General features: G+C 55.2%; 55 protein-coding genes (1 of these 55 running past the window's edge). 27 read left to right on the plus strand and 28 right to left on the minus strand.

All coding sequences use genetic code 11. The features are described 5' to 3' along the window. The first annotated feature begins 114 nt into the window (after positions 1–114). The 3 genes from TH4_RS01765 (at position 115) to TH4_RS01775 (ending at position 4,719) form a co-directional block, all read left to right on the plus strand. Positions 115–1,047, plus strand: coding sequence for a LysR family transcriptional regulator (locus TH4_RS01765; RefSeq protein WP_064779685.1), 933 nt, complete (start codon positions 115–117; stop codon positions 1,045–1,047). 924 nt (positions 1,048–1,971) lie between these two features. Then, positions 1,972–3,360: an adenylate/guanylate cyclase domain-containing protein gene (locus TH4_RS01770; RefSeq protein WP_064779686.1), complete on the plus strand. Its 1,389-nt coding sequence runs from the start codon at positions 1,972–1,974 to the stop codon at positions 3,358–3,360. Between the two features lie 888 nt (positions 3,361–4,248). Then, the gene (locus tag TH4_RS01775) at positions 4,249–4,719 is read left to right on the plus strand and encodes a Dps family protein (RefSeq protein WP_008889506.1); all 471 of its coding nucleotides are present in this window, start codon (positions 4,249–4,251) and stop codon (positions 4,717–4,719) included. Between the two features lie 148 nt (positions 4,720–4,867). Here TH4_RS01775 and TH4_RS01780 read toward each other — a convergent pair whose 3' ends face one another. Both TH4_RS01780 and TH4_RS01785 read right to left on the minus strand, forming a co-directional pair. Beyond that, positions 4,868–5,902 carry a TRAP transporter substrate-binding protein gene (locus TH4_RS01780; protein WP_064779687.1) on the minus strand — a complete coding sequence of 345 codons (1,035 nt, stop codon included), beginning with the start codon at positions 5,900–5,902 and terminating at the stop codon, positions 4,868–4,870. 153 nt (positions 5,903–6,055) lie between these two features. Beyond that, on the minus strand, positions 6,056–7,072 hold the full coding sequence (locus TH4_RS01785; protein WP_064779688.1) for an aromatic ring-hydroxylating dioxygenase subunit alpha: 1,017 nt from the start codon (positions 7,070–7,072) through the stop codon (positions 6,056–6,058). A 175-nt stretch (positions 7,073–7,247) separates the two neighbouring features. Between TH4_RS01785 and TH4_RS01790 the strand changes: the two genes are divergently transcribed. After that, positions 7,248–7,970, plus strand: a complete 723-nt coding sequence (locus TH4_RS01790) for a GntR family transcriptional regulator (protein WP_040822962.1) — start codon at positions 7,248–7,250, stop codon at positions 7,968–7,970. Positions 7,971–8,102: 132 nt separating this feature from the next. Continuing rightward, a complete protein-coding gene (locus TH4_RS01795; protein WP_064779689.1) occupies positions 8,103–9,068 on the plus strand; it encodes a PDR/VanB family oxidoreductase in 966 nt (321 codons plus the stop codon). A 50-nt stretch (positions 9,069–9,118) separates the two neighbouring features. On the opposite strand, the gene TH4_RS01800 is transcribed toward TH4_RS01795, so the two are convergent. Together TH4_RS01800 and TH4_RS01805 are read right to left on the minus strand one after the other, a co-directional pair. Beyond that, positions 9,119–10,393: an amidase gene (locus tag TH4_RS01800; protein ID WP_064779690.1), complete on the minus strand. Its 1,275-nt coding sequence runs from the start codon at positions 10,391–10,393 to the stop codon at positions 9,119–9,121. Beyond that, positions 10,381–10,560 (minus strand): hypothetical protein, encoded by a 180-nt coding sequence (locus TH4_RS01805; RefSeq protein WP_157097687.1) that lies wholly within the window; start codon positions 10,558–10,560, stop codon positions 10,381–10,383. The genes TH4_RS01800 and TH4_RS01805 overlap by 13 nt, the downstream gene beginning before the upstream one ends. Positions 10,561–10,639: 79 nt before the next feature. Between TH4_RS01805 and msrP the strand changes: the two genes are divergently transcribed. Continuing rightward, a complete protein-coding gene (gene msrP, locus TH4_RS01810) occupies positions 10,640–11,608 on the plus strand; it encodes a protein-methionine-sulfoxide reductase catalytic subunit MsrP (protein ID WP_064779692.1) in 969 nt (322 codons plus the stop codon). A gap of 86 nt (positions 11,609–11,694) precedes the next feature. Here msrP and TH4_RS01815 read toward each other — a convergent pair whose 3' ends face one another. Both TH4_RS01815 and uvrB read right to left on the minus strand, forming a co-directional pair. Next, a complete protein-coding gene (locus tag TH4_RS01815) occupies positions 11,695–12,465 on the minus strand; it encodes a substrate-binding periplasmic protein (protein WP_064779693.1) in 771 nt (256 codons plus the stop codon). A gap of 112 nt (positions 12,466–12,577) precedes the next feature. Continuing rightward, a complete protein-coding gene (gene uvrB / locus TH4_RS01820) occupies positions 12,578–14,713 on the minus strand; it encodes an excinuclease ABC subunit UvrB (RefSeq protein ID WP_064779694.1) in 2,136 nt (711 codons plus the stop codon). Between the two features lie 316 nt (positions 14,714–15,029). On the opposite strand from uvrB, the gene TH4_RS01825 reads away from it, so the two are divergent. Together TH4_RS01825 and TH4_RS01830 are read left to right on the plus strand one after the other, a co-directional pair. Next, positions 15,030–16,232 carry an aspartate transaminase gene (locus TH4_RS01825; protein ID WP_008889491.1) on the plus strand — a complete coding sequence of 401 codons (1,203 nt, stop codon included), beginning with the start codon at positions 15,030–15,032 and terminating at the stop codon, positions 16,230–16,232. A gap of 154 nt (positions 16,233–16,386) precedes the next feature. Next, complete coding sequence (locus tag TH4_RS01830) at positions 16,387–17,193, plus strand: alpha/beta fold hydrolase (RefSeq protein ID WP_064779695.1); 807 nt, start codon at positions 16,387–16,389, stop codon at positions 17,191–17,193. A 92-nt stretch (positions 17,194–17,285) separates the two neighbouring features. Here the strand turns inward: TH4_RS01830 and ahpD are convergent, their stop codons facing one another. Together ahpD and TH4_RS01840 are read right to left on the minus strand one after the other, a co-directional pair. Continuing rightward, entirely contained in the window at positions 17,286–17,822 is a 537-nt protein-coding gene (gene ahpD / locus TH4_RS01835) for an alkylhydroperoxidase, AhpD family (protein ID WP_008889484.1), read from the minus strand. Between the two features lie 181 nt (positions 17,823–18,003). Further along, the gene (locus TH4_RS01840; protein ID WP_008889483.1) at positions 18,004–18,531 is read right to left on the minus strand and encodes a peroxiredoxin; all 528 of its coding nucleotides are present in this window, start codon (positions 18,529–18,531) and stop codon (positions 18,004–18,006) included. A 165-nt stretch (positions 18,532–18,696) separates the two neighbouring features. On the opposite strand from TH4_RS01840, the gene TH4_RS01845 reads away from it, so the two are divergent. The 4 genes from TH4_RS01845 to TH4_RS01860 are packed head-to-tail and all read left to right on the plus strand — an operon-like array spanning position 18,697 to position 22,233. Further along, positions 18,697–19,620 (plus strand): LysR substrate-binding domain-containing protein, encoded by a 924-nt coding sequence (locus TH4_RS01845; protein WP_063088730.1) that lies wholly within the window; start codon positions 18,697–18,699, stop codon positions 19,618–19,620. A 54-nt stretch (positions 19,621–19,674) separates the two neighbouring features. Continuing rightward, on the plus strand, positions 19,675–20,640 hold the full coding sequence (locus TH4_RS01850; protein ID WP_063088729.1) for a rhomboid family intramembrane serine protease: 966 nt from the start codon (positions 19,675–19,677) through the stop codon (positions 20,638–20,640). Positions 20,641–20,676: 36 nt separating this feature from the next. Further along, the gene (locus TH4_RS01855; protein WP_064779696.1) at positions 20,677–21,717 is read left to right on the plus strand and encodes a zinc-dependent alcohol dehydrogenase family protein; all 1,041 of its coding nucleotides are present in this window, start codon (positions 20,677–20,679) and stop codon (positions 21,715–21,717) included. Positions 21,718–21,720: 3 nt separating this feature from the next. Continuing rightward, a complete protein-coding gene (locus tag TH4_RS01860; RefSeq protein ID WP_064779697.1) occupies positions 21,721–22,233 on the plus strand; it encodes a DUF2478 domain-containing protein in 513 nt (170 codons plus the stop codon). A 9-nt stretch (positions 22,234–22,242) separates the two neighbouring features. Here the strand turns inward: TH4_RS01860 and TH4_RS01865 are convergent, their stop codons facing one another. From TH4_RS01865 to rfaD, 10 genes are all read right to left on the minus strand, one after another. Then, entirely contained in the window at positions 22,243–22,980 is a 738-nt protein-coding gene (locus TH4_RS01865; RefSeq protein ID WP_064779999.1) for a glutamine amidotransferase-related protein, read from the minus strand. A gap of 143 nt (positions 22,981–23,123) precedes the next feature. Further along, positions 23,124–24,227 carry a redox-regulated ATPase YchF gene (gene ychF / locus TH4_RS01870; protein ID WP_063088725.1) on the minus strand — a complete coding sequence of 368 codons (1,104 nt, stop codon included), beginning with the start codon at positions 24,225–24,227 and terminating at the stop codon, positions 23,124–23,126. Positions 24,228–24,291: 64 nt separating this feature from the next. Then, positions 24,292–25,095: an aminoacyl-tRNA hydrolase gene (gene pth / locus TH4_RS01875; protein ID WP_064779698.1), complete on the minus strand. Its 804-nt coding sequence runs from the start codon at positions 25,093–25,095 to the stop codon at positions 24,292–24,294. Between the two features lie 15 nt (positions 25,096–25,110). Beyond that, positions 25,111–25,740: a 50S ribosomal protein L25/general stress protein Ctc gene (locus tag TH4_RS01880; RefSeq protein WP_063088723.1), complete on the minus strand. Its 630-nt coding sequence runs from the start codon at positions 25,738–25,740 to the stop codon at positions 25,111–25,113. A 123-nt stretch (positions 25,741–25,863) separates the two neighbouring features. After that, positions 25,864–26,796 carry a ribose-phosphate pyrophosphokinase gene (locus TH4_RS01885; protein WP_063088722.1) on the minus strand — a complete coding sequence of 311 codons (933 nt, stop codon included), beginning with the start codon at positions 26,794–26,796 and terminating at the stop codon, positions 25,864–25,866. Between the two features lie 315 nt (positions 26,797–27,111). After that, positions 27,112–28,125: a hypothetical protein gene (locus tag TH4_RS01890; protein ID WP_064779699.1), complete on the minus strand. Its 1,014-nt coding sequence runs from the start codon at positions 28,123–28,125 to the stop codon at positions 27,112–27,114. A 118-nt stretch (positions 28,126–28,243) separates the two neighbouring features. Next, positions 28,244–29,074, minus strand: a complete 831-nt coding sequence (gene pgeF, locus TH4_RS01895) for a peptidoglycan editing factor PgeF (RefSeq protein ID WP_083996939.1) — start codon at positions 29,072–29,074, stop codon at positions 28,244–28,246. A 43-nt stretch (positions 29,075–29,117) separates the two neighbouring features. Continuing rightward, positions 29,118–30,245 (minus strand): class I SAM-dependent methyltransferase, encoded by a 1,128-nt coding sequence (locus TH4_RS01900; protein WP_064779700.1) that lies wholly within the window; start codon positions 30,243–30,245, stop codon positions 29,118–29,120. Positions 30,246–30,247: 2 nt separating this feature from the next. Next, positions 30,248–31,081, minus strand: coding sequence for a prolipoprotein diacylglyceryl transferase (gene lgt / locus TH4_RS01905; protein WP_198155635.1), 834 nt, complete (start codon positions 31,079–31,081; stop codon positions 30,248–30,250). Between the two features lie 109 nt (positions 31,082–31,190). Next, positions 31,191–32,177, minus strand: coding sequence for an ADP-glyceromanno-heptose 6-epimerase (rfaD, locus tag TH4_RS01910; RefSeq protein WP_064779701.1), 987 nt, complete (start codon positions 32,175–32,177; stop codon positions 31,191–31,193). 211 nt (positions 32,178–32,388) lie between these two features. Here rfaD and TH4_RS01915 point away from each other — a divergent pair, with 211 nt between their 5' ends. The 6 genes from TH4_RS01915 (at position 32,389) to TH4_RS01940 (ending at position 36,475) form a co-directional block, all read left to right on the plus strand. Then, the gene (locus TH4_RS01915) at positions 32,389–32,727 is read left to right on the plus strand and encodes an accessory factor UbiK family protein (RefSeq protein ID WP_064779702.1); all 339 of its coding nucleotides are present in this window, start codon (positions 32,389–32,391) and stop codon (positions 32,725–32,727) included. Between the two features lie 246 nt (positions 32,728–32,973). Next, the gene (locus tag TH4_RS01920) at positions 32,974–33,480 is read left to right on the plus strand and encodes a type III secretion system chaperone family protein (protein WP_120224348.1); all 507 of its coding nucleotides are present in this window, start codon (positions 32,974–32,976) and stop codon (positions 33,478–33,480) included. 233 nt (positions 33,481–33,713) lie between these two features. Further along, entirely contained in the window at positions 33,714–34,529 is an 816-nt protein-coding gene (proC, locus tag TH4_RS01925) for a pyrroline-5-carboxylate reductase (RefSeq protein ID WP_064779703.1), read from the plus strand. A gap of 41 nt (positions 34,530–34,570) precedes the next feature. Beyond that, complete coding sequence (locus TH4_RS01930; RefSeq protein WP_064779704.1) at positions 34,571–35,287, plus strand: TetR family transcriptional regulator; 717 nt, start codon at positions 34,571–34,573, stop codon at positions 35,285–35,287. Between the two features lie 197 nt (positions 35,288–35,484). Continuing rightward, positions 35,485–35,937, plus strand: coding sequence for a phasin family protein (locus TH4_RS01935; protein WP_063088716.1), 453 nt, complete (start codon positions 35,485–35,487; stop codon positions 35,935–35,937). Positions 35,938–36,127: 190 nt separating this feature from the next. After that, positions 36,128–36,475 carry a tRNA-binding protein gene (locus TH4_RS01940; RefSeq protein ID WP_064779705.1) on the plus strand — a complete coding sequence of 116 codons (348 nt, stop codon included), beginning with the start codon at positions 36,128–36,130 and terminating at the stop codon, positions 36,473–36,475. An 89-nt stretch (positions 36,476–36,564) separates the two neighbouring features. On the opposite strand, the gene TH4_RS01945 is transcribed toward TH4_RS01940, so the two are convergent. The 3 genes from TH4_RS01945 to TH4_RS01955 all read right to left on the minus strand — a co-directional run bounded on the left by TH4_RS01945 (position 36,565) and on the right by TH4_RS01955 (position 40,634). Continuing rightward, positions 36,565–37,917: a PAS domain S-box protein gene (locus TH4_RS01945; protein WP_064779706.1), complete on the minus strand. Its 1,353-nt coding sequence runs from the start codon at positions 37,915–37,917 to the stop codon at positions 36,565–36,567. A 225-nt stretch (positions 37,918–38,142) separates the two neighbouring features. Next, a complete protein-coding gene (locus tag TH4_RS01950; RefSeq protein WP_064780001.1) occupies positions 38,143–39,633 on the minus strand; it encodes a methyl-accepting chemotaxis protein in 1,491 nt (496 codons plus the stop codon). A gap of 224 nt (positions 39,634–39,857) precedes the next feature. Next, positions 39,858–40,634 carry a ferredoxin--NADP reductase gene (locus tag TH4_RS01955; protein ID WP_063088712.1) on the minus strand — a complete coding sequence of 259 codons (777 nt, stop codon included), beginning with the start codon at positions 40,632–40,634 and terminating at the stop codon, positions 39,858–39,860. Positions 40,635–41,067: 433 nt separating this feature from the next. Between TH4_RS01955 and TH4_RS01960 the strand changes: the two genes are divergently transcribed. Then, on the plus strand, positions 41,068–41,763 hold the full coding sequence (locus TH4_RS01960) for a nitroreductase family protein (protein ID WP_064779707.1): 696 nt from the start codon (positions 41,068–41,070) through the stop codon (positions 41,761–41,763). A gap of 71 nt (positions 41,764–41,834) precedes the next feature. On the opposite strand, the gene TH4_RS01965 is transcribed toward TH4_RS01960, so the two are convergent. The 3 genes from TH4_RS01965 to TH4_RS01975 form a co-directional block, all read right to left on the minus strand. After that, positions 41,835–43,169 carry an ATP-binding protein gene (locus tag TH4_RS01965; RefSeq protein ID WP_245227678.1) on the minus strand — a complete coding sequence of 445 codons (1,335 nt, stop codon included), beginning with the start codon at positions 43,167–43,169 and terminating at the stop codon, positions 41,835–41,837. Positions 43,170–43,214: 45 nt separating this feature from the next. Continuing rightward, on the minus strand, positions 43,215–43,943 hold the full coding sequence (locus TH4_RS01970; protein WP_064779709.1) for a response regulator: 729 nt from the start codon (positions 43,941–43,943) through the stop codon (positions 43,215–43,217). A 104-nt stretch (positions 43,944–44,047) separates the two neighbouring features. Continuing rightward, entirely contained in the window at positions 44,048–44,563 is a 516-nt protein-coding gene (locus TH4_RS01975) for a MarR family winged helix-turn-helix transcriptional regulator (RefSeq protein ID WP_008889456.1), read from the minus strand. A gap of 113 nt (positions 44,564–44,676) precedes the next feature. Here TH4_RS01975 and TH4_RS01980 point away from each other — a divergent pair, with 113 nt between their 5' ends. The 3 genes from TH4_RS01980 (at position 44,677) to TH4_RS01990 (ending at position 47,568) form a co-directional block, all read left to right on the plus strand. After that, a complete protein-coding gene (locus TH4_RS01980; protein WP_008889455.1) occupies positions 44,677–45,573 on the plus strand; it encodes a branched-chain amino acid aminotransferase in 897 nt (298 codons plus the stop codon). Positions 45,574–45,756: 183 nt separating this feature from the next. Further along, positions 45,757–46,710: a hypothetical protein gene (locus TH4_RS01985; RefSeq protein WP_157097688.1), complete on the plus strand. Its 954-nt coding sequence runs from the start codon at positions 45,757–45,759 to the stop codon at positions 46,708–46,710. Between the two features lie 297 nt (positions 46,711–47,007). Beyond that, positions 47,008–47,568, plus strand: coding sequence for a DJ-1/PfpI/YhbO family deglycase/protease (locus TH4_RS01990; RefSeq protein WP_064780002.1), 561 nt, complete (start codon positions 47,008–47,010; stop codon positions 47,566–47,568). 100 nt (positions 47,569–47,668) lie between these two features. Here the strand turns inward: TH4_RS01990 and TH4_RS01995 are convergent, their stop codons facing one another. Together TH4_RS01995 and betC are read right to left on the minus strand one after the other, a co-directional pair. Then, positions 47,669–49,318, minus strand: coding sequence for a BCCT family transporter (locus TH4_RS01995; RefSeq protein ID WP_064779711.1), 1,650 nt, complete (start codon positions 49,316–49,318; stop codon positions 47,669–47,671). A gap of 225 nt (positions 49,319–49,543) precedes the next feature. Continuing rightward, the gene (gene betC, locus TH4_RS02000) at positions 49,544–51,058 is read right to left on the minus strand and encodes a choline-sulfatase (protein ID WP_064779712.1); all 1,515 of its coding nucleotides are present in this window, start codon (positions 51,056–51,058) and stop codon (positions 49,544–49,546) included. 248 nt (positions 51,059–51,306) lie between these two features. On the opposite strand from betC, the gene TH4_RS02010 reads away from it, so the two are divergent. Then, the gene (locus TH4_RS02010) at positions 51,307–52,191 is read left to right on the plus strand and encodes a choline sulfate utilization transcriptional regulator (protein ID WP_083996941.1); all 885 of its coding nucleotides are present in this window, start codon (positions 51,307–51,309) and stop codon (positions 52,189–52,191) included. Between the two features lie 95 nt (positions 52,192–52,286). Continuing rightward, on the plus strand, positions 52,287–53,237 hold the full coding sequence (gene speB / locus TH4_RS02015; protein ID WP_064779715.1) for an agmatinase: 951 nt from the start codon (positions 52,287–52,289) through the stop codon (positions 53,235–53,237). 62 nt (positions 53,238–53,299) lie between these two features. On the opposite strand, the gene hemF is transcribed toward speB, so the two are convergent. Then, positions 53,300–54,178 (minus strand): oxygen-dependent coproporphyrinogen oxidase, encoded by an 879-nt coding sequence (hemF, locus tag TH4_RS02020; protein ID WP_064780003.1) that lies wholly within the window; start codon positions 54,176–54,178, stop codon positions 53,300–53,302. A gap of 50 nt (positions 54,179–54,228) precedes the next feature. After that, positions 54,229–54,708 carry a tRNA (cytidine(34)-2'-O)-methyltransferase gene (locus TH4_RS02025; protein WP_064779716.1) on the minus strand — a complete coding sequence of 160 codons (480 nt, stop codon included), beginning with the start codon at positions 54,706–54,708 and terminating at the stop codon, positions 54,229–54,231. A 392-nt stretch (positions 54,709–55,100) separates the two neighbouring features. On the opposite strand from TH4_RS02025, the gene petA reads away from it, so the two are divergent. The 3 genes in view from petA to TH4_RS02040 are tightly spaced (at most 11 nt apart) and all read left to right on the plus strand, a layout consistent with a single transcriptional unit that may run on beyond the window. Then, entirely contained in the window at positions 55,101–55,652 is a 552-nt protein-coding gene (petA, locus tag TH4_RS02030; protein ID WP_008889443.1) for a ubiquinol-cytochrome c reductase iron-sulfur subunit, read from the plus strand. An 11-nt stretch (positions 55,653–55,663) separates the two neighbouring features. Beyond that, on the plus strand, positions 55,664–56,932 hold the full coding sequence (locus tag TH4_RS02035) for a cytochrome b (RefSeq protein ID WP_063088700.1): 1,269 nt from the start codon (positions 55,664–55,666) through the stop codon (positions 56,930–56,932). Further along, positions 56,925–57,075, plus strand: partial view of a cytochrome c1 gene (locus TH4_RS02040; RefSeq protein WP_064779717.1) — the beginning only. It continues 626 nt past the right edge of the window; only the first 151 of its 777 coding nucleotides appear in the window; it begins with the start codon at positions 56,925–56,927; its stop codon lies off the right edge, out of view. The genes TH4_RS02035 and TH4_RS02040 overlap by 8 nt, the downstream gene beginning before the upstream one ends.

Raw genomic sequence — 57,075 nt, forward strand, 5'->3', positions numbered from 1 at the left:
TCAAAGCTTGTGATGCACTTAATAGTGTGGAAACCAAATTGGCCATAAAAGAAGAGAACAATTATCAGGGGTCCTGCGCATCGACCGTGCGCTGGCACATCTAGGAGCAGGTCTATGGACTGGGACAAGCTGCGTGTTTTTCACGCTGTTGCCGAAGCCGGGAGCTTCACCCACGCAGGGGAAAACCTTAATCTGAGCCAGTCGGCCGTCAGCCGACAGATCAGCGCACTCGAAGAAAGCGTGAAAGTCCCGCTTTTCCATCGCCATGCGCGTGGCCTGATCCTGACAGAACAGGGCGAGCTGCTGTATCGCACAGCACATGATGTTTTTGCCAAGCTTTCCATGGCAGAAGCCCGCATTCGCGAATCAAAGGAACGGCCGAGCGGTCCGCTCAAGGTCACGACAACCGTGGCCTTCGGTTCGACCTGGCTGACGCCCCGCATCAACGAGTTCCTTGAACGGTATCCGGAAATCGAACTGTCGCTGGTGCTCAATGACGAGGAACTCGATCTTGCCATGCGCGAGGCCGATGTTGCCATCCGCATGCAGCCGCCCCGTCAGGCCGACCTTGTCCAGCGCCAGCTGATGACGCTGCGCTATCACGTGTTTGCATCGCCGGAATACATCAAGCAACACGGCATGCCCAAAACACCAGAAGACCTCAAGGACCATCGCCTGATCATCTATGGCGCGGATGCCCGTCCGCCGGTTTCCAACGTCAACTGGATGATGGCAACCGCACAGCAGTTCAAACCGGACATGCGCCCGATCCTGAAGCTTAACAATATCTATGGCATTTTCCGCGCCACCGAATCCGGTCTTGGTATTTCGGCACTGCCCGATTACTTGCTGCCAACCAACAGCAATCTGGTCCGCATCTTGCCGGAACTCGAAGGGCCAAGTTTTGACGCCTATTTCGTCTATCCGGAAGAACTGCGGCACTCCAAACGTATCGCCGTATTCCGTGATTTCCTGATCGAGGAAATTTCAAAGGTCAAAGCAAAGGCCGCGGCAGCCGCCAGCGCCAGTGCCACGACCGAGAAATAGAATTCCGGACATCATCTTCTATCCGATTCTGCAACAGCCCGGCACTGCCGGGCTGTTGGCGTTTATGGGGTGTTTTACCAATATCGGGGCACATCAAATATCAGTCGTGCCATAATGTCTTAAAATTGCTGACATTTTATTGTCATGCGCCTGACGCATGGTTGACTTGTAGTCATTCTATTTTTGGTCCACCCAAGGATCACTTATATTCATATCATAAGTTGTGAGCATCCGCACAAAGCGAGCTTGCTCCGGCTTCCTGATCTTTGGACGATCCGTCCGCCGGAACGATATCCGGCCTGGAATCTTCAAGAGATTCCCTACGTCTCCCAGACGTAAGCCTCCCTGTTGATCTTGCCGGTAGCTCCCCCGCTACCGGCTTTTTTTTGTGCCCCTGCACAATGAATTATCCCCGCAAACAGTGATCTAGCCAGAAAACCGTCAGAACGAACTCGTAAAACCGTATAAATATCAAATACTTGACATCATTCTAAACGTCCCAATATATTTATGCAGAAAATGCATGGCTGAAAAAGCAATTTGGCAGTGGTCATTATCGTCAAAAACGCTATCTTCTCCCTCGAACCGCAGCGGAACACTCCGCACCGCGGTACAGAGTTTTCTCCCTGACCGATTATGTCGGTCTTTAGCCGGACGCCCTGTCCGGCTTACCCAGGGCCCTGCGAAGGGTCCTACGTCTCCCAGACGTGAAGCCTCCCTGATAAACTTGCCGGGCACATTTGTTGCCCGGCTTTTTTTTTTGCTTTATCGACCTCCTCGCCTTCTCCCCATTGCGCCTGCTCGCACGCAGCTGTGATCAGCCGTCACCCGATCTCGACTTGGCAAGTGCCGCCCTTGGTTTCACTATGGGCAATCACTGTGTCCAATAGGGACACCCATCTGCATGATCGGGACATCGGCTCCATGAAAAGCACGCTGAGCGCCTTCCTGTTTGGCAAGAATGCCAACAGCCACCTGCCAGAGCGCGTCCAGAGCGCGATCGAAAAACAACAATATGAAAGCGAAAAGCTGATCGGCTGGGTGCAGTTGTTGCTGGTCACGATCTTTGCAAGCCTCTATGCCATCTCCCCCAAAACCGTGATGTCCGATGGCATCCATCCGGTGCCATGGGCATTGGGCCTGTATTACCTGTTTACCCTCAAACGCCTTGCCCTGACCTATCGCAACAAGCTCTCGACCTGGTTCCTGACTGTTTCGGTGATCGCCGATATCGGTCTTCTGATGGTCCTGATCTGGAGCTTCCATATCCAGTACATGCAGCCAGCAAGCTTTTATCTCAAAGCGCCGACCGTGCTCTATGTCTTCATCTTCATTGCGTTGCGCAGCCTGCGCTTTGATCCGCGCTATATCCTGATAGCTGGCGGGACAGCGGCGGCAGGCTGGATCATTCTGACTGGCTATGTCATCTGGTCGGAGGGCGGCAAAAGCATGATCACGCGTGATTATGTGACCTACCTGACCTCAAACTCGATCCTGATCGGGGCTGAAATTGACAAGATTATCGCCATTTTGCTGGTTACGGCTGTTCTGACCGTCGCCGTGATGCGGGCCAAAAGATCGTTTATCCGGGCTGTCACGGATGAAATTGCCGCCCGCGATCTGTCGCGCTTTGTGTCACCCGAAATTGCCGATCGCATTACCCATGCCGAACAACAGATCAGGCCCGGCGGCGGTGAAGCAGTCAACGCGACGGTAATGTTCACCGACATCGAAGGATTTTCATCAATCGCCGAAAAGCTCGCGCCAAAAGAACTGGCCACCATGCTCAATGAATATTTCACCGAAACCAACGCGGTGATTTCGCATTTTGGCGGGGTCATCACCCAGTTTGAAGGCGACGCGATGCTGATCACCTTTAATGCCGTGACCCCCGACACCGATCACGCACTCAATGCCGTGCGCACCGCCCTTGCCATTCAGGAGCTCGCCAATCGGCGCATTTATTCTCATGGCGGGCGGTTGAAAACCCGCTGCGGGATCAATTCAGGTGAAATTGTTCTGGGTGCGGTCGGCTCCGAAAGCCGCCTGACCTTTACGGTGCATGGTGACAACGTCAATATCGCCTCGCGGCTTGAGGCACTGAACAAGGAGTTCGGCACCTATATCCTTGCAACGGAAGATACAGTCCGTGCCTGCGGCAACCACGATGATATTCCGGCATGGACGCCGCGCGGCGATGTCACGGTGCGGGGCCGGGAAAACCCGACAAAGATCTTCTCTCTCACACCAATCAAAATCACCGGTCACACCCCGGCGCAAGACACGGCCCGCCAGACGGTATCACGCGCCTGAAAATCGTGACCAAACGGCACGTCCAGGACAAATTAAAAGCCCGGGGAGCTGTAAGCTCGCCCGGGCTTTGGGGACAGATGGTCTTGGGGAGACCTGTCAGATGCGCTGCCTTGCCCGTGGGGTGCATGACGCCTTGGGGGATAAGGGCGTCCGTTCCGGGCCTCGATGCGCCGTGAGGGAGGGGCACGGCATCGAAGTTTTCGCATCCGACAGTTAGGAATATGCCTTTGAAATGCGGCTCAAAATACGGTGTCTGATGACCATTTGGGGGCAAATTGGGGCAATTGCGGCGGCGCTGATATGGGGTGATCTTGCTGCCCCGCCATCCGGACAAAAAAGTGGGGCGGGATAAAACCCGCCCCAATCTATTCGGGGTCATTCATGGTCTTGGGGAGACCAAGTCAGCCGGGGTATTTCAGGTGGGGGAACAACCTGAAACCATCTGGGCCAGTATCGTGAGGGGGGACAGAGACTGCTGACCACGTCCTCGACTGACAGTTGAGAATATGCCCGGAAATCAAGGCGGGAAAACAGGTCACATTGGGCCATTTCAGGGCGAATTGTGTTCCAATAAAGGCACCTGAAACGCAACATGTTGATTTCATTGAATTCAACTGTCGCCCATCAAACCCAAAAGAACCATATCGGCTTTTCTTTTGATCAGTAACACAGACAAATACCCGGGTTTTTGTCGGGTTTGGATGATGCCAAGCGCCTGAAAACCACGTTGCGGGACCCTTAAAAATAACCCCACTTCCTTTAATAGAATTGCCCTATCGCAAACAGTTAGACAATCAATTGGTGTAATTAACAGCTGTCATTCATACTGCCTTCAACACGAAAAAGCACAAAGCCCGCTTGGATTGAAAGCGGCGAAAGGAGATAAACATGCAGATCGATATCGGCATCAATGAATCCAACCGCACCGCTATCGCCGACGGACTTGGCCGCGTTCTGGCCGACAGCTATGCGCTCTATCTGAAAACGCACAATTTCCACTGGAACGTGACGGGTCCGATGTTCCAGACCCTGCACACCATGTTTGAAGAACAGTACACCGAACTGGCAACCGCGATTGACGAAGTCGCCGAACGTATCCGTTCGCTGGGTGCCTATGCGCCGGCCAGCTTCTCGGCTTACGGCGAACTGACGGCGATCAAGGAAGAAAAAGGTGTTCCTGCCGCCAAGGACATGATTGCACAACTGGTCGAAGGCCATGAAACCGTGATCAAGACCGCGCGTTCGCTCTATCCGATTTGCGATAGCTCGGACGATGACGCCACCGCAGACCTTCTGACCGCCCGTATTCAGGTCCATGAAAAAACTGCCTGGATGCTGCGCTCCCTGCTTGAAGGCTAAGCACCAACTTTTCGCGTCCCCAACGCAAAACGGCCCGGAACATTCCGGGCCGTTTTTATATATGTGCGTCACAAGAACACCACACCCTTGCGACGCACGATGCCTGTGACCGGGAAAGGAGCAACCCGGTCAGCAGGCTGAAAGCTACTTACTGGCTGTGTTTGGCAATCGCCGCACGTGCAGCCGCAACAATGGCCGCACCATCAACACCCTTGTCATTCATTTCCGCGATCCAGCGATCAATCACTTCATCGGCCTTTGCGGCGAACTTTGCGGTCTCATCGGCTGAAAGCGTCACCAACTCACCCGATTTGGCGAAAATCTCTTCACCGCGGGGTTCAATTGCGTCCCATGCCTCGCCAATTTCGCGCGCGATGTTATGGCCGGAGTTATCATCAATAACCTTTTTCAGATCATTTGGCAGGGCATCGTAACGATCCTTGTTCATCGCAAACATGAAGACCAGCGTGCCAAACCGGACACCCTGATCACCCTCGATGGCATACTGGGTCATATCCGGGATCTTGAACGGAATGGCGACCTCGTGCGGGATCAACGCACCATCCACGACACCAAGCGACAAGGCCTGCGGCAAATCAGGAACCGGCATGCTGACCGGTTGTGCGCCCCAGCTTTCCAGCATCCAGGCGCCGGTGCGTGACGGCGCACGCAGTTTCATGCCTTCGACATCAGCAAGGCTTTCGATCTTTTTCTCGGTGGTGAAGATCGCCTGTCCGGTATGGACATGGATCAGCAACGGCTTGATATCGTCGAAGTCCTGCGACAGGTGCTCTTCATAGATATCCTGAATGGCCATGTTGGTGATGGCCGCACTGCCGGTATGAACAAATGGCAGCTCGAACACCTCACTGCGCGGATAGACACCTGGCGTATAGCCAAGTGCACTCCACCCCAGATCCACCGCGCCATCGCGAATATGGCTGTAAAGCTCGGTCGGCTTGCCGCCCAGCGCCATCGCCGGATAAATCTCGATCTTGATGCGACCGTCAGATTGTTCCTCGATCCGCTTGGCCCAGGGCTCAAGGAACTTGGCTTGTGCTGTTGCCTTCGGCCCCAGAACATGTTCAAGCACAAAAGTGAATTCCGGTTCGGCCTGCGCGGAAAGCGCACTTGCCAAACAGCCAGCAGCAACTGCTGCCGATACAAACAGGCGTTTTAACATTTTCAACCTCAGACGTTTTCCCTGAAAATGCGCTCAGCACCCCCCGCCCGCTTGGCACGGTTTTGGCGCGGTGTTTCACAGCACTGAGCGTCTCTCTCTTTTGGTAGCGTTCTTTGACCGGTTCGGATCCGGCTTTGTCTTTTTATGCGTTGGTTATTCCGCCGCAGCAGCAAGTGCCCGATCAATCAGACGGCGTGCACGCACACCGCCCGCATCAATATTGAAGTTCAAAAGCTTGCGTTCCGGATGACGCAGCATATTGGCCTGCTGACCTTCAACCACTTCAAGATCCTCATAGAACACCTTGGCCTGCGCATCTTTGATGTTTTGGGTCAGACCGTTATCATCAATGTCAAAGTTGCGCACCATGCCCCAGTAATAGCGGCATGTGGTTTCTGTTTCCGGCGTCATGCAGTTCACGACAATGCCGGTTACACCCTTGGATCGATCACCTTGCTGCGCGCCGGTCCCGGCAAGCGCAACGCCAACATCAATCATCACATTCGATGGCAGGGTAAAGGTACAAATCTGCCAGCGATCGCAGACTTCCTTGGATTTCAGGTTATTGGCCCAGAACGGCGGCGGCACGATGTTTTCCATCCAGCGTTCAACCGTGACGCTTTCGTCATCGGATCGCGTCTGGGGCAGACTTTCGGTGATCTCAAGCTGACCGATGCTGGATGGATGCACATAAGTCTCGTGGCTCAGATCCATCAGGTTATCGACCAAAAGCTCATACCCGCATTTCACATCATAGGTACCGCCGTCAAAGACCCAGCCTTCTTCGGACGCATGCGGGATTTCCGGCACCAGTGCCTCGTGAGCCTTTTCCTTATCGCCGATCCAGACCCAGACAAAGCGGTCCTTCTCGACCACCGGGTAGGCGCGCACACAGGCCTCGGGGTGGATGCTTTGCTGGTTGGGCATATGCACGCATGCGCCATCACCATCAAATTCCAGCCCGTGATAGCCACACACAAGACGATCGCCTTCGACATAACCCTGGCTCAGCGGCAGAAGGCGATGCGGGCAGCTGTCTTCAAGCGCGACCAGTGACCGGTCGGCACGGCGATACAAAACGACATTTTCATTGCAGATCGTGCGCGCGACAGGGGTGCGACCAATTTCGCCGTCCCAGCCTGCGACGTACCAGAAGTTACGCAGGAACATGTTTCTCTCCCTTGGCGCAAGGCCAATCAAGGTTGCTTGCAGGTGGAATTTTTACCACCAAGATTTCTTGTTATGCTTCTAAGCGTAATCAAATTGGATCCAATTTGGCAAGATGCTTTTTAAACAATTCGATCTGAACTATGATCGCCCGGCAGCCACAAAAACGGAAACCGGCATGAGCAAACACGGCCAGCGCGTCCTGATCACCTTGCGGAAAATGATCGCCAACGGGGAACTTCCACCGGGCGAAAGGGTTGCAGAAATCCCGATTGCTGAACGGCTTGGCGTATCGCGCACGCCGGTCCGGATTGCCTTTCGGACACTCGAACAGGAAGGCCTGCTGCGCAAAGGGGATCGTCGCGGATACACCGTGCGCGCCATCACCCCGACCGAAATTGCTGATGCCATCGAAGTGCGCGGCGTGCTCGAAGGACTTGCCGCCCGCCTTGCCAGTGAACGCGGCATTTCCCTTCCGGCGCGCAGCCACCTGATTGAATGCCTGTCGACGGGTGACGCCTTGTTTTCCAAGGGCTTCCTGACCGATGAAGACATGGAAATCTATCACGATTTCAACATGCGCTTTCACAACACCATCATCGAGGCCAGTCGCAACATCGCCATCGAAGATGCGCTGTCGCGCAATGATCACCTGCCATTTGCATCCGTGTCTTCCATCGCCTTTAACCGCGATGACATGACCGGCGAATTCCGCCGATTCAATTTCAGTCATATGCAACATCACATCATTTTTGACGCCATCGACAACGGCCAGGGGGCGCGCGCCGAAGCCCTGATGCGTGAACATGCCAATGCGGCACTGCGCTATACGCAAATCCTTGGTCCGACACAGGATATGCCCGACAACTTCACCGTCATCGAACGCGAAGATACCGCATAATCTACCCTGCCTCGCATTTTCCGACCTATCAGGTTTGACAAAATTGGATCCAATTGATCTAATCTGGATCCAGTCAAGCCCACAGACAAACACACCCGGAGCAAATCCGGGGGCCTGGGAAGGAAAATCGCCATGCCTGAAGTTACCGTTCAACAGGTCCATGACCTGACCGACCGCATACGCGGTTTTGATCTTGTTGCCACAAATGGTACAAGCCTGCCGCCCGCCGAACCGGGCGCGCATATCAAACTCACCGTCACCGACACAGCCGGCCAGTCTGTTAAACGGTCCTATTCGATCATCAATCCGGGGGAGCCTGATCTCTACCGGATCGCGGTGCTGCGCGAAGAAGGCGGCGAAGGCGGGTCCATGTATATGCATCAAAAGGTCAAAACCGGTGATGTCCTTGAAATCGACCTGCCGCAAAATGACTTCCCGCTTGTTGAAAGTGCGGCCAAAACCATCCTGATTGCCGGCGGCATTGGCATCACCCCGATCCTTGCCATGGCGACCGCGCTCCAACAGGCCGGCAAGGATTTCGTCCTGCATTATGCCAGCCGCAACCACACCGACATGGCCCTGATGACAGAGGTGCTTGATGCCGCCAACGGGCGATGCGCGCTTTATTTCGACGGCGGCGACACATCACGCAGCATGCCCCTTTCTAGCATCCTTGGCACGGCAGAAGCCGGCAAACACGTTTATGTCTGCGGCCCGGGCGGCCTGATTGATGCCGTGCTTGATACCGCGCGCCGCAATCGCTGGGCGTCGGAGAATGTGCATTATGAACGCTTCACCACGCCTGCCGCCCAGCTTGATGACACCAGTTTCGAAGTTCATCTGGCGCAAAGCGGCCAGACCTTCGAAGTGCCGGTTGGAAAATCTGTTCTGGATGTCCTGATCGACGAGGGCATTGACCCGCTTTACGACTGCAAAAAGGGCAATTGCGGGATCTGCACATCGGTTGTGATTTCCCATGATGGCGATCTGTCGCATCGCGACGCCTATCTTAGCGACAGCCAAAAAGCCCAAAACGATCAGATGTGCATTTGCGTCTCCCGCATGCAAAGCAGCGGTCGCCTGACGCTGGATCTCTAGACAAAAACGGCCCGGAAGTTCCGGGCCGCTTTCTTGTTCAGTTATCTTCTTCAGGCAAACAGCGGATCAATCAACCGGGCAGCGCTCAGGATCGCCTGATCATGCCCATGGGGTGCCCCGATCATAAGGGCGGCTGGTGCAACTTCGCCTTTGATCTGAACCGGCATCGACATCGCACAGGCATCAACCAGGTTCAGATAGCCGGTATTACGCAGCATCAGCGCATTCAGGTTGTCAAAGTCGGCTTCGACCTCGGCAATCTTGGGTGCCATGCGCGGCAAGGTCGGCGCGACCATGACGTCAACATCCGCCATCGCCGCCCCGAACATCGATACGATATCGGTCCGCTTGGCATAGGCGTCGATCACCTCATAACTTGATAGCGTATCGGCAAACTTCATCCGCGACAAAACGCGCGGATCGCCGACGGTTTCAAGCTTTGCGAAATCCTTGGCATAGATCCGGTGCGCTTCAAACGACACCAGCATTTTATTGAGGATCGCGTTCTGGGCGATGAAAGCAAAATCAATCTCGATCAGTTCATGCCCGGCCTCTTTCAGCTTTGCACAAATCATTGCAAAGTCTGCCTTCACCCGGCCATCGAGCCCATCAACAAACGCATTTATCGGCACGCCAATGCGAAGCGATTTTGCCGCGTCTTCCGGCGGTGTAACTGAGATGTCTGTCAGGACTTCAAACGCACGAATAGCGGTTTCAAGATCGCCTGCCAACGGTCCCGGCGTGTCAAAGCTTTTGGCCAACGGATGAATGCCCGCCCCCGGCACCGAAAGGCGGCTTGGCTTGATGCCATAAAGCCCGTTGATCGCCGATGGAATTCGGATCGATCCGCCCGTATCCGTGCCAAGCGCCAGATCAACAATCCCGTGCGCCACGGTCAAACCACCGCCCGAGGTTGAACCACCCGGAATGCCCTCGGCATCAAAGATATTGCCCGGCGTACCGTAATGCGGATTAAGCCCGACACCTGAATAGGCAAATTCGCTCAGCGTCGTTCGCCCAAACGGAATGGCCCCTGCGGCCTTGATGCGACGCACGCATTCGCTGTCGGCCTCGGCCGGTGCGCGCCCCTTCAAAAGTTCGGATGCCGCCGTGGTGGCAATGCCCGCCTCGTCATACAGATCCTTGACCGATACCAGCATCCCGGCAAGCGGAGCACCCGGATTTTGCGCGCAATAATTCTCCGCCTCGGCAGCAGCCTTTAAAATCCGCTCAGAATCAAACTCGGTAAAGATCTTGTCCTTAAGCTCGCCAAGTTGATTGACCTTGTCGATTGCTTGTCTGGCCTTGTCGATCATTGCACCCATCTGGCACCCCGATTTGTTGTTTTGTCGCGATCCGACGGCCCCATTCGATCCGCCCCGCGCATTTGTGTTTCACTGTCATAGGATGGCACCCGTGCCTGATCAAGGATCAGATCGGCAATTTCGCCCGTACAAAACGGGTAGTAACCGGAAATGATCGGGGGTTTCACCCGCTGATCACCGAGCCGTGACTTGCCCAAAGCCGGTTTTCAAAGGACATTTAGAAAACCCGCGCAATTGGAGGACGACATGCTGATACGCCGCAAAAAGGGTTGGGAAATTCCCGAACGAGACGCAACGCCGGAATCGATCTATAAAAACCGCCGTCAATTCCTTAAGGGGATCGCCGCCGGATCGATCGGCGCGACAGCATCAAGCCTCCCGCTGGGCTCTGCATTGGCCCAGGGGTCGGGATCAACTGCCGATCTTTATCCGGTGGATCGCAACCCGGCCTACACGGTCGAACGCGAAATGACCGAAAAGTCCAAGGCGCTGACCTATAACAACTTCTATGAGTTCGGATCGCACAAATCGATCTCGCAGGCAGCTCAGGCCATGCGTATCCGTCCTTGGACCGTGGTCATCGACGGGTTGGTTGAAAAACCGATCGAAATTGATTTCGAAGAACTTGTGCGCAAGATGCCGCTTGAAGAGCGCGTCTATCGCTTCCGCTGTGTTGAAGCCTGGGCGATGACCGTGCCCTGGTCCGGTTTCCCGATGAAGGCACTGGTTGATTTCGCCAAGCCCCTGTCGGGTGCGAAATATGTCGAAATGGAAACTGCCAGCCAAAAGGACACCATGCCCGGCCTGCGGCAGTTCTGGTATCCGTGGCCCTATATCGAAGGCCTTACGATGGCCGAGGCCACCAATGAACTCACCATGATCGCCACGGGCATTTACGGCGAAGAACTGCCCAAACAAAACGGCGCACCGTTGCGTTTGGTCACACCGTGGAAATACGGTTTTAAAAACATCAAATCGATCGTGCGCTTCACCTTCACGGACACGCGCCCGAAAAGCTTCTGGGAAGACATCAACGCCGATGAGTATGGCTTCTGGGCCAACGTCAACCCGGAAGTCCCGCATCCGCGCTGGTCGCAAGCCTATGAACGTCTTCTGAATAACGGCGAAAGCGTCCCCACCCGGATCTATAACGGCTATGGCGATTATGTTGCCGATATCTACAAGGGCATGGAAAACGAACGGCTGTTTATGTAACCCGCACGACCGTAGCGCCCACACGCAAAAGCCGGTGTTTTACGACACCGGCTTTTTTCTTGGCGTTCTCTTGGTCATCGGACGCGTTACGAATCCGTATTGGCGTACCGGCCATAAATTTCTTCAAAGGTGCCGTCCTGGCGCATATCGATCAGGTGTTTTTCAAGCACGGTAAAGCTGCCATCAGTGAAAAAGTCCGACTGGCGCGATAGTGCAATGAAGGATGGCTTTCCCTGTAACAACAAATCAGATCGCTTGATCCGAAACGGCCCGAACTTGCGGATATGGGCAACGGCAAGAAGCTCCGGCGCAATCAGTGCATCAATCCGCCCAAGATCAAGCATCCGAAACAATGTTTCGTAATCCGCCGCTTCGACAAACCGGATATAGGGCGCCTCACTAAACTGCCAGCCATAACTGGCCCCGCGCAGCACTCCGGTCAGTTTGTGTTCAAGATCCTCGATCTCGATCACATTGGCATCCAGTGCGCCGGTATAAATCACCTTCGGCTCGCTCGGCAGGGCTGCTCCGAAATAATACATGTATTGTTGGCGATCATCGGTGCGATTGGGACCAAGCATTAGGTCCGCCTGCCCGCTCTCCATCAGGTGCAAGGCACGTTTGAACGGCACCACCTGAAACACAAGATCAATCCCCGCACGTCGCGCAGCTTCGCCCACGACATCGACATAGATGCCGCTATAGACCGGCTCATCGGTTGTTTCGGTCACAATACGATAAGGCGGGGCATCATTGATCGCGACGATCAATGTACGTGCGGCAACCTCGTTGCCAAACCAGCCTGCCCCAAGCAGGAACGCCGTGAAGACCAAACTCCAGGCTTTCAAACGCCACATCAAGCCTTCTCCATAGCGATCACACAGCGATCTGTGTTGCTGTTGTTATATGTGATCACGACAAATATTCTCAACGGCGAATGCAACCTGTATTTGTAATTTTCTAAATATCCTAAGCCCCTTTTCTACGGCGCCCTTTGTATTTCGGTTTATTGGCCGATTTTGACCCGGGGCCAACAGTGCCAATCGTGCGCGCCATCGGTCCGGCCTCCGCCAGACCCAGTTCCTGATCCTCAAGACGTTTGATCTCGTCACGCAGACGGGCTGCTTCCTCGAACTCAAGGTTCCCGGCGGCATCGCGCATGCGTTTTTCAAGGTCTTCGATGTGCGCACGCAGGTTATGGCCGACCATGATGTCGCCCGACACCCCGGTATCAACCGTGACGTAATCCTGTTCGGCGACACTTTCGAGGACGTCGTTAATTCGCGACCGCACGGTTTCCGGCGTAATGCCATGTTCCGCGTTATAGGCCATCTGCTTTTCACGTCGGCGGTTGGTTTCGCCAATCGCGTATTCAAGGCTGTCGGTCATTTTGTCGGCATAAAGCAGCACGCGACCTTCAACGTTACGCGCCGCACGGCCAATCGTCTGCACAAGTGATGTCTTGGAGCGCAGGAAACCCTCCTTATCCGCATCCAAAATCGCGACAAGCGCACATTCCGGAATATCAAGCCCCTCGCGCAGAAGGTTAATCCCCACCAAAACGTCAAATACGCCAAGCCGCAAATCACGGATGATCTCGATGCGTTCCAGCGTATCAATGTCCGAATGCAGATAACGTACACGTACGCCATGCTCATGCAGATATTCGGTCAAATCCTCTGCCATGCGCTTGGTCAGGGTGGTGACCAGAACACGCTGCCCCTTGGCGGCACATGCCTTGGCCTCGCCCAGCAGATCATCAACCTGGGTTTCAACCGGGCGCACGATACAGACCGGATCAATCAGCCCCGTCGGGCGAATAACCTGTTCGGCAAACACACCACCCGTGCGTTCCATTTCCCAGTTGCCCGGGGTCGCGGAAACAAACACGCTTTGCGGGCGCATTGCTTCCCATTCCTCGAATTTCAGCGGCCGGTTATCAACGCAACTGGGCAGGCGGAAGCCATGCTCGGCCAGGGTAAATTTGCGATTATAGTCCCCGCGATACATGCCGCCAATCTGCGGCACAGCCACGTGGCTTTCATCGACAAACAGCAATGCGTTTTCCGGCAAATATTCAAACAGGGTCGGCGGCGGCTCCCCCGGATTACGGCCCGAAAGCCACCGGGAATAGTTTTCAATGCCTTTGCAGTGACCGACCGTTTCCATCATTTCCAGATCAAAGGTCGTGCGTTGTTCGATCCGCTCGGCCGCCAGCAACTTGCCCTCGGCCTGGAACTGCGCCAGACGATCTTTAAGCTCCTGCTTGATACCGGCCATCGCCTGTACCAGCGTCGGGCGCGGGGTGACGTGGTGCGAATTTGCATAAACCGTGACCGAGTCCATGCTGGCAAACTTGTGCCCGGTCAGCGGATCAAATTCCGCCAGCTCCTCGACCTCGTCACCAAACATCGAAACGCGCCATGCCCGGTCCTCGGCGTGGGCCGGGAAGATTTCCAAAACATCGCCGCGCACCCGGAACGTCCCGCGCGAAAAGGCCGCGTCATTGCGGGTATATTGCAACTCGACCAGGCGCTTCATAATGTCGTTACGATCAACCTCGTCCCCGACCGAAATGCGCTGGGTCATCTCAAGATAGGTTTCCACCGCCCCGATACCGTAAATGCACGACACCGATGCCACGATGATACAGTCGTTGCGCTCAAGGATCGCACGCGTTGCGGCATGGCGCATCCGGTCGATCTGTTCGTTGATCGAGCTGTCTTTTTCGATATAGGTATCAGATCTCGGGATATAGGCTTCGGGTTGGTAATAGTCGTAATAGGAAACAAAATACTCGACCGCATTATCCGGAAAAAAATACTTCATCTCAGCATAAAGCTGGGCGGCCAGCGTTTTGTTGGGCGCCAGAACAAGTGCGGGGCGCTGCGTCTTGGCGATGATGTTTGCCATCGTAAACGTTTTGCCCGACCCGGTCACGCCAAGCAGAACCTGATCGCGCTCGCCCTCATCAATACCGGCCATCAGCTCGGCAATTGCTTGCGGCTGATCACCGGCGGGCTCGTATTCGGTCACCAGTTTGAATTCCCGTGATCCTTCGACAGGCGGGCGACGTTTGGTCAAAAATTCCGGTAGCGCATTCATCGGGCAGATCCCTTTTTATTCCAACCCTAGTTATAGGTCAGATACGCCTGACCGCAAGCCCCCGCCCTGACAGTTCCTGTCAGGAAGTGTCAGGAGACGTCAGGATGTAAATCCGGGAACAACGGGTGTTTTGGCACGTTTGCAAAACAGTTCTTTCCGCTCGGACTTCTGAAAGGCTGCAAAATTGGATAAAATCATCCCAAAGAACCCGCAGAAGGCCCTAAACAGCCTTGAATTGGAATTAAGGCAGGCGTAGGGTCCGAACCGAAAGAACACGATTCTTTTCACTTCTCATAAATTCCAGGGAAACAGACCAATGGCGTTCATTGCCGACCGTTTGAGCCGTATCAAACCCTCTCCCACCATTGCTGTCACCACCAAGGCTGCCGAACTTAAGGCTGCTGGCGTTGATGTGATCGGACTTGGCGCAGGTGAGCCGGATTTCGATACCCCCGACAATATCAAAGAAGCTGCCAAAGCGGCGATTGACGCTGGCAAGACCAAATACACTCCGGTCGCCGGTACGCCGGAGCTTCGCAAGGCAATTGTCGAAAAGTTCAAGCGTGAAAACGATCTGGAATACACCATCGACGAAATCACTGTCGGTTGCGGTGGCAAACAGACCCTGTTCAACGCGTTCTTCGCGACCCTGAACCCGGGTGACGAAGTCGTCATTCCGGCACCATACTGGGTATCTTACCCGGACATGGCGCTGATGGCCGAAGGCACCCCGGTCATTGTTGAATGCCAGGAAGAAAACGACTTCAAAATCACCGCTGCCGAACTTGAAGCCGCGATCACGCCAAAAACCAAATGGGTTGTTCTGAACTCGCCGTCGAACCCGACCGGTGCGGCCTATTCGCGCGCCGAACTGCGTGCGCTTGCCGACGTGCTTCTGAAACATGAAAACGTCTACATCATGTCTGACGACATGTATGAGCACCTTGTCTATGACGGTTTCGAATTCACCACCATCGCCCAGGTCGAACCGAAGCTGAAAGACCGCACGCTGACCTGTAACGGCGTGTCGAAATCCTATGCCATGACTGGCTGGCGCCTTGGTTATGCAGCAGGCCCGGTCGAGCTGATCAAGGCCATCAACAAGGTTCAGTCGCAGTCGAGCACGCATACTTCCTCGATCAGTCAGGCTGCTTCGGTCGAAGCACTGAACGGTACGCAGGACTTCCTGGCAGAACGTGCCGAAGTATTCAAAAAACGTCGTGACCTTGTCGTTGCCGCGCTCAACGAATGCGAAGGCCTGTCGTGCAAAACCCCGGAAGGCGCGTTTTATGTCTATCCGTCCTGTGCGGGCGCAATTGGCAAAACCACCCCGGATGGCAAGAAAATCGAAACCGACACCGACTTCGTCACCTACCTGCTTGAGGCAGAAGGCGTTGCTGCGGTTCAGGGTTCGGCATTCGGCTTGGCACCGTATTTCCGCATTTCCTACGCGACCTCGGACGATGCCCTGATCGAAGCCTGCAAGCGCATCAAACGTGCGTGCGCAGCCCTGAAATAAGGTCTGCTGTCCCGATCTTCGGGATTAAATCGTATCAAACAGGGTCCGGCACTTGCCGGGCCCTGTTTTTTTGTCCATGATTACAATTAAACAATTGCGCACCGAATTACCGATAAATCACCCGAACAACGCCCCAACAAAGATTGCCCCTCACATGAAGATCGAAAATTTCTATGCCACCGTGAACGGTATCAGCTTGTCATGTCAGCGGATCATCCCCGAGGATGTCCGCCCTGATGCGCCAACCATCCTGATGCTGCACGAAGCCCTTGGCACGATCCGCATGTGGCGCGACTTCCCGGCCAAACTGGCGACCGCGACCCGCCACCCGGTGGTTGTCTATGAGCGGCGCGGGCATGGCAAATCCGATCCGCATGCGGTTGGTGATATTCCGCGCGCGATTGATTTCCACAACACCGAAAGCGATGTCTATCTGCATGGCCTGATCACGGAACTGGGCCTCGCCAAGCCGATCCTGTTTGGCCATAGCGACGGGGCGACCATCGCGCTTAAATATGCCGCACGCTTCCCTGACAATGTGACGGCGGTGATTTCCGAAGCCGCCCATGTTTTTGTCGAGGATGTCACGGTTGCCGGTATTACCGAGGCGGCCAAGATTTATGCCCAGACCGACTGGAAAACCAAACTGCAACGCCACCACTTTGCCCAGACCGATGATGTCTTCCGCGCCTGGGTCGATACCTGGCGGCAACCGGATTTCCTTGACTGGAACATGGTCGATGAGCTTGCCAACATCACCTGCCCGCTTCTGGTCATTCAGGGCGATGACGACCAGTTCGGCAGCGATGAACAGGTCCACACCATCTGCGCCAATACAGGTGGACCGGTCACCAAAATGCTGATCAAGGACTGCGGCCACATCCCGCATTTCGATCAACCCGATCAGGTGATCGAAGCCAGCCTGAAACATCTTGGCATTAATGAACCCGCATCAGCTTAACGGATGCCGCGCCAAATCGACGCAAAACAAAAGCCCCGGCACCATAAGGTGACCGGGGCTTTCTGCTGGGCGATTGCCCGAATATTTCAGGCTTATTCGGCCAGTGCGTCTTCCGCATCAATCACGACGGCAACCGCATGGATAACCGATGCAATGCGGATGGCGTTCTGGATGGTTTCCTTTTTAACGCCAGCGTTCTTCAGCACCTTGTCATGGCTGTCGATGCACATGCCGCAACCATTGATCGCCGAAACCGCGATCGAAAACAGTTCGAAGTCGGCCTTATCAATGCCCGGCTTGCCGATGATGTTCATGCGCAGGCGGGCCGGCATGGTGCTGTATTCTTCATCCGATACCAGGTGGTTGAACCGGTAATAGATGTTGTTCATGCCCATGATGGCAGCCGCACCCTTGGCAGCTTCAATCGCTTCCGGCGTCAGTTTTTCTTTTGCTTCTGCGGCGACGGCCTTGGTCAGTTTGGCGTTGCGCGATGCAAAGGCACACGCAAGGGCAGTGCCATAAACCTGCTGGTCGGTCATGCCCGGATTGTTGGCCATGCTCGAAAGGTTCAGCTTAAGGTCCTTGGCATAGGCCGGCATGGAGTCCTTGATTTCAACGATCGACGTCATGGAAAAAATCCTCTGAAGCTGTCTGAAACGATAAACGCGTAATGCAATAACGAATGGGGGGATTATCAGCCGTGGCAGTGCCGCACTTGGTCGGGCGCACGATGCGCAAGTCGGCAAAAGTCACAGGCTGAAAGGCGGGACCGGGCCAAGGCCCGATCCCACAAATAGGTACGGACTGGACTTACAGGGTTTCGTCGCCCTGGTTCCAGTTGCACGGGCAAAGTTCGTCGGTCTGCAGGGCGTCGAGAATACGAAGCGCTTCCTGCGGGTTACGACCAACGTTCAGGTCATTGACCTGTACGTGACGGATGATGTTGTCCGGGTCGATGATGAAGGTCGCGCGCAGCGCAACACCGGCGTCTTTCGCCAGAACACCAAGGGCGGTCGAGAGTTCTTTTTTCTCGTCAGCCAGCCATACGAACGGGCTGTCGCCCAGGTCTTCGTGGTGCGTACGCCATGCAGCGTGCACGAAGTCGGTGTCGGTCGAGCAACCCAGAAGAACCGCGTCACGGTCTTCGAAATCACCATTCAGTTCGCCGTAACCAACGATCTCGGTCGGGCAAACAAAGGTGAAGTCTTTCGGCCAGAAGAACAGGATCTTCCATTTGCCTTCATAGGACTTGTCGGTAACCGGTGCGAAGCTGTCCGGGGTTTTGCCCGAAACGCCGGTAAGATTGAATTCTGGAAGCGTATCACCAACGGTAAGCATTATGGTTACTCCTAACCCAGTTTGTAAAAACAACGAGCGGCCCCCGACAGGCCGCAAAAACTTTTGTGTGCAGTTGCAAAAAATGCACTGCTTGCTAGCGATTTGTAGAGAAATGCATTACCTAAGACAAATAGATAAAACTTGGATTCTTGATAGGAAAAATTTATGGCTGCCCAACCAAGCATCAAGCAGCTCAAATACCTTGTTGCACTTTCCGAAACCGGACATTTTGGCCGCGCTGCAGAGACTTGCTTCATTACGCAGCCAAGTTTGTCGGCTGCGATAAGCGAGCTTGAGAACCTTCTGGGCGCCCAACTGGTCGAACGCAACAAGCGCCAAGTCCTGATGACGCCACTCGGTGAAGAGGTCGTCTCGCGGGCGCGAAATATCCTTCAGGAAGTTGATGAATTAACCACCATGGCGCAGGCCGCCTCCGACCCGCTTTCGGGCCCGATCCATATTGGTGTCATTCCGACCATCGGTCCCTATCTGTTGCCTGATGTGATGGCTGCACTCAAGGCGGGCTTCCCGAAATTGCAGCCGCTTCTCCGCGAAGACCAAACCGCCAAGCTGGTGGAACTTCTGATGGCGGGCAAACTCGATCTTGCCCTGATTGCGCTGCCGATTGATGAAAACTGGCTTGAAGAGTTCGAATTGTTCGAGGATCGCTTTGTCTTTGCCTGTGCGCCGAACAATCCGCTGACGCACAAAAAGTATCTCGAAATCAGCGACATCAAGGATGAAAAACTCCTGCTGCTTGAAGACGGGCATTGCCTGCGCGATCAGGCGCTTGAAGTCTGTCAGAAGGCGGGCTGGAACAAGTCGGCTGATTTCCAGGCCAACAGTCTCTCAACCCTGGTTCAGATGGTCGGGGCCGGCATCGGTGCCACACTGTTGCCGGAAATGTCGCTTGAAGTCGAAGCCCGTCGGCCGGATCTGCTTAAGATCGTGCCGTTTGAAAATCCGGTGCCGATCCGGCGCATCGGCATGGTTTGGCGCCGCAGTTCGGCCCGCAAGCTGGAATATCGCCAGTTGGCAGCCTACCTGCGCGATCGTCTTGCCCCGCGTGATCAGGCCGTCGTCGCCTGATCGGCAGCCCGTTGCCCGCCGTACCACTTAGGACACAGACAACAGACATAGCCAATGCTGCCGATCAAGGACAACAACCCGACCACCATCACGCCATGGGTCACCTACGCGATCATTGCGATCAATGTCGTGGTGTTTCTCGGCACCGTCACCCTTGATCCGCGCGCAGCGATCCTTGTGAACCTGCAATATGGTGCCATCCCGGCCGTACTGTTTGGTCATGCCGAACTGCCACCGGGTTTTTCGCCCTTTCCGGCCGGTTTCGGGTTCCTGTCGATCTTTTCGGCGATGTTCATGCATGGCGGCTGGATGCATCTGGGCGGTAATATGCTGTATCTCTGGATCTTCGGGAACAATGTCGAAGACGCGATGGGGCATTTCCGCTTTCTGATCTTTTATCTCGCCTGTGGCGTTGCCGCCGCCCTTGGGCATGGGTTGCTTGATACCCAGTCAGAAATCCCCATGATCGGGGCATCCGGTGCGTTGGCCGGGGTGCTGGGTGCCTATTTCCTGCTTTATCCCAAGGCGCGCGTCCTGGTCTGGTTCTTCTGGGTGTTTATCTTTTATGTCCCGGCCGTGGTCGTGCTTGGCTTCTGGTTTATCACGCAGGTGATCAATTTCGGCAGTGGTGCTGGCGGCGGCATTGCATGGGTTGCTCATATCGCGGGCTTTGTCGCAGGCGTCGCGCTGATCCCGCTCTTCAAGCATCGCAATGTGCCGCTGTGGCATGATGGCTCCCCCGCACCGGCCTTTGGCATCTATCGCCCAGGCCGCAAAACACGCGGCAGCACATCGAACATCCCGCCCTGGGCGGCGGCCTACGAGGCAGAGCGCGCCGCCAAACGTGCCAATATGCGCCGCGATCAGCGCGGACCTTGGGGTAAAGAGGGCGAGGAGCGCGATGCATCCCCGTGGGGCCGCTATCAGCCAAAATCGTCACCAAAACCAAAATCCAAACCATCGGTTGGCGTCCCGAAAGTTGTCCGCTTGCATCCGGACCGCAACAAGGACGATACTTAGGCCAAAGAAAAAATATCGTCCCAGGAGGATACCGTCATGCGCGCAGCCTACTTCACCGACTATCAGGGCCCGATCGAGGTTCAGAATGTCGCCGACCCGACCCCGCAAAATGGCGGTGTGGTCATCAAGGTCGAGGCCACCGGCCTGTGTCGCAGTGACTGGCATGGCTGGATGGGCCATGATTCCGATGTGCAGGTCCCCCATGTGCCGGGCCATGAGTTTGCCGGTACCATCGTTGCGGTCGGCAAGGACATCAAACGCTGGCAGGAAGGTGATCGTGTCACCGTCCCGTTCGTATCGGGCTGCGGCCACTGCCCGGAATGCCATAGCGGCAATCATCAGGTCTGCGATCATCAATTCCAGCCGGGCTTTACCGGCTGGGGAAGCTTTGCCGAATATGTCGCGATTGATTACGCCGATACCAACCTTGTCCGCCTGCCCGATGAAATGGATTTCGCGACCGCAGCAAGCCTCGGCTGTCGCTTTGCCACCAGCTTCCGCGGCGTGATTGACCAAGGCAAGGTTTCTGCCGGTCAAATCGTCGCCGTCCACGGCGCGGGTGGTGTTGGCCTGTCGGCGATCATGATTGCCGCGGCCGCTGGCGCCTATGTCATCGCGGTCGACATTGATGATGCCAAGCTCGACTTCGCCAAGGAAATCGGTGCCAATGCGGTGTTAAATGCCCGCGCAATTGATGACATCCCGGCCGCGATCAAGGACATCACCCGGGGTGGTGCGCATGTGTCGGTCGATGCACTTGGAAGTGCTGTGACCTGCTTTAACTCGGTCGCATCTTTGCGCAAGCGCGGCAAACATATTCAGATCGGGCTGATGACCGGTGATCATGCCCATGCCAAGGTGCCGATGGATCGCGTTGTTGCCCATGAACTTGAAATCCTGGGCAGCCACGGCATGCAGGCATTTCGCTATGACGCGATGCTCGACATGATCCTGTCTGGCAAGCTTGCGCCGCAAAAACTGATTGCAGATCGCGTCACCCTTGCCGAAGGCGCAACAGCGCTGATGAATATGGACAGCTTCTCCTCGACCGGTGTCACCGTGATTGATCGGTTCTGATCCATGCTGGCCGGTATTGCCTTTCAGCCCAAAGACCCGATTGATGATCTTCTGGCCGGGATTGCCGACGCGATGTTGGCAAACGGCAAGTCGGTTGCAGGTTACGTTCAAAAACGCCGCAAGGATGCCGATTGCGGAACCCTGGTGCATGTTCGCAATCTGCGCAGTGGCGATGAAATGCCGATCACGAAAAACCGTGGCAAAATGGCCAAGGGCTGCAAGCTTGATGGTGATGCGCTTTCGACCCTGGCCGCGCAGCTTGCCCGCGATGTCGAAGCGGGATCCGATATCCTGATCATCGCCCGCTTTGGCCGAAGCGAGGCTGAGGGGCGCGGACTTCGTGATGTGATTTCACGCGCACTGGATCTGGAAATTCCGGTTCTGGTCGGGGTGCGCGATGAATATAGTGCTGCGTGGGATGCGTTCCATGGCGGCTATGCCGATGCGCTGGCCCTTAACGCACAAGCCATCGAAAACTGGCTGTCGCAAACACCCGCAGATACGCTGGCTGTCTGAGGATAACCGCTAGCTGCTCTGCCCGACATCACATGCCATGCGGTTCTTGAGCAGAACCGTCTCGGCAAAGCGTTCAAACCACGCCCCGAAAGCCGCATCATATTTCGCCCGCCCGGCCCGCTGGGTATCGGGGCATTGTGCGTTCGGGCGGTCGGTCTTGTCGGCCGCATTCGAAAGCCAGCGTTCATGGGCTTCGTCATCCACCTCCGGGTGGAACTGAATGCCCCAGATACGCTCGTCAATGTGATAGGCCTGATGGGGGAATGTCGGGCCGGTCGCAACCAACTCCGCCCCGTCGGGAATGCCAAACCCTTCACTGTGCCAGTGATAAACCATCAGTTCATCGGGAAACAGATGTTCGCCTGCTTCTGTCGCCTGCACCGGGTAATAGCCGATTTCGGTCATGCCTTCGGGATGGGGCACAACATCGGCACCAAGATGGCGCGCCATCATCTGCGCGCCAAGGCAAATACCCAGATACATCGCATCACTGGCCACCACATGTGGCAACCAGTTCATGATCGCACGCACATTATCCAGATGATCGTCATTGGCACTCATCGGGCCGCCAAACACGACAACCAGATGATATTTGCCAAGATCGGTCGGCAGCGGATCCCCTTCACCGGGACGGCGAATATCGAACTCAAACCCGTAGCGGCGCATCACCGTTCCCAACCGCCCCGGCTGTCCGGTGGCAGAGTTGAAAACAAGTAGAATGCGGTTTTTCGGGCTCAGATCGTTCATGCGGTCCTCGTTGCTGCAATAGCGAAGGTAGACTGCACCACGCCGTTTTGACAAGCCCCGCGTCACCAAAATAGCCCGACCAAAACAAAAGGCCACCGCGCAATTTACGGTGGCCTTTGGAATGTTTCCGAAAAAGCGGATGCTTAGACGTTGAATTTGAAGTGGAAGATATCGCCGTCCTTGACGATATAGGTCTTGCCTTCCTGACGCAGCTTGCCGGCATCGCGCGCACCCGCTTCACCGTTAAATTCGATGAAATCGTCATAGGCGATGGTTTCGGCCTTAATAAAGCCGCGTTCGAAATCGGTGTGAATGACACCGGCTGCATTCGGGGCGGTTGCACCTTTGAACACCGTCCATGCGCGCGCCTCTTTCGGACCGACCGTAAAGAAGGTCAAAAGATTAAGCAGCTTGTAACCTTCGCGAATGATACGCGCGAGACCGGTTTCCGAAAGACCAAGACCTTCAAGGAACTCTTTCTTGTCTTCAGCACTGTCAAGCAGGGCAACTTCGGCCTCGATAGCAGCAGAAATCACCACCGAACGTGCACCCTGTGCTTCGGCCATGGCGGCAACCTTGGCGGAAAGTTCGTTGCCTTCCGCTGCACTGTCTTCATCAACGTTGCAAACATAAAGGATCGGTTTGCTGGTCAGAAGCTGCAGCATACGGAACGCCTTGGCTTCGTCTTCGCCGTCAATCTCGACCACGCGGGCCGGTTTACCTTCACGCAGCACTTCAAGCGCGCGCTCGATCAGATCCATCGCCAGCTTGGCGTCCTTGTCGTTCGAACGCGCCTTTTTCTGAAGACCCGGAATACGTTTTTCCAGGCTCTCCATATCGGCCAGCATCAGTTCGGTTTCGATGGTTTCCGCATCACGGACCGGATCGACCGAGTTGTCGACATGGGTGATGTCGTCATCTTCGAAACAACGCAGCACGTGAACGATGGCATCGGTTTCACGAATGTTGGCAAGGAACTGGTTGCCAAGGCCCTCGCCCTTCGATGCACCGCGTACCAAACCGGCAATATCGACAAATTCCAACTGGGTCGGAATGATGTTTGCCGAGTTTGCGATTGCCGCGATCTTGTCAAGGCGCTCGTCCGGGACGCTGACACGACCGGTATTGGGCTCAATCGTGCAGAACGGGAAGTTTGCTGCCTCGGCTGCTGCCGTCTGGGTCAGGGCGTTAAAAAGGGTCGATTTACCAACGTTGGGCAGACCGACAATACCGCATTTGAATCCCATCTTTCCGGGCTCCGTCACTTGAATTTCTGTTTATCAGGATCGGTTTGCGCATGTGCAAACCAGACTATTTCTTTTTGCCAAATGCCTTGGCAAGCGCTTCGGCCATGGCCGAGGCTGCATTACTTACCGGGGTATCGGCGCGCTCAAGCCGCACCTTTGCCGCCCCTGAAAGATCATTGATGCCTTCACCTGCCTGCGGCTCGGTTGATGCATCTTTGTCTTTGTCGCCCTTTTCGCCCTTATCGCCCCCGGGCTTGTCAGCAGCCGGTTTGTCCTTTTTCGGCGCCTTTGGCTTGGGCGGTGAAACGATGGCGGAAACCTTGCTCATAAAGCCGCCATCATCGCCCTTGGTCAGGCGCCCGAATTCCGCGGCCACCGCATCCAGAAGCGTCATCAGCCAGCCATCCTGTTCGGCCTTGGAGAAATCCCCAAGCACATGACCATGCACGCGGGATTTCTCCCCCGGATGACCAATGCCCAAACGAACGCGGCGATATTCCTTGCCACAATGGGCGTCAATTGATCGCAAACCGTTATGGCCGCCATGGCCGCCGCCGCGTTTGACGCGCAGCTTGCCCGGTGGCAGGTCCAGCTCATCATGCAGGACAATAACGTCTTCGACCGGAATCTTGTAAAAGCGCAGCACTTCGCCAACGCTTTGCCCCGAAAGGTTCATGAAGGTTTCCGGTTTCAGAACCAGAACCTTTTGGCCGTTCAATTCACCTTCGGAAATCTGGCCCTGGAACTTTTTGCGCCAGGGACCAAAAGAATAGCGGCGGACGAGTTCGTCCGCCGCCATGAAGCCAATGTTGTGACGATTGGCGGCATATCCCGATCCCGGGTTTCCCAATCCAACCACCAGAAACATCGTAAGACCTCGATCTTATTCTTCGGTCGCTGCTTCTTCTTCGCCTTCTTCGTCAGAAGATTCGTTCTCTTCCGAACGCAGAGCAGACGGCGCAGCAACGGTTGCGACCGTGAAGTCACGATCGGTAATCGTAAGCTCGACACCTTTCGGCAGTTTGATCGCCGAAATGTGGATCGAGTCACCAACTTCAACACCGGTCAGGTCAAAGACCAGCTCTTCCGGAATTGCAGACGGTGCGCAAAGAACTTCGACGTCGTGACGAACGATGTTCAGAACACCGCCTTTTTTGAGGCCCGGGGATTTCTCTTCGTTTACGAAGCGAACCGGAACTTCAACGTTGATCGTCTGGCCTTTGGAGAAGCGCAGGAAGTCAACGTGCAGAATTTCGTCAGATACTTTGTCGAACTGAACGTCGCGCGGCAGAACTTCGTATTTCTCTTTGCCAACCTGAACGGTCAGAACGTGGGAATAGAAGCCCGGCGCATGCAGAAGTTTCCAAAGCGGACGCGGGTCAACCTGGAACAGAACAGCTTCCTGTTTTGCACCATAGATAACACCAGGGACCATACCGGCACGACGCACGGCACGGGCGGCCCCCTTTCCGGCCCGTTCACGGATTTCCGCATTGATAACAGAATTTGCCATCGGAAAATCTCCTTGAACTAAAAGTAGTTTGTCCCCGCAGGTTGGTGAGAATCACCGCTGAAAGCCTGCGAAAACAAGTGCGGTGGCCTCCAGGGGTGCCACCGCAGCGAGGGCCTTATACCCTCAATCGAAAAGAACGGAAACAGATTTTTCTTCCGAAATGCGGCGGATGGCTTCTGCCATCAGCGGTGCAATCGGAAGCTGTCTGATTTTTCCACAATCACGCACCGCATCGGATGCCTTGATCGAGTCACTGGTGACAACTTCGGTCATCGGGGAGTTGGCAATACGCTCAACCGCCGGACCCGACAGAACACCATGCGAAACATAGGCCGCAACCGACGATGCACCACGTTCTTTAAGCGCACCGGCCGCATTGCAAAGCGTACCAGCAGAATCAACGATGTCATCGACCAGGATGCATGCCGCGTCCTTGACGTCACCAATGACGTTCATGACTTCGGAAACACCGGCCTGCGGACGACGCTTGTCGATGATGGCAAGTTCGGCATCCAGACGTTTTGCAACCGAACGTGCACGGGCCACACCGCCAACGTCCGGGCTGACGATGACCAGTTTCTGGCCGTCAAACTTGTTACGGATGTCGCTGGTCAGAACCGGCGATGCAAACAGGTTATCAAGCGGAATATCAAAGAAGCCCTGAATCTGACCGGCATGGAGATCCATGGTCAGAACGCGGTCTGCACCGGCAACCGTGATCAGGTTGGCAACCAGTTTCGCCGAAATCGGGGTACGGGGGCCCGATTTACGGTCCTGACGGGCATAGCCGAAATACGGCATCACAGCCGTGATACGACGTGCCGAACCGCGGCGCAGCGCATCAAGCATCACCAGCAGTTCCATCAGGTTGTCGTTTGCGGGATAAGAGGTGCTCTGAATGACAAAAACGTCCTCACCGCGGACGTTTTCCTGTATTTCGCACCAGATTTCCTCATCAGAGAAACGCTTAACATCTGCACGGGTAAGCGGCAGATTAAGATGGTCAGCAATTGCCTCAGCCAACGGGCGGTTACTGTTACCAGCGAGGATCTTCATATCGGGGCCTCGGTTAATGGGTGCCGGGAAAGCGAATAACTAAATCTTTTGCGACTCCGACCCGAACAGATAGCCGTCCCTAGCCTTTTGTTGCCCTTGCCGCCCAACAGCCCGGAAACTGGGAATTTCCCGACCAATCAACGACGCCTTCACGACACTCAAAGACCAAATCCTGACACTTCTGCATACCGGCAGATCGCGGCGGCTTTATAACCAGCCGTTAACAGTCTGTAAATGGGCCCAATGCCGAATAACGACAAGGCAGTCATGCATGTCCGGCCCATTGGCCTCTGGCATCACCGATAACAACGGCAATCAACGCGCCAAAGCGGTCCTGTTATCGGGACGCAGTTGAAGTTTCTTGCTGGTTGCGATCTGTCCCAGAACACCTTCAAGGGTTTCAACCGCCGCCTGTGCGGCAAGGGACGCCACCGAACCCCATCTTTCATCAAGCTGGCCGCGCGGCACGACATTGTTCTGGTTCATCTGGCCCAGTTCCGTGCCATCGACTTCCATGATGATCCATTCAATCGATACACGATCAAGCGGTGTGGTGGTTTCTTCCTTAACCGGGCTGACATCAATGGTGGCAGACAGGATGACACTGTTTTCATCCATCTCGCGGTTATCGACCGTAATCCCGCGCGCCTTCAACAATGCCCCGGCCGACCGTGCAAGGGCTGTATTGCCATCGCCGGGCGCACCGGCAAAATCAATCAGGGCGACCTTCATAAGCGGCGCTGCCCGCAACGAAGACCGATCGCCGGTAATCATGAAGGCAATCTGATCGGCGGGTTGGGCGACCAGCCCCTCATAGGTTTTCGCCACCGGGTCCTCGGCCTTACCTTCAAGTTCGCGGACTTTATCAACCAGTTCCTTCGGAATGGCGAGGTTGCTTTCCTCGGGCCCGGTGGGTTGATCGGCAAACCACTGATCGGCGGCCAGTTCGCCGGTGGACCGGGTGGTATCAATCGCAAGCCCGTCCGGGCGCATCAGAACCCAGGTGATATCAAGATCAGCACCGGTATCACTCAGGCTGGCCTGAACATTCGGGCGCAGGATGTAATCCCCGCCCGTCTCAGATTCGCTATAGGCCGGAATATCACGCAGACGAAGGGCACGTGCCATCGCACGCGCCAGATGGGCCGATGCCCCTTCGGGAAGATCTTCAGTATTTTCCACGCGCACAGTGCCGGTATCACGCAGCTCAAGCAATGCCGGATCACCGGCCCGACCAGCCCCCTCGAACGGGCGCGGCAAATCGCCACAGGCCGCAAGCAACCCAGCCAGACCAATAACCAAAACAACAGAACGCAGGAAAGACTTCATAGGGGCACTTCTAAAACGGGATTTACGCCATCACATGATGACGCAACCAACCATGGTCGCGATGATCATAAAGAAAAAAAGCATTATCAGATGTGGCATGGCATATCCCCCGGGGTCCCTACGCCTCTGTCAACATGATTGCCGAAAGCTGCCGACCGTAATCGGGCTCCTTGCGAAGCGTCGTGCGGCGATAACTGTAAAAAAGATCTTCCTCGGCCAACGTATCGCGCGCCACAAGCTCGACCGAGGCAACCCCGGTGGCAATCGTCCGCCGCCGGACATATTCCGGCAGATCAAACATGAAATGCCCGTCGCGCGACGACCGATCAAATAGATCTTCCTGGCCTTCCGGTCCGGCAAGGATGGTATCGCGAAACGTGCCATCAACCTCATAGGATTTGCGCGCAATGCATGGCCCAACAGCGGCGTGAATGTTTTCGCGCTTGGCACCCAGTTTTTCCATCGCATCGACCGTGCTGGCCGATACCCCGCCATGCGACCCGCGCCAGCCGGAATGACAGGCCCCGATCACACCGGCAACCGGATCATGAAACAGAACCGGTGTGCAATCAGCAGTCAAAATACCCAGCATGATGTTCGGGCGATCTGTGACCATCGCGTCGGCCTTTGGTGCCTCGTCACGCGACAGCGGCTTATCCAAAACGGCCACATCAATGCCATGCACCTGATACACCGTGGTCAGTCGATCCGGGCTGGTATCAAACGCGGATGCCGCACGGGCGCGATTTTCAGCCACGCGGTCCTTGTCGTCATCGGATCCGAAACCGACATTCAACCCGCCATGGATACCATCACTGACCCCGCCTTTGCGGCTTAAGAACCCGTGGCGCACTCCATCCTTGTCCGACAGGTTGGCGGCTTCAAACCAGGTCAGCCCGTTGCTGCTGCGTTCGATCCCGTCGGTAACCTGGCTGATCGGATGTGTCATGCTGGCCTGCTCCGTTCCCAAAGGCGTTGTGCTTGCGGTCAATTTAGCCCGCCACGCCACTGACGCAAGGCGGCGGGGTGGTATCGCGACCATACGCGATCAGAACTTTAAAAAGCGTTCCCATCTGATCGGCATCAATCAACCGCGACAACGCCTGATCAATCGCGGTTTTCTGGGCATCATCGGCACTGGTTTTCAAATGCTCGGCCCGCTGTTCGATGCCAAGCATCCGCAAAAACGTCCCTTGCGTCAGGACGGCACCAGTACGCGCCCCCGCCTCGTTCATTGCCCGCCCGATGGCGGCAAAATCAACATGCGCGGTCAGATCGGCATCGCCCGGATCTCTCAGAACCGGGTGATATTCATGGCCCTTGAGCGCCTGGAGCGTATCGCCAAACGCGCTGCCCGGGTGACCGTAATCAATAAACAGGGCCCCACCGCCCGTTTCATTCAGGCGTCGTGCAATCTGATCGGCAATGGCAATTGCCGGGGCACAGCTTTCAAAGATATCACCCTTTTTCGCAGCCCCGCGCATGGTGGCCGGAATCAGCGCATCCGTGATCGGCGTTTCCGCCCCACGGACAAAGCCAAGTTCGCCGGTTTTGGCATCAAGCCCGACCAAACGTTCGGCCCAGCCTTTCTCGCCGCGCTCGAACTGCCGGATCGGCAGCGCGTCAAAGAACTCGTTGCCGATCACAATCGCCGGGACGTTGGCGCGGGTCGGAATGTCATCAAACGTTTCATGCCAGGTTGCCGGAATGCCGTACGCCATGATCGATGTTTGTTGATGGGTGCGTAAGACCGGGCTGGTTTCAACAAACCGCACGGTCAGGGCATCGCCAATGCCCGGCACATTGCGTACCGCCCGCAGCGCGTCTGACATCAATGTTCCACGACCCGGCCCCAATTCGATCAGATCGATTTTCGGCGGACTGCCCATCTGTTGCCAGGTGACCGCCGCCCAAAGGCCGATCAACTCGCCAAACATCTGGCTGACTTCCGGTGCGGTGATGAAGTCACCGGCACGCCCGAACGGGTCCTGCTTGCGGTAATAGCCGTGCTCGGGATGGGCCAGTGCCTCGGTCATGAAATCGGCAATGGTGATCGGGCCCGATACATTGATCCGGCGTTTGATATCGGCCAAAAGCGGGCTGTCGGTCGCAGAACTCATAATTACGCGTTTTCGGCTTCTTTGGGGTGAATGCGGGTTTCAATCGGTTTGGATTTCAACGCATAGATAATGCAACCAATCCCGGCCAGCACCATCGGGATCGACAGGACCTGCCCCATGGTAATGCCCCCGGCAAGGTAACCAAGCTGCGCATCCGGCTGGCGGAAGAATTCGACGATGATGCGCGAAATGCCATAGCCCGCCACAAACGTTCCGCCAAGGATCCCCGGACGATGGCGCACGAATGCTTTGCGCGACAGGATAAACAGCACAACAAACAGGATAAGTCCTTCAAGGGCTGCTTCATAAAGCTGGCTTGGATGGCGCGGCTCCGGCCCGCCATTGGGGAATACGAAGCCCCACGCAACATCGGTGGTGCGGCCATACAATTCGCCATTGATGAAATTGGCAATCCGGCCAAAGAACAAACCAATCGGGGTCGCCACCGCGGCGGCGTCCAAAACGGCAAGGATCGAAATATTGCGCTTTCTGGCAAACAGAATGATCGCAACAATCACGCCCATGAACCCGCCATGGAACGCCATGCCGCCCTGCCAGACCTTCAGGATATTGGCCGGGTTATCCAGATAATAATCCAGATTGTAAAACAGGATATAGCCCAACCGCCCGCCGAGGATCACGCCCAGCGTTGCCCAGAACAGCAAATCATCAACATCGCGTTTGCTCATGATGTTGGGCGTTTTGGTGCAGTAATAGACCACATATTTCCAGCCCAGCAGCAGACCGGCAATATAAGCCAGCGCATACCAGCGAATGGCAATCGGGCCGATGGAAATCGCAATCGGGTCTATCGCCGGAAAGGCAAGGCTCAGCATCTGGAATACTCCGGATCAGCAGATTGGGTTTGATGATAAGGCCGCTCTGAGGTCGCAAAGGAGTTGGGCAGCATCATGGCAAACCCACCCCGAACAATGCAGGCGACACTCAGCGGAACGGATCCTCGGTCGCAAGATAATCCTGCACATAGGACCGCACGCCTTCTTCAAGCGATGTCATTTCCTTGCCATACCCCGCTTCGCGCAGCTTGGTCATATTGGCTTCGGTGAAATACTGGTACTTGTCGCGGATCGATTCCGGCGTCGGCACGAACTTGATATCGGGCTCCTTGCCCATGGCGCTAAACACTGCCAGTGCCAGATCCTTGAAGCTGCGCGCCTTGCCGGTGCCGATATTGAAAAGATCGCTGACCTGCGGGTTGTCATAAAGCCACATGATGATGTCGACCACATCACCGACCCAGACGAAGTCACGCAACTGGCCACCATCTTCGTAATCGGGATGATGCGATTTAAACAGGGTCGCTGTTTCGCCCGCCGACAGCTTGTCAAACAGTTGTGACACCACAGACCGCATACCGCCCTTGTGGTACTCGTTCGGGCCATAGACGTTAAAAAACTTAAGCCCCGCCCATTGTTTGGGACGGAAACCGTTTTGATCGAGAATACGACGGAACCGGCGATCAGTGGCATGCTTGGACCAGCCATAGGCATTGAGCGGTGCCAGTTTCGCCAGATCGGCGTCGTCAAAGCTGTCATCAAAGCCCTGCTTGCCATCGCCGTAGGTTGCCGCCGAGGATGCATAGATCAGGCGCGATGAATGACGTGAACACCATTCCCACAGCCAGGCGGTCAGTTTCAGGTTGTTGACAACAATCTTGTCGGCATCGGTTTCCGTGGTCGCGGAAATCGCGCCCATATGGAAAATCGCCTCGACATTGCCTGCATGCTCTTCAAGGAAATGCGGCAGTTCATCGGGATGAACAATGTCACGCAGGTTCCGCTTGGCGATGTTTTTCCATTTGATGCCATCGCGCAGGCGATCAACGACAACAATGTCGGTTTCGCCACGCTCTTCAAGGGCAGCAACAATATTGGAACCGATAAACCCGGCACCACCAGTGACAATAAGCATTGCATTCTCCTGACGGGGCCGCCCTGCCCTGATGGGTCAAGACGACTGATCACGTTTGTCGACACTTTATAAGACCGCCCCTGATCTGGAGCAAGAAAAGCCATGCAAAATAACGCTATCGTCACGTCCGCTTCATGACGTGCGGCTTGCCCTGAGCCGATGATGCGCCATATTATGCCCAACAACAGATTCAAAAAAGCCGGAGACCATTATGCAGATCAACAACCGCATTCTCGATGACCTGACCCGTGTCACCAATTCCGCATTGGGCACCATGACCGGTGTCAAAGGCGAAGTAGATGCCATGATCCGCCAGCAGTTTGAAAAGATCCTGCTCAATATGGATCTGGTCACCCGCGAGGAATATGACGTCGTACACGATGTTGCTGTCCGTGCCGCCGAACGCATTGATGCGCTCGAAGCCAAGATTGCCGATCTTGAAAAGCGTCTTGATGCAGCTGAGCCGGCCAAGAAACCAGCCGCCAAACGCAGCACCACCAAGGCTGCCCCGAAGGCCGCCCCCAAAACGGCGGCAAAAAAAGACGCCTGATCGGGCCAATCATCCCCATATAATTCCCATATATGCGAAATGACGCGGGCGTTTTACGCGCCTGCGCCAACATTTGCTGTCACAAGCAGGGCCGCTTGACGGTCGATCAAATGGACCGGGCAAACAGGCCGGGTAACAATGATCCGAATATTCATTGCTGTCCTGCGCGCAGCAGCGGTTGAAACAAAGCGTTCACCGGCATATAGTGCGCGCCCTTTCGCACATGCTTGAACAGGCTGGGTATTAATGAACGACCAAATGGAAGATATCGGCGACATCGGCGATGAAAACCCGCTGATCCTGGTCGAGGATATCGCCCGCACCAACCAGTGGCATCTGGAACGCCGCAGCTCGGACGAGATTGTGGTCGAAATTCCGGCCCACTGGTGCACCTATCTGGTCTATTTCACCTGGCGTGAAGATGCCGAGGCGCTTCATATCGCGTGCTGCTTTGATCTGTTCGTGCCCGAGCCGCTGCGCCCGCGCATTTATGAGCTGGTTGCCAAATGTAACGAGCAACTCTGGATCGGGCATTTCGGTCTGTGGCTGGAAGAAAACATGCCGCTGTTCCGCCACACCCTGCTGTTTGGTGGCGATGTCCCACCGATGGTCGAACAATTCGAGGAACTGATCGATATCGCGCTTTCGGAATGCGAACGTTTCTTCCCGGCGTTTAACTTTGTCCTTGGCCAGGGGAAAACCCCGGACGAAGCCTTGATGCACGCGATGCTCGAACCTGCCGGTCAGGCTTAATAAGAAAACCTCTGATAAGCTTGCATTGAAAAGGACGGCAGCATTGCCGTCCTTTGTCGTTTCAGGACTGCTTTTTGCGCCTGTCTCGCTATGATCCCGACCACACGCCAATCACGCCCCTCTTGCTCTCAGCACTGACTTGACCCACCTTGAGAAGATCGCTACGGCATTGCATCATGTGCGTTGATCCTCCACGATCAACCAAACCCGATGGATAAAGCGGAGCAGAATTTATGAATACGCGTCTTTTGCTGGTTGGCTGTGGCAAGATGGGCAGTGCCATGCTCGAAGGCTGGCTGGCCCGCGGGCTTCAGGCATCGAATGTCTTTATCGTCGAACAGACCGAAACGGCTGAAAAGCTTGAAGCGCAATACGGCATCAATGGCGTTCCCGACATTGACCACATACGCGAAGACTTCATCCCGCAAGTTGTCCTGTTTGCCGTCAAGCCACAGGTCCTACCCGATCTGATTGACGCCTATAAACCGCTGGTGCGCGCCGAAACGGTCTTTTTGTCCGTCGCCGCAGGCAAAACCATCGACTTCTTCACAAGCCACCTTGGCGAACATGCCCGCATCGTGCGTGCCATGCCCAATACGCCCGCCGCGGTGTCGCGCGGCATGACCGTGATGTGCCCGACCGAAAATGTCAGCATCGCCCAGCGCGACATGTGCCAGACCCTGCTTGAAGCCGTCGGCATGGTGTCCTGGATCGAGGATGAAAGCCTGATGGATGCCGTCCCCGGCCTGTCGGGCAGTGGGCCTGCCTATATCTTCCATCTGGTCGAAGCCATGGCGCAGGCGGGCGAGGCTGCCGGCCTTCCGGCCGATCAGGCGATGACCCTTGCCCGCCAGACTGTGGTTGGCGCGGGCTTCCTGCTTGATGCCAGCGAAGAAAGTGCGGCGACCCTGCGTGAGAATGTCACAAGCCCCGGCGGTACGACGGCGGCCGCACTCAATGTTCTGATGGATCCGAAAACCGGCCTGCCCGATTTGATGACACGCGCGGTCGCCGCCGCCCGTGATCGGTCCAAGGAACTGGCGGGCTAACACCGCCCCCGACCGAAGACACCCAACCCAAGGAGAACATCATGCCACCCAAAAAGGATATCCCCAATCTCCTGATCGATGCGGCCCTGAAGCTGGCCGCAGAAAAGGACTGGCATGATGTCACCCTGATCGATATCGCCACCGAAGCCGGCGTTTCGGTTGCCGAATGTTATGACCACTGCAGCAGCAAGGGCGATCTTCTGCGCCGCTTTGTCAAACGCGTTGACCGCGAAGTTTTGGCCGATATCGACTCTGAAGATTTCAATGAACCCGGTCATGATCGCCTGATCGCGGTGATCATGGCGCGGTTTGATATTCTCTCTGATTACCGCCTGGCCCTTCGCTCGATCATCAATGCCGGCGGGGATCTTGGCCCGGCCGACGGGCTGCGGGCAATCAAGACCCATTTTGGTGCCATGCGCTGGATGCTGGAGGCCGCCGGTTTTCAAACAGCGGGCCTTCATGGCAGCATGCGGGTTGCGGGCTTGACGGCGGTTTACGCCAAGACCTTCAAACACTGGCTTGATGATGACAGCACCGATTTTGGCCCGACCATGGCCTACCTTGATCGCGAACTTTCCAAGGCCGCCAATTGGGACCGTCAGGTTGAAAAGGGTCTTGGCAAAGCATCATCGATTTGTGGTAAAATCAAGAAACGGTGTCGCAATTTTTCGATCAAAAAATCACCGTCTAAGGGCGATAACAGCCCTGCCGATGCACCATCAGATCAGGCGACGTCAACCACGGCCAACAGCTAATTCCCTGATCTGAAACGCAAAAACCGGATATACACCCAAGGTTATGATTTTGACATAAAAAAATAACCTATAAGTTTTTGTGCAGTGCAAAATAATCCTTGACGAAAGGCGATCATTCCGGCATATTGCAGTTGAATTTGTGCGGCGCACAATAGCGCCTCATTGCATATCTGTCGCAAACTAATGGAGTGCAAACCATGACCGCCGCAAAAAAGGCAACCAATCCGTTCTTTGATCTCGACTTCACCAAATACACTGCGGATTTCAAAGTTCCGGGTGTAGACGTGAACGAAATGATGGCTTTCCAGCGTAAAAACGTGGAAGCCCTGACCAAAGCCAACAAGGTGGCCTTCGACGGTTTCCAGGCTGTCGCTCAGCGCCAGAGCGAGATCTTCAAAACGCTGCTGGATAAAGTTCAGACCCAGGGCAAAGATTTCGCTGCTACTTCTGCTGACGACCCGATGGCTTCGGCTGCAAAACAGACCGAAGCTGCAAAAACGGCTTACGAAGAAGCCCTTGCAAATGCCAAGGAACTGTCAGGTCTGGTAACCAAGTCCCAGGAAGAAGCTCTTGCTCTTCTGCAGACTCGCTTTACCGAATCCCTTGACGAATTCAAAGCTGCTATCGAAAAGACCGCAGCTTCGAAATAACAGCTTTGGCTGTTAAATTCCCGTAATCTACTTGATGGCAGGGCCTTTTGGTCCTGCCATTTTTCTTTTGTGGTCCCTGTCCCCAATCACGCGTTTTTGCTCAAACTCCGGAATTCATATCGCGTTGATGGTTTGGGCTTATCAGTCTCGACTGATCTCACTAAGCTGACTCCAAATTAAGGAGACAGCCATGAGTGACGAAATCAGTTTTGATGATTTCCTGAAGGTCGACATTCGGGTCGGCACCGTGATCGACGCACAGGAATTTCCCGAGGCCCGCCGCCCAGCACTCAAGCTCTGGGTCGATTTCGGGCCCGAAATCGGGACAAAGAAAACATCTGCCCAGATCACCAAACACTACACACCCGAAAAGCTGATCGGCCGTCAGGTCGCCGGTGTGGTCAATTTCCCCAAAAAACAGGTAGGCCCCTTCATGTCAGAATTCCTCTGTCTTGGTTTTCCCGACGGAGATGACGACAAGGGTATTGTCCTGATCCGCCCGGATCAGGATGTGCCAAACGGGTCACGCCTGTTTTAGAGCACGTAGCGTTAGGCACAAAAGAAAAGGACGGATATCGTCATTGCGATACCCGCCCTTTTCCCGCTCGTGTCACGCTCCCGGCAGGGTTAGCGTGCCAAAATGCCCGATGCTTCACGCGTTCGGCCAACAATCAGGGGAATAGCTTCTGATGCCTTGATCATGTCGTTGAACGAACGCTGGGATGTCTCAAGGGAAGTCTGTACGCCTTGCATCTCGCTGCTGACCTGATGGGTGATTTCAGCTTGCTGTGAAACAGCCAGCGACACCACCGCCACCCGACTGAGCATCGCCTTAAGATCCCCCCGGACAGCTGTCGAAACACGTGCCGTTTCACCGACGCATTTTTCCAAAACTTCGATCTGCTCAATAATGGCGGGATCATCACGTGCGCAGTCGCGCAATACATCAAGTGCCTTTTCAATCGATGCAATCGCCCCGTCACTTTCAATTGCATGATCGAATGCGTGATCGGCAACCGATCGCAGCTCGGTCATGCGTTGGGCTGTTTCATCGACACTGCTGACAAGCCGTCCGGCGACCATCGCACTGACTTCCAGATGCGCATGCGCCTGACGCCATGACGCCGCAACATCCTCGTAACGCTGGTCAATCTTGCCAACGGTCTGATCAATTTCGTCGAAACCGGCTTCAAGTGTCGATTTCAAATTAGCCAGTGACGTGACCTGTTCGGTAATATCGCTGGCAAGTTTGACGATCTTGCACACTTTCCCGTCGGCCCCGTAAACCGGGCTATAGCTCGCTTCAAACCAGACCTCGCGACCGTCCTTGCCAAAACGCTTGAACTGGCAGGCCCTGTTTTTGCCCTTTGCCAACGACCGCCAGAATGTACGGTACTCGGCACTCGCGGCATAATCGGGATCAACAAACATGCTGTGATGTTTGCCTGCCACTTCCGACAGGCTGTAACCCATGGCGACGAGGAAATTGTAATTGGCTGTGAGGATGTTGCCCTTGGTGTCGAACTCAATCACGGCTTGGCTATGTTCAATCGCGTCCACTTTGCCTTGCAGGTCGGCCAAACTGTCATGACGCGTGGTAACATCAACGCCTAGCCGGACGATGCGGATTACCTTGCCATTGCGGTCTCTCACCGGACCGACAGTTTCTTCAACCCACTTGCGCTCCCCGGTCTTTGTGATCCACGGCAATATGACACTTTTGGATTTACCGGCCCGCAAATCAACCCAGCACAGACCATACTCGGCCGCCTCAACCACATCGTCCGACAAAAACATCGAATGGTGACGGCCGAGAACCTCTTTTTCGTCATATCCGGTCAATGCAAGGAAATTGTCATTTACACTGATGACATTGCCCGTCAGGTCCAGCTCCGCAACAGAAAACGACGCGTCAATCATGCCGAAAACGTCATCGAACTCATCAGCGGCTTCAACAGTTATGGATGTCAGTGAATTCATGGACAACTCCGGCATATCGCAACTACGCTAAACGGGTTCATTTGATGTGCCGACTATCGCCTGACCATGCCTGATACGATATCCCCATTTGGGGAGGGTTAATATACATCAGTATATATATTGGTATAATTTTCATAGCAAGGCACCAACGTATAAAAAGAGGCAGTATGCAAAAGCATCCCGCCTCTTTTGTTCAAAATGGTCTGGGCTTTGGGCTTGAGGCTCTTAGCGCGCAAGCACCAGTGCCGCCTCTCGGGTCCGCCCGACACTGCCCGACACGATCGAGGACGCATCGCGAATAAAGTTCACGCTGCTTGCGAACTGCTCAACAGAGTTCGCCATGCTTTGCATGTTGCTTGAAACCTGCTGGGTCACAGCACTCTGTTCCTCGACGGCCGAGGAAATCGTGGTGACATTGTTCAGCACGTCTTCAACTTCCGTCCGAATTGATCCCAGCACGCCGGCGACTTCGCCAGCGATGTTCTGGACACCTTCGATCTCGCCAGTAATCTGTTCGGTGGCCTTGGCAACCTGATTGGCCAGGTTTTTGACTTCATTGGCGACAACCGCAAAGCCTTTGCCTGCTTCGCCAGCACGGGCGGATTCAATCGTCGCGTTCAGTGCCAGCAAATTGATCTGCCCTGCAATACCCTGAATGACATCAATGATGCTGCTCATCGCCGTAACGACTTCGCTCATTTTCTCAGTTGATGCGCCTGCGGCGATGGATTTTTCAAACACCTGATCGGTTGATGCGCGCGCCTCTGCCATACTACGAGAAATCTCGGCAATAGATGCAGCAAGCTCTTCAGCCGCGGCAGCAACTGTTTGCACATTCGAAGATGTTTCTTCACAGCTTGAATGCGCAACCGTTGAACGCTGTTCCAGCTCACCCAGGCTCTGGTCAATGTCGCCAAAGTTGCTGTCGATCATCTGTTTCAGGTCTGTCAGAAGTTTGACCTGTTCTGTGATGTCGCTGGCATATTTTACCACCTTGTACGGCACGCCGTCGGCATCAAAGATCGGGTTATAGGATGCCTCGATCCAGATTTCCTTGCCACCCTTGGCAAATCGTTTGAATTGCTGCGAGGTAAAGTTACCTTTGGCGAGTTCGCGCCAGAAATCGACGTAGTCACGGCTATTTGCATAATCAGGATCAACAAACATGCGATGATGTTTGCCGACAATTTCCGAAAGCTGATAGCCCATCACCGACAGGAAGTTGTCATTGGCATCAAGGATATTACCGTTCAGGTCAAACTCAATCACAGCCTGACTGCGATTAATCGCATTCACCTTGCCTTCGAAATCGGCCATGGTTTCCTGACGCTTGGTGATGTCAGATGCAAATTTCACAATCTTGGTAACATTGCCCTTGCTGTCGCGCACCGGGTTATAGGTTGCCTCGATCCAGACACGTCGGCCGGTTTTGGTAATGCGCGGGAATGCGGCACTTTTGAAGAAACCCTTGCGCAAATCAGACCAAAAGGCGTCGTAATCCGGACTTTTGCGAATTTCCTCGGGCACGAACATTGCGTGATGCTTGCCAACGATCTCGGAAAGCTCATAACCCATAACATCAAGGAAATTCTTGTTCGCACGCAGGATCTTGCCCTGCAGATCAAATTCAATGACCGCAAGTGATTGCTCAAGCGCACCCAAAGTCATGGCAGCACTCTGGGAACCGGAACGTTTGAAAATACTGAAAAAGCCCATTTCTGTCTCCATTGACACCGCACCAGGACATCGAACAAGTTTCCAAACCTGACGCTTCATGAGCTCAAATTACGCGACTGCGAAAATTCCAAACATCCCCATTTGGGGAGGCATATATACCTACGTATACAACCAAGTATAAATACCGGATTTCGCCAAAACAAAAAAGGCAGCACCCGACGGATGCTGCCTTCTGATCTCGCGGCCAAAATGTGGCCAGCTACTTATTTCTCGACGAACGCCTTTTCGATGACGAAGTGGCCCGGTTCGTTCATGTTGCCTTCCTTGCCACCCCACTCAAGAAGCATCTTGCGGGTGTCGGCAATCATCTGCGGGTTGCCGCACAGCATGAAACGATCATTCTCAAGTGTCGGCTTTTCCAGACCAAGGTCGTCATAAAGCTTGCCCGATTCCATCAGTTCGGTGATACGACCCTGATGCTTGAACTCTTCGCGGGTCACGGTCGGATAATACAGAAGCTTGTTCTGAACATCTTCACCGAAGAATTCGTTGTTTGGCAGTTCGCTGTGAATGAATTCCTGATAGGCCAGCTCGCGGACTTCGCGGCAACCATGCACCAGGATCACCTTCTCATAGCGCTCATAGGTCTCGTAATCGCGGATTACGCTCATGAACGGTGCGAGGCCCGTACCGGTCGACAACAGCCACAGGTTCTTGCCCGGCAAAAGGTTGTCATGGATCAGGGTTCCGGTGGGTTTACGCCCAACCAGGATCTTGTCGCCAACCTTGATGTGCTGCAAACGTGATGTCAGCGGACCGTTCGGCACCTTGATCGAGAAGAATTCAAGTTCTTCATCATAATTCGCACTGACCATCGAATAGGCGCGCAAAAGCGGCTTGCCATCAACTTCGAGGCCGATCATGGCGAACTGACCATTGATGAATCGGAAGCCCGGATCACGGGTGGTCTTGAACGTGAAGAGAGTGTCAGTCCAGTGGTGGACATAGGTGACGGTTTCTTCGTTTAAATTGCTGGCCATAACGCTACATCAATCCGTTTCGTCTGTCTGAGTGTGGAACCGCGGCGGGAAACACGGAGTATATATCCCGGCACGCATTCCATGCCAAGTTGCCGCGATTTAACATCAATCAAGCGTATATCGCAAGCAAACAATCAAAATTTATTGTCATTTTGTGTGAATTACATAATTTTATGTATATTTAGTGTGAAATACCATTTTGCGATCCACCCACCCCTGGAACGAATTGGTTTCACGCCAAACAATCTCTGTGCGGTTTGATAAGCCCGCCTGCCACTTGATGCAATGACACATCGCAATGAATGCGGGCGATGTTGGTGGGTAATTGCTCGTCACTCACGTCTGTGTGTCTATTGGCGTTTGGCCTTGTCGCATAGGTCAACGCTTCATAAGATCAGGCTTTACCCATAAACAAAAACAATCAGGAAGCTCCATGTCGTCGAGAAAGCCTCTGACCACAGATTTCATTCCCATTCCGCTGCCCGACTATCGCGAATATGACGTGGAAGAAATGCGCACCCGCGCGCAAGAATTTTACGACGACATCAAAACCCGCCATACCGTGCGCGATTTCTCTGACCGCCCGGTGCCGCGCGACATTATTGAAACTTGCATCCGTGCTGCGGGCACCGCACCAAACGGCGCAAACCATCAACCGTGGCATTTCTCGGTAATCGGCGATCAGGCGATGAAACGCAAAATCCGCCTGGCGGCAGAGGAAGAAGAACGCGCGTTCTATGAAGGCCGTGCTGGCGAAGAATGGCTCGATGCCCTCAAACCGTTGGGCACAGATGACGCCAAACCCTTTCTGGAAACTGCCCCGTGGCTGATCTGCATTTTCGGTGAACGCAAAAGCACATCAGCCGACGGCAAACTTCGCAAAAACTATTACGTACCGGAATCGGTCTCCATCGCCACGGGCTTCCTGATTGCCGCCCTGCACCGCGCTGGCCTTGCCACCCTGACCCACACGCCAAACCCGATGAGCTTCCTGACCGACATTTGCGGACGCCAGGACCACAACAAGCCCTACATCCTGCTGGTCACCGGCTACCCGGCGGCGGATGCCACCATCCCGGCCCACGCGACCGAGAAAAAGGACCTCTCGGAAATTGCGACCTTCTTTTGATAACCTGCACCGCTGAAACAAAAAAGCCCCGCCGTTCAATGGCGGGGCTTTTGCAATTTAATGTGCAGACCTTAATGCCCGATTGGCAGAACCAACCGCACACGAAGCCCACCGCCCGGCGCATCTTCAAGCAAGACCTCGCCACCGTGACCACGTGCGGAATCACGTGCGATGGTCATGCCAAGACCGACGCCGCCGGTCGCCTGATTGCGGGACTCTTCAAGACGGTAAAACGGCTTGAAGACCTCTTCGCGTTTGTCGGCGGGAATGCCGGGACCATCATCGTCAAAGACAATCTCGTAATCCTGTCCCCGACGACCAGCACGCACTGACAGGTTTGTCGCATACCGCCCGGCATTGGACATGATGTTTGCAATACAACGTTTCATGGATTGCGGGCGCAGTTCCATCTCTAGGCTGTCTTCGATATGAAGATCAATCTGCTGGCCGTCACGTAATGCCTCGCCAACCTGATCGGTCAGGAGCTTGCCAATATCGGTCAGAACTGCCTTTTCGCCCTCTTCACCGCGTGCAAAGGCCAGATAGGCATCGACCATGCGCTCCATGTCGATGACATCCTGTTTCAGGGCATCAACACCGGGCGAGCTTTGCTGCATGGCAAGTTCAAGCTTCATGCGGGTCAAGGGCGTGCGCAAATCATGCGACACGCCGGCAAGCAAGGCTGTTCGTTGCGACAAATGCCGCCCGATGCGATCACGCATCGACATAAACGATGTCGCCGCCATACGCACCTCGGCGGCCCCTTCGGGTTTGAAGTTTTCAACATCAACACCGCGCCCGAACTGATCGGCGGCCTTGGCCAGACGTCGGATCGGACGAACCTGATTGCGCATGAAGATCACCGCCACCCCATACAGGATCAAGGCTGACCCCGCGATCCACATAAAGAAGATATAGGTGGTCGAGTTATACAGGCGCTTGCGTGGGGCGATGATCGACATCACCCCGTCTTTTAGCTGTACGCGGATTTCAAGTTTGCGGTCATCAAGGTCAAGGTCAAAGAAGAACGGTCGCTGCAGGCGTTCATCCAGGGCGACATACAATTCCTCGGACACCAATCCAAACGGCGGTTCAGTAATCTGACGTTCAAGGATCGCGTCACGCTCGAAAAAAAGGTCGAGCTCCATGCGTGCGCGTGCCGTGTTCTGAATCCACTCGTAATGTTCCGGATCAGGATACTGGCCCAGATAGTCGATCACGAAAACAACATCCCCGGCAAGCCCCCGGCTCAGTTGGCGGGCAACCGTGTCCCAGTGCCGTTCAAAGAAGATCAGCACGGTCACGATCTGCAACAGCAGCATCGGCGTCATCAGGATCAGAAGCGACCGGCCCAAAAGCCCCGTCGGCATCAATGACTTGATCCGTCCGTTCTGTTCGCTACCCACGCTGCTTATCCCTGTCCGTTTTCATGGTCGCTCATTTTGCGTTCCTCAATCCGTATACAGGACATAGCCCTGACCACGTACTGTCTGCAAGTATCTTGGTTGCTTGGGGTCGTCTTCGAATTTGCGCCTAAGGCGGGTGACCTGCACATCAATGCTACGCGACGCGCTAGGATCAATGGCATTGCCGCTGATCATTCCCTGAAGTTGCTCGCGTGATGTGGTCTGCCCGCGTCGTTTGACAAGCGCTGCTAGTAAGGCCTGCTCCGCCGTCGTCAGATAGATATGCTCGTCCCCACGTTGCAGGATCATGCGTGTCATATCAAACCGGAACGCGCCAAAGGATGCCGTGTTGTCAGATGGATCTGGCGATCCTGGGTTTTCCGGTTCGGGCAATTCGCCATAGCGCCGCAGGATTGCCTCGATACGAAGCACCAGTTCGCGCGGCTCAAACGGTTTGGCCAGATAGTCATCCACCCCGGCTTCAAGACCTGCGATGCGGTCTTCTGTCTCCGACAGTGCGGTAAGCAGAAGGATCGGAACCTTTGATCCGCTTTCGCGCAGGCTGCGCGCCAGATCAACGCCCTTTTCGCCGGGCATCAGAACGTCCAGCACGATCAGATCAAACTGCAATCCCGCAAGGCTGGCACGCGCAGTCGCAGCATCTCGTGCGGCAGATACGTTAAAGCCGTTCTCACCCAGATAGCGGGTAAGAAGGTCACGCAAACGGTCATCATCATCGACCACAAGAACATGTGGCTGATCAGCACCGGTCATCGGATTTCCCTGGGTTCAGGATCGCTGGAGAACAATTTGGTCGCAAAGTCTTTCAAAAGCGTAAGCATGACGACGTCAAAATTATGACAGATCTGACATCCGCCTCATCCGGCACGGCGGCGCAGGCCACCGGGGCCGTCATCCTCGAACCGTTTGCGGTCCTTTTCATCCATCATGCCCATCATAACCTTGCGGAACCCCTCAACCGATTCTGCCCCGGCCTCGCGATAGGCCGCGGCAATCAGGGCGCGCTGCTGTTCGGTCAGTTCGCGTTCAAGCGCCTCGCCCTTTTCAGTCAGGGTCAGCAAACGCTGGCGCCGGTCCTGCACACCGGTCTTTTGTTCGATGAAACCTTCGCGCACCAATTGACCCAGCACGCGCGACAAGGACTGCTTGGTGATCTTGAGAATCGACAACAGGTCACTGACCGTAATACCGGGGTTTCGGCTGACGAAATAGATGACCCGGTGGTGGGCGCGACCAAAATTATATTGCGCAAGCATCTGGTCCGCGACTTCGGTGAAATCACGGTAGGCATAGAACAGCAATTCAATGCCTTGTCTAAGCTCTTCTTCCCTCAGGAAAAGAGGATTGACCTTGCGTGTAGAGATATCTGCCATGCTTATCCGTTATGTCAGTTATATTGACACATTAATCTATGAATGTTACCCCGACCAGACAAATAAGGACATAAAGTTACGTCCAGGAACGTTCTTGAAATGGAATTTGGCAAATGACAGCTCCGACCTTTGATAACCGTGACGGTTATATCTGGTATAATGGTGAACTTAAACCATGGCGTGAAAGCACTTTGCATGTGCTGAGCCACGCTGTCCATTACGGGAGTGCGGTTTTTGAGGGCGAACGTTCCTATAACGGCAAGGTCTTCAAGCTGGCCGAGCATGGTGAACGCCTGATCAAGTCCGGCGAAATCCTGGACATGAAAATCCCCTATAGCGCCGCGGAACTCGATGACGCCGTCATCGAAACGCTGGCTGCGAACGACATTACCGATGGCTATATCCGCCGTATTGCCTGGCGCGGTAGCGAAATGATGGGCGTTTCGGCCCAGACCACGCGCATCAATGTCGCCATCGCCTGCTGGGAATGGCCAAGCTACTTCAAGCCGGAAGAACGCCTCAAAGGCATTCGCCTTGATCTGTCGAAATGGGCCCGCCCGGCACCGAACACCGCACCGACCAATGCCAAGGCGGCCGGTCTTTACATGATCTGCACCCTGTCCAAGCACGAGGCAGAGCGCAAAGGTTATGCCGATGCCCTGATGCTTGATTACCGTGGTCAGGTTGCCGAGGCGACCGGTGCCAACGTGTTCTTTATCAAGGATGGTCAGATCCATACGCCGAAGCCTGATTGCTTCCTGGATGGGATTACACGCCGCACTGTCATTGGCCTTGCCAAGGCGCGCGGCTATGAGGTGATTGAACGCGCGATCATGCCTGAGGAAATGGAAGGCTTTGAAGAATGCTTCCTGACTGGCACTGCGGCCGAGGTCACGCCAGTCGCGGAAATCGGGCAATATACCTTCACCCCGGGTCAGGTCTGCAAGACCATGATGGAAGACTATATGGCGCTGGTGCGCGGTGAAAATACGGCTGTTGCCGCTGAATGATTTTTTTGAATAATCAGGTCGATTATTCACATTTTTTGAAAAACACCCCGGATGTTTCACACCGGGGTGTTTTTTATTGAATTTTGTCGCATGACAAAATTTTACCCGGCAAAGGATGTAATCGGGTGTGCGCGTCCTCACATTGTGGCAATCACCACCAAAACATCGTGACCGGACCACCGCATGAGCCCCCAGACTGGTGCCAACAGGCCAGCAGACAGAACCAGAACCGGCATTCTCGTTGCCCTGATTGCAATGCTTTGCTCATTCGCCGATTTTGGCAGCATCAGCGCAAACGCCACAGAAACCATCGACATCCGCTTTCCGGTGCGCGAAAGCGAGTTTGATACGGTTTTTTCCTGCCAGAATGACAGCAATCCGGACTGCCGATCCTGCCTTGCCAATCGCCCCGACAGTGCGTCGCTGGTGATGTATTCCATCTTGCAGGAAGCTCTGAATGCCGGGGGGCTTGCCGCCCGGGTGCAGGTCGTGCCATCGCCCAATTCCGAACGCAGCCGCAAGATGGTCAGCGAAGGCTTTGCCGATATCAAATCGGACTGGGATTTTAATATCGATGCGGATCCTGAAGTCTTGAAATCACTGCCCATCCTGCGCCGAGGCGAGGTGGAGAAAGGCATTTACGTCAGTCAGGACACCTTCGCACTTAGCAGTGATACGCCGGTTTCCGATGTGCATCACATGAGTGCGGTGTCCATTCGCACCTGGCGACTGGATTGGGAAGTGCTTGAAAGTCTGGCCCCTGCAAGCCTGACCAGTGCCGCCACCAAGCAGCAGATCTATGCGCTAATCAATGCCGGTCGGGCCGACTTTACCTTGCTGGAATTTTCCAGCGGACCCGGCATGGTGCGCAGCAGTGACGGGATACGGTTATACCCGATGCCCGGCGTCAAGGTGGTCCTGCCCGCCAGCCAGCATTTCATGATTTCGCGTCATCTGCCGGATGCGGAAAAGATTGTTGCGGCGCTCAATACCGGGATCGATGCCCTGCACGCCAACGGGTTCATTCATCAGTGCCTGACAAATAGCGGCATCATCAATGAACAGGTCCGCGACTGGCGCATCCTGAACCCGACGGAAGACCAGCTCGCGCACCATAAAACCGTCCCGTCAAACTAAGCGCCCCCCCCACCCGGCAGCAAACACGCCGTATTTCTTTAAAGTATGAGGATTACAAGTCGCCTGTTTTTCAGACGGATACGCGGGATTGCCACCCTTTGCCCCGCCGCCAGACAGACCACTGACAAGGCAGAATATAAATCCTCATACAATTAAAAAAGCGCGTCAGAGGAAATTCGGTGTTTCACAGCACTTTTGCGCCCGTGCCACAAAATGATCACATTGAAATCCGGAACGAAAAAACATCGCAGCCGTTGGTAAGGTGTAATGCCCGACACCAATGAAAGGAGCGACATTATGCCTGCGATTGATACCGCAAAGATTTTGATTCTTGCCACCGATGGCTATGAACGGTCTGAACTGCGTGTTCCGCTTGAAAAATTGTCAAACCACGGGGCCGACGTCAAAATCGCATCGCCCAAATCTGATCCGATCAAAAGCTGGGATAAAAGCGATTGGGGCGACACGATCGATGTCGATGTCGAAGTCAAAGATGTCGATATCAAAGACTATGACGCGCTGGTCATCCCCGGCGGGCAGATCAACCCGGACCTGCTGCGCAATGACGAGGCGTCAGTCAGTCTGGTGCGCGAGTTTGTCGCATCGGGCAAACCGGTCGCGGCCATTTGCCATGGCCCGTGGCTTCTGATCGAGGCCGGCGCACTGCGTGATCGTCACGCAACGTCATTTGCATCGATCAAGACCGATATGCTCAATGCCGGTGCGCTGTGGCGCGACGAGGCTGTGGTCTGCGAAGACGGCATTGTGACGTCGCGTTCACCGCAGGACCTTGATGCCTTTGTCAGCAAAATCGTCGAGGAAGTCAGCGAAGGCACGCATCACCAGCGTGCGGCATAAGACCGACCAGGATGGTCTAAACACCCTCAAAGCAACGGACGGATGGCACAGGCCATCCGTCCGTTTTGTGTTTGTGTCTTACCGTACCAATCTGGCGTCGCTATTCAGCATGCCGTGGTGCGGTGATCGACGGCCCCGGATGAACATCGGGAAGTTCGGTTTCGTCGACATAGGCATTGGGCAGGTTGTGTTCCGCCTCGTGCTCGGTCTCGTACCATTGCTTGTAGCGATAGAGCACAAGGGAATCGCGCCCAAGGCCACGCAGCAAGCCATACATCATCACCAGGATCACGGCCGCAAACGGGAAGCCCGCCACAACGGCCGCGGCTTGCAAGGCCGATAGCCCGCCTGCGATCAGAAGAACCGCGGCAATCACACCTTCGGTCGTGGCCCAGAACAGGCGCTGAATACGGGGCGGATCGGCATCGCCACCGGCGGTCAGCATGTCGATGACAAACGACCCACTGTCAGACGAGGTCACAAACCAGATGACGATCATGACGATGACAACGGTGGTGACAAATTTGGTCAGCGGCATGAATTCAAGCAGCTTGAAGATCGCACTGCCGTAGCTGGCCTTGGTGGCCTCGATCAAGCCGGGATTGCCGATCATTTCCATATGGATCGCAGCCCCGCCAAAGGCGGTAAACCAGAAGAACAGGATAACGACCGGAATGAACAGCACGCCAAGGGTGAATTCACGCACCGTACGGCCGCGCGAAATGCGGGCAATAAAGATGCCGACAAACGGCGACCACGACACCCACCAGGCCCAATAGAAGATCGTCCAGCCGGCCTGCCAGTTGCTGTCGGTGTAGGCTTCGCTCCAGAAGCTGATGACAACCAGATTGCTGATATAGTTGCCGACGTTTTCAACAAAGCTGTCGAGGACGAAAAGCGTCGGGCCGAAGATCAGAACAAAACCGAGCAACACAAAGCTGAGCTGAATGTTGAGGTTACTGATGCGTTTGATGCCGCCATCAAGCCCGACCATAACCGAGATGGTGGCAAACATGGTGATGATGGCAATCAGAATGATCTGAACCGGCATCGTATCGGGAATACCAAACAGCGAATTCAAACCGGAACTGATTTGCATCACGCCAAGACCAAGGGTGGTGACAATACCAAACATGGTGCCGAACACAGCCAGAATATCGACGACATGCCCCCAGGTGCCATAGATCCGTTCACCAATGATCGGATAAAGGGCGGAGCGGATCGAAAGCGGCAGGCCCTTGCGGTAATGGAAGTAGGCCAGTGACAGGCCGACGATGCAATAAAGCGCCCAGCCATGGATGCCCCAATGCAGGAACGAAATCGTCATTGCCTGTTCGGCGGCCTCAATGGTTTCGGGTTCGGCCATGGGCGGCGCGAAATAGTGATAAAGCGGTTCGGCGACACCCCAATAGAGCAACCCGATGCCGATACCGGCACTAAACAGCATTGCCGTCCACGAAAACAGACCATATTCGGGCTTGTCGGTCTGACGTCCCAGACGCACACGGCCATAGGGACCGATGGCAAGATAAAGACTGACCACCACGGCCAGATTGGCAACGATGATCAGGAACCAGCCAAAATAGTTTGCAATGGCGGCCTGTGCGGCGGTGAAAAGCGCGCCTGCGGTTTCCGTAAACACCGCCCCGAATATGATGAACCCGACGATCAGGATTGCCGAGACGGAAAAGACCGGCTTGCTGACCCGCGGGAAGGGCCCGAGTGGCCCCACCTTCATTTTGTCGTCCATGATTACCTCACTGTTTCGGGTACCCAACTTTTCGTTGTTTATGCCCCCCGATCAGCGCCGGGGGTCTCCCGGACGACAAACTGATCAAATATGCTGTCCGTACCCGAGCCGGACAGCAAGGCGGCTTTGATTAGGCACTTCTGGTCTTCCTTTCTTCAGCTCTTGCTAAACAAGAGTTGAGGCAGCGCCGGCCCGCCGTCCCACATGGCTGGCCGACGCTGCTTCTTACTCCCCTCGCGGGAAGCGCTGTTTGTCTTCGAGTTCGTTCAGGTCCATGTGATTGCGCATATAGCGTTCGGATGCCTTTTGCAGCGGCTGGTAATCCCACGGGAAGTAGGAGCCGTTGCGCAGCGCCTCGTAAACGATCCAGCGACGTGCCTGACTTTCGCGGACCGCAGAATCAAATGCCTCCAGATTCCAGCGCGCGGCACGCTGGGCACGAAACGCTTCAAGCTGGTCGGCGCACGCCGGATCGGTTGCAAGGTTGGTGAGTTCCTTGGGATCGGCTTCAAGGTCAAACAGCTGTTCGGGATCGAGCGTGCAATAGGTGTATTTCCATTTGCCTTCGCGGATGCAGACCAGCGGGGCATAGGACCCTTCGGCGGCATATTCCATCAGGACAGGCTCGGTGCGTGCCTTGCCAGCCAGCAGGCCACACAGCGACATGCCATCGGTCCAAGGGGCTACTTCATCCATCGAAATGCCGGCAAGATCGGCCACGGTCGGGGTGACATCAAGGCTTGAAACCGGATCGGTATAAAGGCCCGGTGTGATGTTTGGCCCGGCCATCATCAGCGGCACACGGGCCGAGCCTTCAAAGAAGCTCATTTTGAACCACAGGCCGCGTTCGCCCAGCATATCGCCATGGTCAGAGACAAAGATGATGATGGTGTTATCGAGCTGGCGGGTGGTTTCAAGCACCTCCATGATCTGCCCCACCTTGTCATCGATATAGGAGATGTTGGCGAAATAGGCCTGACGGGACCGTCTGACATCTTCCTTTTTGATGTCAAAGGCGGTGTAGTCACTGGCCTTCATCAGACGCTGGGAATGCGGGTCCTGATCATCGAAATCAAACGGTGCGACTTCGGGTTCAAGTTCCGGGCAATCTTCATACAGATCCCAGAATTTCTTGCGCGCGACATAGGGGTCATGCGGATGAGTGAAGCTGACCGTCAGGCACCACGGGCGTTCATCATGACCGCGCGACAGGTCATAAATCTTGTGCGTCGCGTTATAGGCGACCTCGTCATCATATTCCATCTGGTTGGAAATCTCGGCCACACCGGCACCGGTGACGGAGCCGAGGTTATGATACCACCAGTCAATCCGTTCACCCGGTTTACGATAATCCGGTGTCCAGCCGAAATCGGCCGGGTAGATATCGGTAGTCAGGCGTTCTTCAAAACCATGCAACTGATCGGGGCCAACGAAATGCATCTTGCCCGACAGGCAGGTGTAATATCCTGCGCGGCGCAAGTGATGGGCATAGGTCGGAATGTCTGATGAAAACTCAGCCGCATTGTCATAGACCCGGGTACGATTGGGCAATTGACCGGCCATAAAGGATGCACGTCCCGGCGCGCAAAGCGGGGAGCCTGTATAGCAATTGCGGAAACGCGCCGAGCGCTCCGCAAGCTTGCGCAAATGCGGCGTATGAAGGAAATCCGCAGGACCATCAGGGAACAGGGTCCCGTTGAGCTGGTCGGCCATCAGGATCAGGATATTCGGGGACGTCATTTATTATGCACTCCTTCACAGGGTGCAATCCGCCGATCACCGAGATGGCAGCATTGACGACAAAAGCACCCCTGGGTCGTTTGGTGCGAGACAAAGCAAGCGCAAAACTCCTGCCCCTTTTCGGGTGTCTTTTATCGGGTCTTGTCGTTAATCCGCTTGACCTTGATCGCGTGACCGACATTAAATCCATAAATCAACATTCAAAGAAACCCGGTGTTTTTTAATCACTTCCATAAAGAATTTTTATAATGCAAAGACCCCTCGACATTGGCTGGCTGAGAATTTTTGAAGCGGTCGGGCGGCTTGGCAGCCTGACACGGGCCGCCAATGAGCTGGGCTTGAGCCAGCCTGCGGTGACCTATCAGATCAAGCGGGTCGAGGATCAGTTGGGTGTGTCGCTGCTGCACCGGTCGCAAGGCGGCAGCCGATTGACCGATGCGGGCGAAATCCTGTTTGAGGCGGTAAAAACCAGTGTCGAGAACATCGACAAGGCTGCGCGCGACACCCGGCGCACCACGCAGGATCACGCGGTGCGGATCTTTACCGATTTCGGTTTTGCCGCCTTCTGGCTGATGCCACGCGTGACCGATTTCCGCCGTCTGCATCCGGAGGCCGAAGTCCATATCATCGCATCCCAGGGCCTTGATGATGCGATGGCGCGCGAAACCGATGCCGCCATGCTGTTCGGGGCGGCGGACGACTTCCCTGATACGGCACAGCTTCTGATCCCGGAAAGGGTGGTGCCGGTTTGCACACCGGGCTTTCTTGAACGCTACGGTCCGTTTGACGATCCGGCCAAGTTTGCCCGTGCCCCGCTTTTGCATCTGGAAGTCGCTGGCAAGTCACGTTGGCTGACATGGGAAAGCTGGCTTGCCGATCACGGGATTACCCGCAAACCGGCCCAGGGCGATCTTGGCCTGAACACCTATGGCTTTGTCATTCAGGCAGCCCTTGCCGAACAGGGGGTGGCACTTGGCTGGCGCGGATTGGTGGATCATCACCTTGAACAGGGCAGCCTTGTTGCGGTTGGTCGCGAAGTGGCGCGCGCCGATCGCGGATATTGGGTGGTGCCGGGTGCATCTGTCAGCAATACCACCACCACGCTGCTTGATTGGCTGATCAACGAGACCTGATTGCCGCCAAGCACCTCAATTGTTTTTCTGTATCGCAGGCGGTCCGTCCCCTAGAGTAATGTTTCGCGCACACCACTTTCGACAGGGGATTTTTCATGTCTGAGCATGGCTATAACAGCGGGCGGTTGAACCTGCCCTTTGTGGGGATTTCGACCTTTTCCAAAAGCCCCTATGTCGAGAACTGGGATGCGATTGATGCCGATGTTGCCATCCTTGGCGCGCCGTTTGATTTCGGCACCCAGTGGCGGTCCGGTGCGCGGTTTGGGCCGCGTGGCATTCGAGAGGCATCGACACTTTTCGCCTTTGGCCATGCCGGGGCCTATGACCATGAAGATGACGTGACCTATCTTGAAGGGGTCCGGATGGTCGATATTGGCGATGCCGATATCATTCACACCGACACGATCAACAGCCACGCCAATATCGAGTTCGGCGTGCGCAAGATTTTGGCCGCCGGTGCCCTGCCCGTGGTTCTGGGCGGTGATCATTCGATCAATATTCCCTGCATCAATGCCTTTTCCGATCAGGAACCGGTGCATGTGGTGCAGTTTGACGCCCATCTGGATTTCGTTGATGAACGCCACGGGGTGCGCAATGGCCATGGCAACCCGATGCGCAGGGCCATTGAAAAGCCGTGGGTCACGGGCATGACCCAACTTGGCATTCGCAATGTGTCCTCCACCGCCAAGGAAGGCTATGACTATGCCCGCGCGCGAGGGTCCGACATCCTGTCCGTGCGCCAAGTTCGCAAGCTTGGTGTCGAGGGTGTTCTGGAACGCATTCCGGCCGGGAAGCGATATTACCTGACCATTGATATTGACGGGTTTGATCCGTCGATTGCGCCGGGTACGGGCACGCCAAGCCACGGCGGGTTCCTGTATTATGACGTGCTGGAAATCATCGCAGGCCTTGCCGAGCGCGGCGATATCGTTGGCATTGATCTGGTCGAAGTTGCGCCGGATTACGATCACACCGGGACAACCGCCATTCTGGCCGCACAGATTTTGCTTAATACCATCGGGCGGATTTTTGCTGCGCGGAAGTAGTGGTTAGCCCGAAGAGCCTTACACCGTCATCCCCGCGAAAGCGGGGATGACGGTGTAAGGCGTTACGGCCAGTTGGCTTCGGGCGGGAGCGACATCAGGATGGCTTCGGTGTTGCCGCCGGTCATCAGGCCAAAGCGCGTGCCACGGTCATGGAGCAGGTTGAACTCGACATAACGGCCGCGCTTGATCAGCTGGGCGCGGCGTTCGTCATCGGTCCAGGATTGGTTGTAGTGGCGTTTGACCAGTTCCGGATAGATATCGCGAAACGCCCGCCCGACATCCTGGGTGAAGGCGAAATCGGCGTCCCAGTCGGCATCGAGATAATCATAGAAAATCCCGCCAACCCCGCGCGGTTCGTTACGGTGGGGCAGCCAGAAATATTCATCGCACCATTTTTTGAAGCGGTCGTAATAGTCATCGCCATGGGCATCGCATGCAGATTTAAGCGCACCATGGAAATCGGCGGTGTCTTTTTCCTGCGGGAAGACCGGGGTCAGATCGGCACCACCGCCAAACCATGCCTTGGTGGTGACGATGTGGCGCGTGTTCATGTGCACGGCCGGCACATGAGGCGAGCATGGGTGGGCGACCAGTGAAATGCCCGCGGCCCAGAAGTTGGGGTTTTCATCGGCACCCGGGATTTCCTTGCGGAATTTTTCGGAAAATTCGCCATGCACGACCGAGATATTGACCCCGACCTTTTCAAATACCCGGCCCTTCATGACCGACATCTCGCCGCCACCTTCGTTTTCGCCGCGCTCCCAAGTGGTGCGTTCAAAACGCCCCGGGGCACGGTCGGAAAGCGGTCCTTGGTAGCTGTCCTCAAGCGCCTCGTAACTGGCGCAAATGTCATCACGCAATTGGCGGAACCAGTCCCGGGCGATCTGTTTGCGTTTGGCAATCACGGCATCGCCGACCTTATGGTCGGTGCTCGTCTTCATTGCCTGTTTTGCAGCAATTTTTGCGTCCGTCATTGCGTTACTCACTTGGTTCATTCACTCGGTTGGCTTGCAGGAAAGCCATCGGTCTGTCGGAGCGCTTCGCCCAATGTCATTGCGGTTGCCATGGCGACATTCAGCGAGCGCATTTGCGGCTTCATGGGAATGACGACGCGGGCATCGACATAGTCATGGACGCTGTCAGGTACCCCTTTGCTTTCGGAACCCAGCATCAGGATATCATCGGCGCGAAATTCAAAATCGCAATAGGGTTCGGCCCCCTTGGTCGTCAGCAACACCAGACGCCCGGGTACCGTTCCGTCCTGGCGGGCCTCGACAAAGGCGCGCCAGTCGGCATGGCGTATATAATCGGCCTTTTCGAGATAATCCATCCCGGCGCGCTTAAGCGCACCGGACGTCAGCAGAAAGCCGCACGGTTCGATGATATCGACGGGCAGGCCAAAACAGGCCGCCATGCGCAGAATGGTGCCGGTGTTTTGCGGGATGTCGGGTTCGAATAAACAAATTCTCATGGCTTCTTTTAGAATCGTTGGTGAACAAATGTCGAATCAGTTCATCAGCGACATATAATTACCCGTTAACGCCGCTATTAGACTTTTTTGGAATATGAAGAACTAAAGCCACAAGTCCCTGGCGCACAAAGGGCGGGATACCCGCAATTACGCTATGTTTTACCGAATTGTGCAGCGCAAAACCCAATGATCTTGTTGAATGCAAACAATTTGCAACTCCAAGTTCTCCTTAACAAACCGAATTTTTGTTAGTATACGGACCGTCAAACAGGCCTAAGGGCTTTGAGCGGCAAGATTGTTTGATTTTCATCAATGGAATGTAAACATGAATGCCCTAAGTCTTGGTTTGGCATTCCGCATGCCTGTTTTGGGGGCAGAAAGAGGGATTAATTATGTCGCAAACGGTGCATTCCTCCGGCGAACACCAGCCGGACGAGAACCGCAGGGATTTCCTGACCTTGGCGACCACAGCAGTTGGCGCCGTTGGCGTTGGTTGCGCGTTGTTGCCGTTCGTGGACAGCATGAACCCGTCCAAGGACGTTCTCGCACTTGCCTCGGTTGAGGTTAATCTGGCCAACATCCCGGTTGGTCAGGCAATTAAGGTCATGTGGCGAGGCAAACCTGTCTTCATCCGCCATCGTACCGAACGCGAAATCAATGAGGCCGAAGACGTCGCATTGAACGAACTCGTCGATCCGCAGACCGACGATGCGCGTGTCGAAAAGAAAGAGTGGCTGGTCGTCGTCGGCGTCTGCACCCATCTGGGCTGCATTCCGATGGGCACTGCCACAGGCGAAACCCGTGGTGATTATGATGGCTGGTACTGCCCATGCCATGGCTCGCACTATGATACGTCGGGCCGTATCCGCCGCGGCCCCGCGCCGTTGAACCTTGTCGTTCCGGAATATGAATTCCTGACCGACACGTCGGTCAGGATCGGGTAAGGAGCAGGTTTATGAGCGCACCTCAGTGGAACAACAAAGTGGTCAAGTGGGTTGACGACCGTCTTCCGGTCATCTCCATGTTGCACCACTCTGCATACGAATATCCGACCCCGAAAAACCTGTCCTATATGTGGAACTTCGGTTCCCTGGCCGGTTTTGTTCTGGTGACGATGATCCTCACCGGTATTTTCCTGGTGATGAACTACACCCCCCATACCGATATGGCCTTTGAGTCGGTCGAGCGCATCATGCGTGATGTGAACTATGGCTGGCTGATCCGCTATATCCATATGAACGGCGCATCGATGTTCTTCATCGTTGTGTTCATTCACATTTTCCGTGGCCTGTATTACGGGTCATACAAAGCACCCCGCGAGATGCTGTGGTGGATCGGTATCCTGATCCTGCTTGCGATGATGGCAACCGCGTTCATGGGCTATGTCCTGCCGTGGGGCCAGATGTCCTTCTGGGGTGCAACGGTTATTACCAACCTGTTCTCTGCCTTCCCGATCATCGGTGATCCGCTGGTGACCTGGCTTTGGGGTGGTTTCTCGGTTGATAACCCGACGCTGAACCGGTTCTTCTCGCTGCACTATCTGATGCCGTTCGTCATTCTGGGCCTTGTTGTCCTGCATGTCTGGGCACTGCATACCGTGCGCTCGAACAACCCGACCGGTGTTGAGATCAAGACCCCGGCGGATGCCATTCCGTTCCATCCGTACTACACGATCAAGGATCTGTACGGCATGGGCGTGTTCCTGATCTTCTTCTCGGTGTTTGTGTTCTTTGCACCTGACTTCCTGGGCCACCCGGATAACTACATCCCGGCGAACCCACTGGTCACACCGCCGCACATCGTGCCGGAATGGTACTTCCTGCCATTCTATGCGATCCTGCGTTCGATCGACTTCACCATCTTTGGCATCCCGGCAAAACTGCTTGGCGTGCTGGCGATGTTTGCCTCGATCGTGATCCTGTTCGTTATTCCGTGGCTTGATACCTCCAAGGTGCGCAGCTCGAAATTCCGTCCGGTTTACAAATGGTTCTTCTGGCTGTTTGTGATCGATACCTTCATCCTCGGCTATTGCGGGGCGAAGGCACCGGATGACTACTTCCTGGGTATTCCGGGTCTGAAAGTCATCGTGATGGGTCAGCTTTCGACGCTGTATTACTTCGCACACTTCCTTGTGGTCATGCCGTTGGTTGGAAAAATGGAACGAACCAAGCCGCTTCCTGCAAGCATCAGCGAATCTGTTTTGAAGGAGGGTGCAAATGCGTAAGTTCGCACTGACCGCAATTGCTGCCGCCTTCGCGGTAACCGCATTCACTGGTGGTGCAGCCAAGGCTGCCGGCGATCAGCCGGTGCCCGAGGCACAGGATTGGAGCTGGCAGGGTCTGTTTGGCACTTATGACCGTGCCCAGC

Origin of the sequence: Thalassospira tepidiphila MCCC 1A03514, from assembly GCF_001662875.1 — a bacterium.
In the GTDB taxonomy this organism is placed as follows: Bacteria; Pseudomonadota; Alphaproteobacteria; order Rhodospirillales; family Thalassospiraceae; genus Thalassospira; species Thalassospira tepidiphila.

What these genes read in the sequence shown, in the direction of transcription:
- TH4_RS01765 (WP_064779685.1), top strand. Translation starts at nt 115, where the DNA reads ATGGACTGGGACAAGCTGCGTGTTTTTCACGCTGTTGCCGAAGCCGGG.
- TH4_RS01770 (WP_064779686.1), top strand. Translation starts at nt 1,972, where the DNA reads ATGAAAAGCACGCTGAGCGCCTTCCTGTTTGGCAAGAATGCCAACAGC.
- TH4_RS01775 (WP_008889506.1), top strand. Translation starts at nt 4,249, where the DNA reads ATGCAGATCGATATCGGCATCAATGAATCCAACCGCACCGCTATCGCC.
- TH4_RS01780 (WP_064779687.1), bottom strand. Translation starts at nt 5,902, where the DNA reads ATGTTAAAACGCCTGTTTGTATCGGCAGCAGTTGCTGCTGGCTGTTTG.
- TH4_RS01785 (WP_064779688.1), bottom strand. Translation starts at nt 7,072, where the DNA reads ATGTTCCTGCGTAACTTCTGGTACGTCGCAGGCTGGGACGGCGAAATT.
- TH4_RS01790 (WP_040822962.1), top strand. Translation starts at nt 7,248, where the DNA reads ATGAGCAAACACGGCCAGCGCGTCCTGATCACCTTGCGGAAAATGATC.
- TH4_RS01795 (WP_064779689.1), top strand. Translation starts at nt 8,103, where the DNA reads ATGCCTGAAGTTACCGTTCAACAGGTCCATGACCTGACCGACCGCATA.
- TH4_RS01800 (WP_064779690.1), bottom strand. Translation starts at nt 10,393, where the DNA reads ATGGGTGCAATGATCGACAAGGCCAGACAAGCAATCGACAAGGTCAAT.
- msrP (WP_064779692.1), top strand. Translation starts at nt 10,640, where the DNA reads ATGCTGATACGCCGCAAAAAGGGTTGGGAAATTCCCGAACGAGACGCA.
- TH4_RS01815 (WP_064779693.1), bottom strand. Translation starts at nt 12,465, where the DNA reads ATGTGGCGTTTGAAAGCCTGGAGTTTGGTCTTCACGGCGTTCCTGCTT.
- uvrB (WP_064779694.1), bottom strand. Translation starts at nt 14,713, where the DNA reads ATGAATGCGCTACCGGAATTTTTGACCAAACGTCGCCCGCCTGTCGAA.
- TH4_RS01825 (WP_008889491.1), top strand. Translation starts at nt 15,030, where the DNA reads ATGGCGTTCATTGCCGACCGTTTGAGCCGTATCAAACCCTCTCCCACC.
- TH4_RS01830 (WP_064779695.1), top strand. Translation starts at nt 16,387, where the DNA reads ATGAAGATCGAAAATTTCTATGCCACCGTGAACGGTATCAGCTTGTCA.
- ahpD (WP_008889484.1), bottom strand. Translation starts at nt 17,822, where the DNA reads ATGACGTCGATCGTTGAAATCAAGGACTCCATGCCGGCCTATGCCAAG.
- TH4_RS01840 (WP_008889483.1), bottom strand. Translation starts at nt 18,531, where the DNA reads ATGCTTACCGTTGGTGATACGCTTCCAGAATTCAATCTTACCGGCGTT.
- TH4_RS01845 (WP_063088730.1), top strand. Translation starts at nt 18,697, where the DNA reads ATGGCTGCCCAACCAAGCATCAAGCAGCTCAAATACCTTGTTGCACTT.
- TH4_RS01850 (WP_063088729.1), top strand. Translation starts at nt 19,675, where the DNA reads ATGCTGCCGATCAAGGACAACAACCCGACCACCATCACGCCATGGGTC.
- TH4_RS01855 (WP_064779696.1), top strand. Translation starts at nt 20,677, where the DNA reads ATGCGCGCAGCCTACTTCACCGACTATCAGGGCCCGATCGAGGTTCAG.
- TH4_RS01860 (WP_064779697.1), top strand. Translation starts at nt 21,721, where the DNA reads ATGCTGGCCGGTATTGCCTTTCAGCCCAAAGACCCGATTGATGATCTT.
- TH4_RS01865 (WP_064779999.1), bottom strand. Translation starts at nt 22,980, where the DNA reads ATGAACGATCTGAGCCCGAAAAACCGCATTCTACTTGTTTTCAACTCT.
- ychF (WP_063088725.1), bottom strand. Translation starts at nt 24,227, where the DNA reads ATGGGATTCAAATGCGGTATTGTCGGTCTGCCCAACGTTGGTAAATCG.
- pth (WP_064779698.1), bottom strand. Translation starts at nt 25,095, where the DNA reads ATGTTTCTGGTGGTTGGATTGGGAAACCCGGGATCGGGATATGCCGCC.
- TH4_RS01880 (WP_063088723.1), bottom strand. Translation starts at nt 25,740, where the DNA reads ATGGCAAATTCTGTTATCAATGCGGAAATCCGTGAACGGGCCGGAAAG.
- TH4_RS01885 (WP_063088722.1), bottom strand. Translation starts at nt 26,796, where the DNA reads ATGAAGATCCTCGCTGGTAACAGTAACCGCCCGTTGGCTGAGGCAATT.
- TH4_RS01890 (WP_064779699.1), bottom strand. Translation starts at nt 28,125, where the DNA reads ATGAAGTCTTTCCTGCGTTCTGTTGTTTTGGTTATTGGTCTGGCTGGG.
- pgeF (WP_083996939.1), bottom strand. Translation starts at nt 29,074, where the DNA reads ATGACACATCCGATCAGCCAGGTTACCGACGGGATCGAACGCAGCAGC.
- TH4_RS01900 (WP_064779700.1), bottom strand. Translation starts at nt 30,245, where the DNA reads ATGAGTTCTGCGACCGACAGCCCGCTTTTGGCCGATATCAAACGCCGG.
- lgt (WP_198155635.1), bottom strand. Translation starts at nt 31,081, where the DNA reads ATGCTGAGCCTTGCCTTTCCGGCGATAGACCCGATTGCGATTTCCATC.
- rfaD (WP_064779701.1), bottom strand. Translation starts at nt 32,177, where the DNA reads ATGCTTATTGTCACTGGTGGTGCCGGGTTTATCGGTTCCAATATTGTT.
- TH4_RS01915 (WP_064779702.1), top strand. Translation starts at nt 32,389, where the DNA reads ATGCAGATCAACAACCGCATTCTCGATGACCTGACCCGTGTCACCAAT.
- TH4_RS01920 (WP_120224348.1), top strand. Translation starts at nt 32,974, where the DNA reads ATGAACGACCAAATGGAAGATATCGGCGACATCGGCGATGAAAACCCG.
- proC (WP_064779703.1), top strand. Translation starts at nt 33,714, where the DNA reads ATGAATACGCGTCTTTTGCTGGTTGGCTGTGGCAAGATGGGCAGTGCC.
- TH4_RS01930 (WP_064779704.1), top strand. Translation starts at nt 34,571, where the DNA reads ATGCCACCCAAAAAGGATATCCCCAATCTCCTGATCGATGCGGCCCTG.
- TH4_RS01935 (WP_063088716.1), top strand. Translation starts at nt 35,485, where the DNA reads ATGACCGCCGCAAAAAAGGCAACCAATCCGTTCTTTGATCTCGACTTC.
- TH4_RS01940 (WP_064779705.1), top strand. Translation starts at nt 36,128, where the DNA reads ATGAGTGACGAAATCAGTTTTGATGATTTCCTGAAGGTCGACATTCGG.
- TH4_RS01945 (WP_064779706.1), bottom strand. Translation starts at nt 37,917, where the DNA reads ATGAATTCACTGACATCCATAACTGTTGAAGCCGCTGATGAGTTCGAT.
- TH4_RS01950 (WP_064780001.1), bottom strand. Translation starts at nt 39,633, where the DNA reads ATGGGCTTTTTCAGTATTTTCAAACGTTCCGGTTCCCAGAGTGCTGCC.
- TH4_RS01955 (WP_063088712.1), bottom strand. Translation starts at nt 40,634, where the DNA reads ATGGCCAGCAATTTAAACGAAGAAACCGTCACCTATGTCCACCACTGG.
- TH4_RS01960 (WP_064779707.1), top strand. Translation starts at nt 41,068, where the DNA reads ATGTCGTCGAGAAAGCCTCTGACCACAGATTTCATTCCCATTCCGCTG.
- TH4_RS01970 (WP_064779709.1), bottom strand. Translation starts at nt 43,943, where the DNA reads ATGACCGGTGCTGATCAGCCACATGTTCTTGTGGTCGATGATGATGAC.
- TH4_RS01975 (WP_008889456.1), bottom strand. Translation starts at nt 44,563, where the DNA reads ATGGCAGATATCTCTACACGCAAGGTCAATCCTCTTTTCCTGAGGGAA.
- TH4_RS01980 (WP_008889455.1), top strand. Translation starts at nt 44,677, where the DNA reads ATGACAGCTCCGACCTTTGATAACCGTGACGGTTATATCTGGTATAAT.
- TH4_RS01985 (WP_157097688.1), top strand. Translation starts at nt 45,757, where the DNA reads ATGAGCCCCCAGACTGGTGCCAACAGGCCAGCAGACAGAACCAGAACC.
- TH4_RS01990 (WP_064780002.1), top strand. Translation starts at nt 47,008, where the DNA reads ATGCCTGCGATTGATACCGCAAAGATTTTGATTCTTGCCACCGATGGC.
- TH4_RS01995 (WP_064779711.1), bottom strand. Translation starts at nt 49,318, where the DNA reads ATGGACGACAAAATGAAGGTGGGGCCACTCGGGCCCTTCCCGCGGGTC.
- betC (WP_064779712.1), bottom strand. Translation starts at nt 51,058, where the DNA reads ATGACGTCCCCGAATATCCTGATCCTGATGGCCGACCAGCTCAACGGG.
- TH4_RS02010 (WP_083996941.1), top strand. Translation starts at nt 51,307, where the DNA reads ATGCAAAGACCCCTCGACATTGGCTGGCTGAGAATTTTTGAAGCGGTC.
- speB (WP_064779715.1), top strand. Translation starts at nt 52,287, where the DNA reads ATGTCTGAGCATGGCTATAACAGCGGGCGGTTGAACCTGCCCTTTGTG.
- hemF (WP_064780003.1), bottom strand. Translation starts at nt 54,178, where the DNA reads ATGAAGACGAGCACCGACCATAAGGTCGGCGATGCCGTGATTGCCAAA.
- TH4_RS02025 (WP_064779716.1), bottom strand. Translation starts at nt 54,708, where the DNA reads ATGAGAATTTGTTTATTCGAACCCGACATCCCGCAAAACACCGGCACC.
- petA (WP_008889443.1), top strand. Translation starts at nt 55,101, where the DNA reads ATGTCGCAAACGGTGCATTCCTCCGGCGAACACCAGCCGGACGAGAAC.
- TH4_RS02035 (WP_063088700.1), top strand. Translation starts at nt 55,664, where the DNA reads ATGAGCGCACCTCAGTGGAACAACAAAGTGGTCAAGTGGGTTGACGAC.